Source organism: Komagataeibacter xylinus, from assembly GCF_004302915.1.
Classification (GTDB): Bacteria; Pseudomonadota; Alphaproteobacteria; order Acetobacterales; family Acetobacteraceae; genus Komagataeibacter; species Komagataeibacter xylinus_C.
The window spans coordinates 55703-113019 of the sequence record NZ_QQBI01000001.1 but is presented as its reverse complement, the minus strand read 5'-3'; the positions used below and the strand labels follow the sequence as shown (position 1 = coordinate 113019).

Genomic DNA, 57317 nt, shown 5'->3' with positions numbered 1-57317 from the left:
GGGCACCACGCTCGTCGCCGCCGTGCGCGAAGGGGGGCAGGGCATCGGAATTGATCTGGATACCATCTATGTCAATGTGGCCCGGCAGCGCGTGCGGCAGGCTATGGCGGCGGCTGAGGCTGGCACGGGCGGGATGGACGATCGAAATTCTTGATCGTTTTCATTAAAATGATTGTTTTGACAAATAATCCTCCGATCGACCAGAACATCCGCAGGCCAAGCGAAAGGGTTTTGCATGTCGATAAGGAAGATGGTTGCGGCGGCAGTGGTGGCAGGTGGCGTGGTATATGGCGGTACGGTCGCCTATCTCACCCATTTTGACCATACAACCGCGCCCGCCCCTGCGGGCGCGGGGGTGGATGCGGTGTCACGCGCTGCACTGGATGTAGTGCGCGAGGCGCGGTGCGATTACTGCCACGCGGCCAAGGTCGAGCTGCCGTTCTACTTCCACCTTCCCGTGGCGCAGCCGCTCATGAGCCGCGACCGTGCCGAGGGGCTGCGCCACTTCCGCGTGGAGCCGGTGATCGACGCGCTGCAAAATGGCAGCGTGCCCGATGAGGAAAAGCTGGCCCGCATTGAGGAAGTCATCAACCAGAACCGCATGCCCCCCACGCTGTACCTGCTCATGCACTGGCATGCCCATCTTTCTGCCAGCCAGCGCGAGAGCATGCTGAACTGGATCGCGCAGGTGCGCCGCCAGCATTACGCCACCGCCGGTGTGGCCGAGCGCTTTGCCGCCGAACCCGTGCAGCCCATTCCCGAATCTGTCACGGTGGATGCCAACAAGGTGGCGCTGGGCCAGCGCCTGTTCTTTGACCGCAACCTGTCAGGTGATGAAAAGTCGAACTGTGCCTCCTGCCATAGCCTGCAGCATGGCGGCGTGGACGGGCTGGTCACGGCCACCGGCATTGGCGGCCAGAAGGGGCCGATCAATGTGCCGACGGTGTTCGATGCGGGCTTCAGCAAATGGCAGTTCTGGAACGCGCGCGCCGATACGCTGGCGCAGCAGGCGGCGGGCCCGGTCATGAACCCGGTCGAGATGGGGTCACATGACTGGAGCGCCGTGGCAGACCGCCTGCGCGCCGACCCGACCTACGCGCCTGCGTTCGCGGCCGCCTTTGGCAGCGATACGATTGACGAGACCACCATCACCAACGCCATTGCCGAATATGAAAAGACCCTGATCACCCCCGACAGCCGCTTTGACCAGTATCTGAAAGGCGATGACGCGGCGCTGAACACGCAGGAAAAACATGGTTACGCGCTGTTCAAGCAGGTGGGCTGTTCTGGTTGCCATACCGGCCCGTCCATGGGTGGGCAGGCGCTTGAGCCGATGGGGCTGGAAGGCGATTATTTCGCGGCCCGTGGCGGCAAACTGACCGATGCCGACAGGGGGCGCTTTGAAGTCACCCACGACCCGGCCGACATGGAGCGCTTCAAGGTGCCCAACCTGCGCAACATCGCGCTGACCGCGCCCTACTTCCATGATGGCAGCGTCAAGACGCTGGATGACGCCGTGCGCAAGATGGCGCGTTACCAGACGCCGGATCATGACATGTCCGAGCAGGATGTGGCGGATATCGTGTCCTTCCTCAACACGCTGACCGGGCGCTACCAAGGCGAGACGCTGCGCAACACCACGCCCTGAGTTGCCTGATAAAAAACGACTGATGTTTACGGGTGCCGCCTTTTTTCAAAAAAGGCGGCATTCTTTTTGCGCGGGCGCCATGCCTGAAAACATGGACCTTGCGGGCGCGGTATGATTCTATGCGCGCAGGCCACCGGCCCGCAGAAAGGAATCATACCGTGAGGCAGCGCAGACTGAACGAGGAGGAACAGGCCCTGTGGGCGGCCTTCGCGCAGGGTATCGCGCCGCTACGGACCGCACCACGCCACACGGGCCAGACCCCACCTGCAGCTCCGCCGCCCTCCGTGCCGCCCGAGGCCGACCGGCCGGGCATGAGCCGCGCGGCCATCATGCAACGCCTTGCGCAAGGCGGCGTGCATGCGGTGCACCAGACCGCCAGCCACAGCCTGACGGTGCAGAAGGGAAAGGGCGGCGCATTCGAGATCGGTGTGCGCAGGCCGGGGCTGGATGATACGAGCTGGCGCGGGCTGGTGAGCGGCAAGCTGCGCCCCGAGCGCCGACTGGACCTGCACGGGCAGGTGGCACAGACGGCGTTCCACCGCCTGCACGGCTTTCTCATTCAGGCGCATGCCGACAACGTGCGCTGTGTCGAGATCATTACCGGGCTGGGCAGCGGCCATCATGGCGGCATCCTACGGCGCGAACTACCGTTCTGGCTGGGGCGCGGCGATCTGGGTCGCCTGATCCTGGCCGTGGTGCACCCGCATGCGGCCAATCAGGGTGCCGTGCGCGTGCTGCTGCGCAGGCCGGGCCGCGGCGTGTACCGCTAGAGCCGCCGCCGCTGCCCCGCCGTCGCGCCGCTCAGCCCAGCCGCCAGCTGGGCAGGTTGGCAGCCAGCCAGCGGCGCAGGGTCATGATGCTTGAAGTATCGCCCGAGATCTGCCGCAGCGCCTCGGTTGCGTCCGTGCCGGTGAGCAGCGTGCGGCCCGCATCATGCATCGTGGCCTGCAGAGTGCCATCATGCAGCGCCTGCGTGGTGGCCGCCCGCCACCGCGCCAGCGTGGCCGATGAGGTCAGCATGGGCAGCACCAGCGCCAGGTCCACGCCCGCGGCCCCCGCCAGCGGCCTGAGTGCTGCATGCAGCAGGCTGTTCAGCGCCGAGCGCGCATCCTGGCGCAGCCGGTCTTCCATGTTCATGATTGTCTGGCCGGGCAGGCTGACGGTGCCGGGCCGGTCGGTCAGGGCAAACAGGGCGGGGCAGCCCGCCTGCGCCAGCGTGCTGGTCAGGGCCGCCGTCTCGGGCGTGCCCAGCGGGTCGGTAATCTGGATGACATCGACCTGGTTGTCGCGCAGGGCGGCGGCGGCGGCCTGCGGCGTGGCCAGGCCCGTAACCGGTATGGGCCGCAGCCCGAACAGCGTCATGGCCAGCACGGTGGGCAGTTCGATTCCGGTCAGGGTCGAGACGGCAATGCGCACGGGCCGGTCGCGCATGAAGCTGCCAAGGCTGCGGTGCAGCTGCGTGCGCCCGATCACGATGGGCACCGTCAGGCTGAGCAGCAGCGGCAGCCAGCGACTATAGTCGAAATGGATGCGCGGATCGCCGCACAGCGAGGAGACGAGCGCCGAGCCGGGAGCCGCCAGCGCCATCATGCCATCGGATGCGAACTGGGAATCGAACAGGTTGGCTCCCGTCACTCCGTCCTGCCCCACCGTGTCGCGCACGCCAAGCGGGGTGGGCAGGCCAAACCCCTGGCCAAGGGCCGTGGGCAGGATGGGACTCCACCGTTCCGCCATGGCGCTGTGGCTGCCCGCCATGAGCAGCCCCGGCGTGCCGGTGGGAAGCTGGGGCAGGCGCTCGCGCGGGAGCTCCGAGGCCCATGCCCCCCATGGCAGGGCGGACCCTGCGGCCACAAGGGCTATGAAAGCCCGGCGGTTGATCATAGCTGGCGCCGCCGGTGGGGCCAATGCCCTGGCCGCCCGCTATCGGCCCATGCCGCAGGGGGGCGGGTGGGCTGGTCAGGGCGGGGCAGGGGGCGTGGAACGGGCATGGCGGCTATTCTTATGGCCAGTGGACCTCCGGGGGAAGACTCATGAGGATGGCTTCGGTGTTTCCGCCGGTCTTGAGGCCAAAAATCGTGCCACGGTCATGCAGCAGGTTGAACTCGACATACCGCCCGCGCCGGACAAGCTGCGCCTTGCGCTGCTCGGGCGTCCACGGCTCCATCATGCGGCTGCGCACGATGTCGGGATAGGTTTCCAGGAAGCCGAGCCCCACATCGCGGGTGAACGCGAAATCGGCATCGAGGTTGCCGGTATTGAGCCGGTCATAGAAAATGCCGCCCAGGCCCCGCGCTTCATCGCGGTGGGGCAGGTAGAAGTACCTGTCGCACCATTCCTTGAAGCGGGGGTAATATTCGGGGTCATGCTTCTCGCATGCCTTGCGGAACCCGTCATGAAAGCGCGCGCCATCGCTGATGGCCTCGGCACTTTCGGGGAACATGGGGGTAATGTCGCCGCCGCCGCCAAACCAGCCCTGCGTGGTGATGATCATGCGGGTGTTGAAATGGGCCGCGGGCACCAGCGGGCTGCACATATGGGCGACGAGGCTGATGCCGGTGGCGAAGAAGCGCGGGTCTTCCGACGCGCCGGGAATCGAGTCGCGGAAGCCGGGGCTGAACACCCCGCTCACGGTGGAGACATTGACCCCCACCTTTTCAAACACGCGCCCGCGCATGAGGCTGATCACGCCGCCGCCGCCGGGCGTGCCATCCTCATTGGTGCGCGACCACGGCTTGCGCTCGAAGCGGCCCGCTTTTTCCTTGCCGGGCAGGGTGGGCGTGCCGGCGGCCACGGCCTCATCCTCGATCTGTTCAAAGGCGGTGCAGATCCGGTCGCGCAGGGTTTCAAACCAGGTCCGGGCGGTGTCCTTCAGTGCGTCGTGGGCGACGGGGGTGCGGGAAATTGTCATGCTCGTCTCATTTAGCCCGTTCTGGTCGTTCGCGATGGATATTACGGGTGCCCGTTTGTTCCACTTATTGCAAGACGGGTGATTGCAAGACTGGTCGCGCTGCCGCTAGGAAGGAGGCCAGCCCCGGCAGGAATGCGGGGGGATACGGAAATTATGGCGGGAACTTAGCTGACATGCATGAACCGGGTCATCGGCAGGGCGGGGCGCATCCCCGGCGCATCATGTTACGCCGTGGCCTGCTGTTTGGCGGGTTGCTGGCGGTCATGCCCATGGGCAACGGGGCCAGGGCGCAGCCGCATGACTACCGCGAGCCGCCCCGCCAGCACTGGAGCTTTCAGGGGCCGCTGGGGCATTTCGACATGGCGGCCGTGCAGCGTGGCTATACGGTGTATGCCCAGGTCTGTTCCGCCTGCCACGGCATGCAGGCCGTGACCTATGGCGACCTGGCCGGGCTGGGGCTGAAGGAGGCCGATGTCAATGCGCTGGCCGCCAGCCACCATATTCCGGCGGGGGTGGATGCAGGCGGCCACCCGGTCACCCGGCCTGCCAACATGGATGACCACCTGCTCTCCCCCTATCCCGATGCGCATGTGGCGGCGGCCGCCAACCATGGCGTGGTGCCGCCCGACCAGTCGCGCCTTGCCGTGGTGCACCCCGGGGGGGTGGACCGCATCTATGCCTTCCTGACCGGTTACGGCCAGACCCCGCCCGCGGGCACGGTGGTGCCGCCGGGCACGTTCTATAACCCGTACGCCGCCAACGGGCAGATCGCCATGCCGCCGCCCTTGTATGAAGGCGGCATTACCTACCCCGATGGCACGCCCGCCACGGTCGAGCAGCAGGCGCGGGATGTCACGACCTACCTGGCCTGGGTGGCCAGCCCGCATCTGACGGCGCGCCACCGCGCGGGCGTGGGGGTGATCGTGTTCCTGCTGATCCTGCTAGTATTTTCCATCTGTCTGAAACGGAGAACGTGGTCCAATGTCCACTAACGCTGCCACCGGCGAGCAGATCGAGCCGGTTATCGGCCTGATCGGCGGGTCCGGCCTGTATGATATCGAAGGCCTTGAGGACAAGGAATGGCGCACGGTCGAGACCCCGTGGGGCAAGCCATCCGACCAGCTCCTGTTCGGCCGGCTTGATGGCGTGCGCTGCGTGTTCCTGCCGCGCCATGGCCGGGGCCACCCGCTGCCGCCCTCGCGCCTGAACTACCGCGCCAATATCGATGCGCTCAAGCGCTCGGGCGTGACCGATATCGTCTCGCTCTCGGCGGTCGGCTCGCTGAAGGAAGAACTGCCACCGGGCCACTTCGTGGTGATCGACCAGTTCATCGACCGCTCGTTCGCGCGCGAGAAGAGTTTTTTCGATACCGGCTGCGTGGCCCATGTCGGCATGGCCGACCCGCTCTGCCCGCGCATTGGCGACGTGCTTGAGGGCCAGTGCCGTGAGCTCGGGCTGGACGTGACCCGTGGCGGCACCTACCTGGTCATGGAAGGCCCGCAGTTCTCCACCCGTGCCGAGAGCAATCTCTACCGCTCATGGGGCTGCTCGGTGGTGGGCATGACCAACATGCCCGAGGCCAAGCTCGCCCGTGAGGCCGAGATCTGCTACGCCACCGTCGCCATGGTCACCGATTATGACTGCTGGCACGACGACCATGACAGCGTCACGGTCGATGCGGTGGTCAAGGTGATGCAGCAGAATGCCAGCCGCGCGCGTGCGCTCGTGCGTTCGGTCATCCCCAAGCTGGGTGCGAAGCGTGGTCCCTGTTATGCAGGCTGCGATCGCGCGCTCGAGCACGCCATCATCACAGCCCCCGAAAAGCGTGATCCGGCGCTGCTCAAAAAGCTGGAAGCCGTTGCAGGCCGCGTGCTCAACCGCGGTTAAAAACAGCCTTGAAAAAACAGAAGTTTTTGGGTGCCGCCTTTTTTTTAAAAGGCGGCATTCTTTTTGGCTGTTACAGCCAGTGCTCGAAAAAGCTCAGCGTGCGCTGCATGGCCAGGGTGGCGGCGGCCTCGTTGTAGGACGGGCGATCCGTGCAGCCAAAGCCGTGATCGGCCCCCTCATAGGTAAAGATCTCGATCTCTTCATGCGCAGCGCGGATGGCGTCCACGTCATCTGCCGGGATATGGGGGTCTTCCGCGCCAAAATGCAGTTGCACGGGGCAATTGGGCACCTGGCTGCGGGTCTCGGCAATGCCGCCGCCATACCATGCCACGGCCGCGGCGAACGCCTTGGTGTGGCAGGCCGCTTCCCACGCCAGCTTGCCACCCCAGCAGAACCCCACGATGCCCTTCTTCTCGGTTGTCAGCACGTCAGCCGCGGCCACGAGGTCGCGCAGCGCGTTCTCCTGCCCCACCTCGGCGCGCAGCTTCAGCCCTTCGTGCATGCCCGTGCTGTCATAAGGCAGGATGGCATCGCGCCGCGCGCGGTCGAACAGGGCAGGGGCAATGGCCTGATAGCCCTGGGCGGCAAAGGCGTCGCACACCGCGCGGATATAGGGGGTGACACCAAATATTTCCTGCACCACCACCACGGCGCGCGCCGCATCGGGCCGACCGGCCCGATAGGCGGAAAATTCATGCCCGTCCGCTGCTGTAACGGTTATGACTGCGCCCATGGTTTTCACTCCATTCTTTCCTTCATTGCGTGGCAAAGAATGATGCGGCCTGCCCTGACGTCAATATGAAACCCGCGTGAGGGACGACTTTATGAGAATTCCTTCCCATGAAGCCCCGCGCTGGCGGGCTGCACGATGGAATCGGCACGGCAGGGTGTCATGCATTGTGGGGAGGGCTGTTGCGCCGCTTTTGATGGGGGGCGAAGCACTCCATTAATCAATTGATATTCAATCATAAAATAAGGATTTTTGCCCGGAGTGCCTTTTGCGCGCGAATTCTGCGCCGTCTCGCTGTGCGCCATTCTTGACACCTGTGGGGGGGCTACCTATCTGGTGTTTAGCACTCTCACGAGGGGAGTGCTAACGCGATGCGGCCTGGCGCGCGCGCCAACCGGTGGCGTTGCTTGATTCAAGGGCGTTACCTTTAGAAGATTTGGAGCGATCCATGACGAAATTTCGTCCCCTGCATGACCGAGTGGTCGTCCGTCGCCTTAAGAGCGAGGAAAAGACAGCAGGTGGTATCATCATCCCTGAGACCGCCAAGGAAAAGCCGATGGAAGGCGAGGTGATCTCGGTGGGCGCAGGTGCCCGTAACGAGCAGGGCCAGATCGTGGCTCTCGACGTGAAGGCGGGCGACCGCGTCCTGTTCGGCAAGTGGTCGGGCACGGAAGTGACGATCAACGGTGAAGAACTGCTGATCATGAAGGAAAGCGACATCATGGGCGTGGTCGCCTGACCCACCCGCGCTTTCCGCACCGGGTAACCTTTTAAAAAACCTTTCCATACGGAGAAGAGAACAATGGCAGCCAAGGACGTAAAGTTCGGCGGTGAAGCCCGCCAGCGCATGCTGCGTGGCGTGGACATTCTGGCCGATGCAGTAAAAGTGACGCTCGGCCCCAAGGGTCGTAACGTCGTGCTCGACAAGAGCTTCGGCGCACCGCGCATCACGAAGGACGGTGTCTCCGTCGCCAAGGAAATCGAACTGGCCGACAAGTTCGAGAACATGGGCGCGCAGATGGTCCGTGAGGTCGCCTCCAAGACCAACGACATCGCAGGCGACGGCACCACCACGGCAACCGTGCTGGCACAGGCCATCGTGCGCGAAGGTGCCAAGGCTGTTGCCGCTGGCATGAACCCGATGGACCTCAAGCGCGGCATCGACAAGGCGGTTGGCGTTGTCGTTGAAGAGCTGAAGAAGAACGCCAAGAAGATCACCACGCCTGCCGAGACCGCACAGGTCGGCACGATTTCCGCCAATGGCGAGCATGAAATCGGCGAGATGATCTCCAAGGCGATGCAGAAGGTCGGCTCCGAGGGCGTGATCACGGTGGAAGAGGCCAAGGGCCTGCACACCGAGCTCGACGTGGTCGAGGGCATGCAGTTCGACCGTGGCTACATCTCCCCGTATTTCGTGACGAATGCGGAGAAGATGACCGTCGATCTGGACAGCCCCTACATCCTGATCCACGAAAAGAAGCTCTCCTCGCTCCAGCCCATCCTGCCGCTGCTTGAGGCCGTTGTGCAGTCCGGCCGCCCGCTGCTGATCATTGCCGAAGACGTCGATGGCGAAGCGCTGGCGACCCTGGTGGTCAACAAGCTGCGTGGTGGCCTGAAGATCGCCGCCGTCAAGGCGCCGGGCTTTGGTGACCGCCGCAAGGCGATGCTGGAAGACATCGCGATCCTGACCGGTGGCCAGGTCATCAGCGAAGACCTCGGCATCAAGCTCGAGAGCGTTACGCTCGACATGCTGGGCACCGCCAAGAAGGTGCACATCGACAAGGAAAACACCACCATTGTCGAGGGTGCGGGCGCAGGCGAGGCCATCAAGGGCCGTTGCAGCCAGATCCGCGCGCAGATCGAGGAAACCACCTCCGACTACGACCGCGAGAAGCTGCAGGAACGTCTGGCCAAGCTGGCAGGCGGCGTTGCCGTGATCCGCGTGGGTGGTTCCACCGAGATCGAGGTGAAGGAGCGCAAGGACCGCGTGGACGACGCCCTGCACGCAACCCGTGCGGCTGTTGAAGAAGGCATCGTTCCCGGTGGTGGCACGGCCCTGGCCCGCGCATCGACCAAGCTCGGTGGCCTGCACTTCCATAACGACGACCAGCGCGTCGGTGCGGACATCATCCGCAAGGCCCTGCAGGCACCGCTGCGCCAGATCGCCCACAACGCGGGCGAAGACGGTGCGGTCATTGCTGGCAAGGTGCTGGAAAACGACACCTACACCTTCGGTTTCGATGCCCAGATCGGCGACTACAAGGATCTGGTGGAAGCCGGCATCATCGACCCGATGAAGGTCGTGCGCACGGCGCTGCAGGATGCGGCATCGGTCGCGGGCCTGCTGATCACCACCGAGGCGATGGTTGCCGAGCGCCCCGAGAAGAAGCCCGCGGCACCGGAAGGTGGCATGGGCGGCATGGGTGGTATGGGCGGCATGGATTTCTGATCCAGGCACCTGCGCACCCCGGCCCCAAGCTGCAGCACGGGGCCGGATGCCAGAATAAAAAAAGGGGGAAGGGCCATTGGCCTTTCCCCCTTTTTTCATGGCCAGTGCGTGCCATCATGTCGGGATCATTTGACATGGGTGCCCATTTCATGCTGCCCCTATGGGTGCACGAACGGCGTGGAAGTGGCAGGGTGTTTTCCGGATGCCCCGTTTTTTCATGGCGGTAAAGGCACACGCGCCCGGATTGCCGGTATTAGGACCGGCAAGGATGGCGCTGGAGAAGAGACTGGCTATGGCTACCGGAAAAGTAAAATGGTTCAACGCAACCAAGGGTTTTGGCTTCATCATGCCTGATGATGGCGGCAAGGACGTGTTTGTGCACATCACGGCGGTGCAGGCTGCTGGCCTGCGTGGCCTGAACGAGGACCAGGCGGTCAGCTACGACATCGCCATGGAGCGTGGCAAGGCTGCCGCGACCAACCTCAAGGCGCTTTAAGGCGTCTGCCCCGCCCCGCGCGGGGAAGGGCAGGGAGACACGATCAGGAAAGCTGGTCCGCGGATATATCCTGCGCCTGCAGGAAGGCCGTGATCTCCCGCGCCGCCGCACTCAGCCCGAGGCGGCGTACCGCCACCCCTTCGGGGAAGGCGGAAAGCAGGCGTGAAGGGGTGCGCCGGTCCAGCAGGACGAACACCCCCCTGTCCTGCCTGCTGCGGATCAGGCGGCCAAAGGCCTGGCGCAGGCGCAGGCGGGCAATCCTGTCATCAAAGCGCCCCGGCGCGCCGCCAGACAGGTGAATGCGCCGCTCACGGTGCAGGATATCGGGTCGCGGCCACGGCACGCGCTCGAAGGCGACAAGACGCAGGGCCTCGCCCGGCACATCCACCCCATCGCGCATCGCATCCGTGCCCAGCAGGCAGGCATTGCGCTCGCTGCGCATGATATCGACCAGCGTTGCGTTATCCATCGGGTCCACATGCTGGGCAAAGAGCGGCAGGCCCGCTTCCTCCAGCGGGGTCACGATGCGGCGGTACACCTCGCGCAGGCGCGAGATGGCGGTAAACAGCCCCAACGCTCCCCCACCTGATGCCATGAACAGCGTGCGGTAGGCCCCGGCAAGGGCTGCCGGATCATCATGCGCCACGTCGGTAATGATGAAGGCGCGGCTCTGGCGCGCGTAATCAAACGGGCTGGGGAAGGAGGCGCGTATGGCGGGCGAGGGCAGGTGGATTGCGCCTGACCTTGCCTCGGCCGCATCCCATGCGCGCTCGGCGTTGTCATTGGTGTTGTCCTCGCCGCTTTCGTCGCGCAGCGTGGCGGATGTGACCAGCACGCCATGCGCGGGGGCTGCCAGCACGCTGGCGAACGGAATGGTGGGGTCCAGCCAGTGGCGGTACAGCCCCACGTCGCGCTCGCCGGGGTTCTGGCCCTCACGCCGGTCCATGCGGATGTAATCGATATATTGCGGCGTTTCGCCCCCCGTGGGCGGCTCGTTTGCCTGCATGCTGCCCAGCATGGCGCACCAGCCATCCACCCGTGAGAGCGCGCGGCGGCGGATGGAGCGGATGGCGGCGGCAATGCGCTCGCGCATGGGGGTGTCGAGCCAGTCGGCCTCGGTTTCCAGCGCCTCGTCAAGGCGGGCGACCAGCGTGCGCAGGGGCTCGGCCAGCCGCCTTAACGCCCGTTCCAGCGCCTGTGCTGCCTCATGCAGCGATTCGGGCATGGGGTACAGGTCGCATTCGCTGTCGCTGCGGCGCGCGCCACCCTCGGGGCTGCCCTGCGTGCGGGCGAGCACCTGCTGGCGCAGTTCATGCAGCAGCGCCTCGGAGGGGTTGGACAGCACCGGCTCCTCCCCCTCCATGGGCACGCGGGCTGCCCGGTGCACCGGGTCAAGGGCCGCGAGGCGCGCCGACCAGCCTGGTGCGGGCAGGGCGCGGGCGGCCATCAGCGCGGTATCAAGCGGGGTTTCGATGCGGGGGATGTTGGCCAGCAGGTCTTCAAGCCGGCGCCGCAGGCCGCGCGCGCGTGAGCGGGCCCCTTCGGCGCCGAGCAGCCAGCGCCGCAGTTCGGCCGCCTCCAGCCCTGAAAGCTCAAGGGCGAAGGCGCTGTCCGCCGCATCGGCAATATGGTGGCCCTCATCCATGATGTAGCGGGTGGGGGTGTTGTCCTCGTTGCTGGCCCCGGTGCCATCAAGCGCATGCCATGCTGCCTGCGACATGACGAGTGCATGGTTGGCAATCACGAGGTCTGCCGTGCGGGCGCGGCGGATGGAGTGCTCCACCATGCATTGCTGGTAATGCGGGCAGGCCCCGTGGATGCATTCTCCTCGCCGGTCGGCAATGCCGGTCAGCAGCCCGCGCCCGAACAGGTCGGCAAACCAGCCGGGCAGGTCGCCGCCAAACAGGTCGCCATCGAGCGTATGCGCCGCCCACAGGGCTACCAGCGCCAGCCCGATGAGGGTGCCATCGCCCGCCTGCCCGCGTGAGAGCGCGATGTTCACGCTCTCCTCCATGTTGAGCAGGCACAGGTAGTTCTCGCGCCCCTTGCGCACCACCACATGGCTGCGGCGCACGGCGGGGTCGGGGTAGAGCCGGGCCAGTTCGGCTTCGATCTGGCGTTGCAGGTGGCGGGTATAGGTACTGATCCAGACAGCGCCGCCGTTGCGGCGTGCCCAGATATTGGCGGGCGCTACGTAGCCCAGCGTCTTGCCGGTGCCGGTGCCGGCCTCGGCCAGCACCATGTGTGGGTCGCCCTGTGTGGCGCGTGGCGTGAAGGCGCGGGCGGCGATGTGGCTGAACGCCTCCTGCGCCGGGCGGTGCTCGGCTCCCTCGCCAATAATCTCGCGCAGATGCGCCTGTGCTTCCTCCCCGCTTACCGGGTGGGCGGCGGGTGCGGGGCGTGGGGCGGTTTCCTCCCATTTGGGCAGGCGGGTCCAGACCTTGAGCGCCTCGTTGGGCTGGATCATGCCTGCGGGCAGCTTCCCGTCATCCTTCAGGCCGAGTGCCGCACAGACCGATGGCCCCCACGCCCACCCCGCCTTGCGCATGCGCCACGCAAGGGCTGCGCGGATGCCGCCCTCGGGCGTGTTGCGCAGCCGGGCGATGCGGCCGAGCATCTCGAACGCAAGGTCGGGCAGCAGGTCGGCCTCGGGGGTTTCGAGCCTGTCCGCCCCGAGCCCCAGCGCCATGCCCAGCCCGCGTGCGGTCGGCGGCGCTGTATGGGCAGGCAGGGTGAAGGCGAACAGTTCGAGCAGGTCCAGCCACGGGCAGGGCCGTGGCGGGGGCGGCAGGTCGAGCCTGCGCGCGATGGCGGGCGCGTGGATGACCATGGGCACGGGCCACTGCGGCAGTTCACGGCGGATGTCGGGGGCCTGCAAGGACAGGATTTCCCCATCCGGCGTGAGCACCGACCAGGCGCCGTGCCGGGGAAGGATCGCCGGGGCGCTGTCCGGCAGGGGCGGGGTGTCTGGCATGGTCGTCAATGATATAGGGTACAAGCGGGCAGATGTCGCCCGCCGTGTGTCATGCCATTCTTATTGCTGTACCCCGGGGTGTGGAATAGGATGGATTGACCCGTGCCCTTCCTGTCCATAGCTTGCCGGTCCATGTCAGAACAGCATCCTGCCCTTATCTCGCCCCTTCCCAAGTCCTGGCCGTTCGAGGAGGCCGCCAAACTGTCCGCGCATGTTGGCGCGCGCGCGGTTACGGCCGATAAACCCGTGCTGCTGGAAACCGGCTATGGCCCGTCCGGCCTGCCGCATATCGGCACGTTTGGCGAGGTGGCGCGCACGTCATGGGTCAGGCAGGCGTTTACGAAGCTGACCGGCCTGCCCACGCGGCTGCTGGCCTTCTCCGATGATATGGACGCCCTGCGCAAGGTGCCCGAGAACGTGCCCAATCAGGAAATGCTGCGCCAGTATATCGGCAAGCCGCTCTCGCGCGTGCCCGATCCGTTCGGCACGCATGAATCCTTTGCCGCCCACAACAATGCCCGTCTGCGCTCCTTCCTTGATGGCTTTGGGTTCGATTACGAATTCGCGTCTTCCACGCAGTATTATGAAGGCGGGCGTTTTGATGCCGCCCTGAAGCGCGTGCTTGAGGTGCATGACCAGATCGTGGCCGTGATCGCCCCGACGCTGGGCGAGGAACGCCGCGCCACCTATTCCCCCGTGCTGCCCATCCACCCGCGCACCGGCCAGGTGATGCAGGTGAAGATGGACGCCATCGACCCCATTGCTGGCACCGTGCGCTGGACCGATGAGGAGGGCAAGACCTTCGAGACGCCGGTCACCGGCGGCCACGCCAAGATGCAGTGGAAGGCCGACTGGGCCATGCGCTGGTATGCGCTGGGCGTTGACTACGAAATGTCGGGCAAGGACCTGATCGACAGCGTGCGCCTTTCTGGCAGGATCTGCCGCATCCTTGGCGGCCAGCCGCCCGCGGGCCTGACCTACGAGCTGTTCCTGGACCAGAACGGACAGAAGATTTCAAAGTCCAAGGGCAATGGCATCTCGGTCGAGGAATGGCTGCGCTATGCCCCGCCTGAAAGCCTGGGCCAGTATATGTTCAACGCGCCGCAGCGCGCCAAGCGGCTGTTCTTTGATGTCATCCCCAAGGCGACGGATGAATACCTGGCCCATGTCGGCAAGGCCCGCGCCATGGAGCCTGCCGACCCGGCACTGCTGACCAACCCGGCATGGTTCATCCACAAGGGCGCGATCCCGGCCGATGCGGGCAGTCCGGTCACGTTCGGCATGCTGCTCAACCTCGCCTCGGTCGCCAATGCCGAGACGCCGGATGTGCTGTGGAAGTTCATCCAGCGCTACGACGCCGGTGCCACGCCCGAAAGCTGCCCCATGCTGGCGCGGCTGGTGGAATACGCCATCGTCTACTACGCCGATTTCGTGCGCCCCACCAAGCAGTACCGCGCGCCGGATGCGCATGAGCGCAAGGCGCTGTCTGATCTCGCCCAGGCCCTGCGCGGCATGGAAGGCGGCGATGTCAGCCCCGATGCCTGCCAGAACCTCGTGTTCGAGATTGGCAAGACCCATGGCTTCGAGCCGCTGCGCGCGTGGTTTGGCTGTCTGTATGAAGTGCTGCTGGGCCAGAAGGAAGGTCCGCGTTTTGGCATCTTTGTCGCCCTCTATGGCGTGGCGGAAACCGTGGCCCTGATCGAGGCCGCCCTGACCCGCGCCGAAGGAACGGCGGCCTAAGGGCCTGCCCATGGCTGAACGTCCGGGCCAAGACGCAATGCCTGCCCAGCCTGAAGGTGATGGGCCCACCGGGGCGGGCCTGACTCCCGCGCGCCGGCGCAACGCGCTGCTGCGCCACCTGCCGCATGTGCTGGGGCTGTTTTTGCTGGTGGGCGCCGTGATCGTGGTGCAGCGCGAGGTACGCACCCTGCACTGGCAGGACATCAGCCATGCGCTGCTCACCATTCCCGCCACCACGTTGTGGGCGGGGGCAGGGTTTACGCTGCTGTCCTATCTGGTGCTGTCCTTTTATGACTGGCTTGCCGTGCGGCAGGTGGGCTGCCAGCTTGCCTTCCGGCGCACGGCGTTTGCGGCGTTCTGCTCGTATGTGCTGTCGCATAACCTGGGGTTTTCCGCCATTTCGGGTGCTGCGGTACGCTTCAGGCTGTATGGCAACTGGGGGCTTAAGCCCTTTGAGGTCGCCCAGATCATCGCGTTCTGTTCGGCCACCTACCTGCTGGGGGCGGCGGTGCTGATCGGCAGCGTGCTGGTGCTGGAGCCGGGCACGGTGCCCTTTATCGGCCATGCGCTGCCTTCGCCCGTGATGCGGCTGATAGGCTGTGTCTTGTGGGCGGGGGTGATCGGCTATGTCATTGCCGGGCGCTACGTGAACGAGATCAGGGTCTGGCGCTGGCAGGTCACCTTTCCATCGGCCGGCATGGCGGTGATGCAGACCCTTGTCGCAGCGCTCGAGGTCGCGGCCACGGCGGCCATTGCCTACACGTTCCTGCCCGTGGCGCCGGGGCTGGATTACGGCACGTTCCTGGCCATCTACATCGCCTCCTACACCGCAGGGCTGGTGGCCAGCGTGCCGGGTGGCCTGGGCGTATTTGACGGCACGATGATGCTGGCGCTGGGCGCCTACGTGCCCGCAACCCGCGTTGTGACCGCCATCCTGATCTTCCGCCTGTTCTACTACATCGTGCCGCTATTCGTGGCGGGCCTCATGTTCGCGGCGCATGAGCTGTTCCTGCGCGGTGATGCCGCCCTTGCGCGCAAGACGAGCGCGGGCAGCCCCCTGCGTGGGCCGCGCCCCGGCAGGCCGAGCCAGGTGATCCGTGAAAGCGAGGCCGATTTTTCGGTGGCGGTGGCGACTGGTGCTGTCTCGCTGTGTGGCGGGCTGCTGCTGGCGCTGACCCTGCTCGACCCCGAAAACTGGCTGAACGCAGGCCGCCTACAACCCCTCTTCGCCATGGTGGGGGATTATCTGCTCTCGCTGATTGGCGTGGCGCTGATCGGGCTGGGCATCGGGCTTTCGCAGCGCGTGACGCTAGCGTGGAAGGCCACGATCGGGCTGCTGTCGGTGGCCTGCGCTCTGACGCTGCTGCGCGACTCGCCCATGGCGGTGCCGGGCCTGCTCATGCTGGTGTGCCTGCTGATTGCCCCTTTCCGGGGCTCCTATTACCGCCATGCGCGGATCATGAGCGAGCCGCTGTCCTCGCAGACCATCCTCTCCCTTGTGCTGCTGATCACCTCGGTGGTGGTGCTGGTGCTGGCGGGGCCGCATGATTCGGCAGGGGGAAGCTGGTGGGAGATCATGCTGTTCGCCACCCGGCCGGGCATTGCGCAATGGACGCTGGGGCTTGCTGTCATGCTGGGGCTGGTCATGATCGTGCGGCTGGTGCGGCCGGGGCGCATTCATGTGTTGCCGTGGAACAAGCAGGGCCAGGCCCGTTACCGCGCGCTTGACCATGCGCTTGACGGGGTGGGCCAGGTCACCCCCGCGCCTTCGGGGCTGATACCGGGGGCGCGGCGGCAGGCGCTGCTGCCCTTCGTGCGGCTGGGGCCGTATCTGGTCGGGCTGGGTGACCCGGCGGGCCATGCGGATGACTGCACATCGGCCATATGGTGGCTGCGCGATCTTGCAGTGCAGGAAGGCTGCCAGCCTGCCTTCTGGCATGTCGGCACGAGCCTGCTTGCAGTCTATAACGAACTGGGCCTCACGCCCTGGCCCCTGACGGAGGAAGGCGCGCCGCTGCATCCGTGTTTCCTGTGCGCGGGGGCGGACGACCTGAACACCATCCGCGCGCTGATGGACAAGGCCTTCGCGCCGCTGGGGCAGGCCGGATGCTGAAGGCGCGTGCCGCATGGCGTAAAGGAATCCGCTCATGACCGCTCATGCCGGACTGCTTACGCATTTTTCCACCGTGGTGGGCCTGCCCAGCCTGTCGGGTGCATTCCTCATGGCGTTTCCGGCGCTGTTCTCCATTGTCAATCCACTCGGGGCGGCGCTGATCTTTGCACAGGTTACGGCAGGGCATGACCGGCGCACCTGCGTGGCGCTTGCCGGGCAGGTGGCGTTCTATTCCGCCATGCTGATGCTGGCCTCGATCTGGATCGGCGGGCTGGTGCTGTCGTTCTTTGGCATCACCATTGATGCCCTGCGCATTGCGGGCGGCCTGGTGGTGGCCGTGCGGGCATGGTCGCTGCTCCAGGCCCCCGAAACGGAGGAAGCCCGCAAGCAGGCCCAGGCCAGCGGCAGCACCCAGGCGGCCAACCTGATGGGGCAGGCGTTTTTTCCACTGACCATGCCCTTTACCGTTGGCCCCGGCACGATTGCGGTGGCCATTGCGCTCGGCTCGGAAGGGCCGCCTGCCGGCACCCACATCGTCTTTTACGGCGTGCTGTCAATTGCTGCGGTGCTGGTGGCGGGGATTGTGTGGGCGGCCTATGCCTATGCCGAGCAGCTACTGTACCTGCTGGGCAAGACCGGCACGCGCATCGTCTCGCGGCTCGCAGCACTGATCCTGCTCTCGATTGGCGTGCAGATCCTGATTACGGGCGTGCAGGGGGTGGTGCTGTCCACAGCGCATGCCGTCATCACGATGGCGGGTTAAGAGCGTCGCAGCGGCGCAATTTCAGGTACGGGCCGCCCGTCAAGCACGGCCCGCACGCAGGCGCGTAAGGCAGGCAGCACATCCGTGCCGAATTGCGGCGTCCGCCGCTCCCATGCCCCCGTGCGCCATGAAGGATGGGGCAGGGGAAAGTAGCGCGGCAGGTAGTGGCGGAAGTCGAGGCAGCGCTCGCTGACCTTTCCCTTGCCCAGAATATGGAGTTGGGCGTAGCTGCCCACCACCAGCGTCAGTTCAAGGTCGGGCATCTGCGCCATGATACGCGCGCGCCACTGCGGCGCGCATTCCGGGCGGGGCGGGCAGTCGCCACCTTTGGGCAGGCGGCCGGGATAGCACAGGCCCATGGGCACCAGCGCAATGCGGCTGGAATCATAGAACGTGGCGCGATCGACCCCCATCCAGCCCCGCAGCCGGTCGCCCGAGGCATCATTGAAGGACTGCCCGGTTTCATGCACGCGTGTGCCCGGCGCCTGGCTGGCAATGAGCAGCCGCGCCGTGCGCGAGACATGCAGCACCGGGCGGGGGCCAAGCGGCAGGTGCGCCGCACAGGTCTGGCAGGCGCGGATGGCGTGCAACAGGTCTTCAAGGGTTTCGGCCATGGGGCTGCCTTTACGCTTTCAGCAGGTCGCGTGTCCATGCGGGAACCGTGCGGGTGGCAGGCCCGAGAATGGTCTGGTCAAAGGCGCTGCGGCCCGGTGGGGCCTCAAGGTTGAACAGCATCGTATCGGCATGATCCGTCACGCTGTCCACAAATCCTGCTGCCGGATAGACCACGCCGGAGGTGCCTATGGCCACGAACAGGTCGCAGGCTTCAAGCTGCCGGGCTATGGCCTCCATATGGTAGGGCATTTCCCCAAACCACACGATATCGGGCCGCAGCGCAGCCGTGCCGCAGGCTGGGCAGGGCGTATCGGGGGTGCAGTCGGTGTGCCATGCCGGGGTGGCGTGGCAGTGGGTGCAGCGCAGGCGCAGCAGTTCGCCATGCATGTGAATGACGTTCCGGCTCCCTGCGCGTTCATGCAGGTCGTCGATATTCTGCGTGATGATGGTGAGGTGTCCCGGCCACTGGCCGTCACGTCCGGCCTGTTCGAGTGCGGCAAGCGCCCGGTGCGCGGCATTGGGGTGCACGGTGGGGAGCTGGGCACGCAGGTTGTTATAGAACCGGTCCACCCGCAGCGGATCACGCGCAAAGCCCTGCGGCGTGCAGATATCCTCGATCCGTTCATGGTTCCATAACCCATCTGGCCCGCGAAAGGTCTGCAGGCCCGATTCCTGGCTGATGCCCGCCCCGGTCAGGACAACGATGCGCGGCATGTGCATTCTCCCTCAAGGTGAAAGGTCAGTTTGCGGCATTGCCGTACATAAGAAAACCGCCATGGACATAAGCCCATGGCGGTTTTCCGTAATGCGTATCAGGGTAAGGGCGGCCCGGGAGAAAAGGCCACCCCTGCCGCGTATTACTGCGCGGCGTCCTGACCGGTGTGCGTCTGCGGTGCAAACGTCCAGCCCGAGCCGTAAGGCTGCGGCAGGAACACCGACCAGCCACTGCTCATGCTGTTCCAGCCGGAGCTGGAAACCGGAGCCCCGGTGTCACGCAGCTTGGTCACGTCGGCAGCCGTAACGGTGCCCGGCGCCTTGTTGCCCCAGCTGGTGCGGATGAAGTTGACCACATCGGCGATCTGCTGGGCGGACAGCGAGTTGCTGTAACCCGGCATGGCCACCGCGGAAGGTGCCCAGTTGCTCGGCGGCAGCACGCCACCATGAGCGATCACGTTCACCAGCGAGGTCGGGTTCTCGGTCACGACAACCGGGTTGCCAGCCAGCGGCGGGAACATGCGGGCCACGCCACCACCGTCATTACGGTGACAGATGGCGCATTCCTTCACATACGTGTCAGCACCCGGCATGCTGGCGGTGTTGCCAGAGTTCAGGGCCGTCGCGGTGGACGGATCGTATGTGTAGTTGCCCTGTGAGGGGGGCACCGGCGGCAGGCTCTTCAGATACTTCGCGATGGCGTGCAGGTCGTCATCGGTGAAGTACTGGGTGCTCCATGCCACCACGTCGCCCATGCCACCGAACACGGCGGAGTGGTCGATACGGCCGGACTTGAGGAAGGTGTAGATGTCATCTTCCGACCAGCGGCCCAGACCCACGACCGGGTCGTTGCGCAGGCTGGGGGCCACCCAGTTGTCGATCGGCGCGCCACCGGACAGGAAGTCAGGCCCACCCGAAGCATCGAGCGCCTTTTCCTGCATGGCAAAGCCGCGCGGCGTATGGCATGCGCCGCAATGGCCCGGACCCGTCACCAGGTAGTCACCACGGGCCACATCGGCATCGGTGCCGGGAGCGGGGGTGAATTCCTTGGGCGAGGGCGAGAACATCATGCGCCAGATGCCCAGCGGCCAGCGCATTGACATTGGCCAGGAAATGTCCGGCTGCTTGTCAGGCTGTGCGACCGGCTTCACCCCATGCATGAAGTATGCATACAGCGCCTGCATGTCTTCCTTCGTCATGCGCGAGAAGGAAGGATACGGCATGGCCGGATACAGCGTGGAACCATCCTTGCGGATACCGTGGCGCACCGCTTCGTCGAATTCGGCGAAGGTGTAGCGGCCGATACCGTAGGTCGGGTCCGGTGTAATGTTTGTGGAATAGATCGTGCCGATCGGGCTCTTGATTTCAAGCCCGCCTGCATACGACTGCCCATGGAGGGCGGTGTGACATGCTACGCAGTCACCCAGTCGTGCGACATACGCCCCTTTCTGGACCAGCGCGGGGTCGGCATCTGGCGTCTGTGCCAATGCCGTCCCTGCCAGCAGACTAAACGCTGCCGCGCTGAATGTCACCTTAAGCCTGTTGATCATTATGTTCACCATCATGCGTCGCGTTGATGCGAAAAATTGTCAAAACCGGGAGATTATGGCTGCTGCTCGGGGATACCGTCAGCATTCTTCCGGGCATCAACTTCCCTCTGATAGGTCTCGTTCGCACGCTTGATCAGGAACTGGCGGATATCCTCGATCTCGGTGGGGTTCATGCTGCTGTCGAAGCGATCCATACCGTAGGCGGTAAGGGCGCCGCGGCCGACAACATTGTAGAACGCATCCTCGTGGCGGATGGACCCGGACCAGCGCAGGTCAGGCAGCACACCAGCACCTTCGGCATTGTCGCCATGGCAGGCGGCGCAATAGGTCTGGAACTGGAAGTAGCCGTTATCGGTGCGCTTGCTGTCGAACTGTGCCGGCGGCTTGACGGGCAGGAAGCCCTGGTCATTCTGCTTGGGCAGCGGGCCCGACTTGCCATCGAGCGAGAAGGCAATGATGCGCGAGTGGTTGACGGTCCAGCCGCTGGTGCGGGCAAGGCCACCGAGGAAGAACGGATAGATGCCGCCCCAGCCCACTTCAACCGCGACATACTGCTTCTTGTCGCTGCCAAGGTAGGACACGGGGGGAGCGATGATGCCGCTATCCGCCGCGAAGTGGAACAGGTCGGAACCGTTCGTCGCGTCATAGGCGTGGAATTCGCCGTTTGCCAGGCCCTGGAAGAGCAGGTCGCCGCCCGTTGCCAGGATGCCGCCATTCCACGGACCCTTGTGGTCCACGCGCCAGGCTTCAGCCTGCGTCTTCGGATCCCAGGCCACGATCCAGCCCTTCAGGTCCTTGACAAAGGCCTGCTTGGCTTCGGGGGAGTCGGGGATGCCGACCTTGTTCATGTCCAGGCCAAGGTTCCAGCTATCGGGATGCGGCGTGAAGCCACCGATCTGGTTGGTGTACAGGAACGGAACCTGCTGCGCGGGAATGTAGACCAGCCCGGTCTTGGGGCTGTACGCCATGGCTGCGAAGTTATGGCCGCCAAGGTCACCCGGAATGCCGTACCAGTCCTTGCCCGTAAGCGTGTAGAGCGCATCGGGGTTGTAGATCGGGCGGCCGGTCTTGGGGTCAAGCCCGCTGGCCCAGTTCACATAGACATAGTTCTTGCCCGAGATGAACTCGCCGGTCTTCGCATCGATGATGTAGAAGAAGCCGTTCTTCGGCGCATGCACGATGACGTGGCGGGTCTCACCGTTGATCGGCAGGTCAACTGTCATGATCTGCTGGACCGAGGTGAAGTCCCACTGGTCCATCGGCGTTTCCTGGAAATGCCAGACGTATTCGCCGGTTTCCGGCTTCAGCGCCACGATGCTGCCCAGGAACAGGTTGTCGCCCTTGCCTTCCGAACGGTACTTGTAGTTCCACGGCGAACCGTTGCCCACGCCAAGGTAGACCAGGTCGGACACGGGGTCATACACGATGGAATCCCACACCGTGCCGCCGCCACCCTGGCGGGTCCAGGCGCCGGTCGGGCTCCAGGTCTGGTAGGCCTTGTTCATCAGCACGCTGTCGGAGGCAGCATGGTCCGGCTCGTTCTTGGGGTTCGGAACCGTGAAGAAGCGCCAGTCCAGCTTGCCGGTCTCGGCATCGAACGCGGAGACGAAGCCACGCGCGCCGAACTCGGAGCCACCGTTACCGATGATCACGCGGCCCTTGGCGATGCGCGGCGCGCCATCAACCGTGTAGGAACGCTGCTTGCCCAGCTCCGCCTCGGGCGGGATGGTGTTCACGCTCCAGACCAGCTTGCCGGTCTTGGCGTCAAGCGCGATCAGGCGGCCATCGAACGTACCGAAATAGACCTTGCCATTCCAGTAGGCGGCGCCACGGTTGACCGTGTCGCAGCAGCCCTTGTCGGCGATGTTGCCGGGCACGCGCGGGTCATACGACCACAGCAGCTTGCCGGTGGCGCCATCAACGGCCTTCATCATGCTCCAGTTGGTCGTGGCATACATGATGCCATTGACAACCAGCGGCGTGCCTTCCTGGCCACGGTTGGTATCAAGGTCGAGATACCAGGCCAGCTTCAGGTTACCAACATTGGAACGGTTGATCTGGTCCAGCGGGCTGTAGCGCTGTTCAGAATAGGTGCGGCCATAGGTCATCCAGTCGCCGGGATGGTCATCCGCATGGATGATCGCTTCCCCCGTGGCGCCCTGCCCGTCATCTGCGGATGCCATGGTGGCATAGCCCGAGATGAGAGCCGCACATATCGTTCCGGCTGTAAGCGTTCTGCTCAGAGAACGTCTTTTTCCGAAAACGGCAGAAATCATATGTGATGTCCTCAGAAAACTAACGGTTTCGAATTCAGGACGCCGCCGCTGCAACTTTCCGTCCGGGCAGGCTTTCTGAATGTAACCGGCAAAAAGCGCGGGCGGCGCTCATTTTCCGACCAGACAGGAAACCGGCTTCGGGCAGGGAGATAAAGCAGGTAGTCCGTTTCATCCGAACATACCGAGGCTAGCACGCCCGTCTCCTGACATTTTAGTGTTCACGCTCACTAAAACGTGAATATGTTGTCTGATAAGCAATGAAACGGATAGCTGGCGCCGCCGGAGGTTTTTTTAAAATATGTTGATATTGCAGCAAGAATGAGAAGGGTCCCCTAAGGGCATGCGTCAGGTGCTTCACAATAAATGATGAGAAATATATTTTTATTATTCATGAATGGCATAAATTCTTGGTGAAATGACCATCTGCCCTACGCCGTACGCGTAACGGATCAGGACAGAGAATCAGCCCTGTAACGGATAATGTTCCAGCGCGTCATAAACCGGCCCGTCCGCATGGCGCAGGGACTGGAAAAGCGTGAAGTGACCCACCGGCTCGCCATCAGGCATGGGCGGCATGGCGGCCAGCCAGGCCTGCCGGCGGAGCGGATCGGGGTGCAGCAGACGGCCCATCGTCACATGGGGCACGAAGCGGCGCGCGGACCGCGCGGCGCCGGGCAGGAGCCGGTTCATGGTGGCGCGGACTCGCTGCTGCAGGTGCGTCAGGGCGGCATCGGGCGCGCAGCCGATCCACAGCGTATCCGGTCCGTGGCGGGCTTCGGCTTCAAACAGGCCCGGCGCGGTCAGGCTGAGCGTAGGGGGTGCTGCTGTTATGGCGCTCAGGGCGTGGTGGATGTCTTCAAGCAGATGGCCGTGCGTTACCGCGCCCAGATAATGCAGCGTGAGGTGATAGGACTCCGGTGGGGACCACGTCACGTCCGGCAGGTTGCCCCGCAGGCCAGCGAGGGCGCGCGTGAGCGGAAGGGGAAGTTCAAGGCCAATGAACAGACGCATCCGGCAACCTTTTTAACGGAAAGGAAAAACGGCACATGCCGCATGTCTTGTACAGTATATATAGCGTTGTGAAATGCGGAGCGTGTTGCCGCATTGTAATGTGTTCGTCACGCTGATGTTCTTGAACCGCGTCTAGCATGAGCCCACATGCAGGCAGACGCACGTCAGTCACGGACGTGGAGGAAGGAAACAACAAATGGCTTTTGGCCCTGATTCGCGGAGTTTCATCCGCCCCACCGCTGAGAGTGCCATGGGCTCCGTCGATATGGGCCTGCGCGCCTATATGCTGCGAGTCTATAACTGGATGGCATCCGGGCTGGTCCTGACCGGACTGGTTGCCTACCTGATCGCCAACACCCAACTGCAGACGCTGTTCTTCCAGTACGTGCCTGCCCTGGGCACGATCAAGCCGACCGGACTTGGCATGCTGGCCATGATCGCGCCGCTCGGTTTCGTCCTGGTCATGTCGTTCGGGGTCAATCGGCTCTCCACCCAGGCGGTGCAGACCCTGTTCTGGCTGTTCTGCGGGGTGATGGGGGCGAGCCTGTCCAACATCTTCATGGTGTTCACGGGGGTTTCGGTTACGCGCGTCTTCTTCATCACCGCCGCAACCTTCTGCACCATGTCCATCTGGGGCTATACGACTCGTACCGACCTCAGCCGCTTTGGCTCGTTTTTCATGATGGGGCTGTTCGGCCTGATCATCGCGGGCGTGGTGAACATGTTCCTGCACAGCCCCGCCCTGTATTTCGTCTACAGCGCCGCAGGCGTGCTGCTGTTCGTGGGGCTGACCATGTTCGATACCCAGAACATCAAGGCCACCTACCAGCAGGTTGCAGCCTATGAAGGGCCGGACATGGCCGCGAAGCGGTCGGTCTATGATGCGCTGAACCTTTATCTGAACTTCATCAACCTGTTCCAGTTCCTGCTGCAGTTCATGGGCGTGCGCAACAGCAGCAACGACTGATCGACAGGACGCCTACTTTCGAGGACTGTTCTGGTCCTGTTTGACTGCATGAGAAGGGCTGCCACAACCGTGGCGGCCCTTTTTGCGTGAATGGGGAGCCGGAATGGTCTTTCTGTCAAAAAAGATAAGACTTATTCATATATGGAAATTATCTGATGACGAGAGTGTGAGGTTAATGACACCCGACTAAACCTTTGTAAAACAACGATTTTGTAAGATAAATTTTAAGCAATGAAATCTATTGAAATATTATGTGAAGGCTTGCCTATGAGGCCGTTCAGGTCGGATAACCCTTGAATAGAAAAACTATATGAAAGGGTATGCGGCACAGGACATGCGCTTCAGCACACAGGACGGCATCGCGATTCATGGTCCGATCTGCCCTGAGAGTAATATTTACGTAAGGTCTGGCAGGTCGTATTGATCAAGGTCATGGCCAGCCGGCCGGCAACTAACTCATGACGGATGCAAACCGAAAGAGGCGATTGTCATTTTCGGAAGTCGACTCAGGCGCGATGTCGCTGGATGCCGGGAAGGCAGAATGCTTTTTCCCGCCATGCGTATAACGTGGCCGCTGTTGTCTAAGCCCGTGGATGAAGCGAGGATGTGAGCAAAACAGGGTGATGTCGAAACCAACGAGGCGTGAGATGAAGAAAAAAATCTTGCCGAGATTAACAAAGCTGATGAGCCTATCTTCAGCAGCGCTGTTAGCAGGCTGTACCTGGGATACACTTGATCCCAAGGGCGTTGTCGGTGCTCAGGAAAAAAGCCTGATCCTGACCTCGACCTACGCGATGCTGCTGGTTGTCATACCGGTATGTATCCTGACGCTGCTGTTCGCATGGCAGTACCGTCAGTCCAACACTTCGGCAGAATACCTGCCGAAATGGTCGCACTCCAACAAGATCGAAGTGATTATCTGGGCGATTCCCAGCCTGATCATTCTGTTCCTGGCAGTGCTGACCTATCAGACATGTCATTCGCTTGACCCGTACAAGCCGCTTGAGGCTGAAGCCAACGTCAAGCCAATTCATGTCGATGTTGTGGCACTGGACTGGAAGTGGCTCTTTATCTATCCGGATGAAGGGATCGCAACCGTCAACCAGATGGCCATGCCGGTGAATACGCCGGTCGATTTCCGGATCACCTCTGACTCCGTGATGAACTCGTTCTTCATCCCGCAGCTCGGCACGATGATCTATGCAATGGCTGGCATGCAGACCCAGCTGCACCTGATCGCCAACGAAGCGGGTGACTTCCAGGGTGAGTCCTCCAACTTCAGCGGCAAGGGCTTCTCCGACATGCGCTTCCGTGCGCTGGCAATGCCGGCGGACCAGTACAGCGCGTGGGTCGAGAAGGTGAAGGCTTCTTCCGAGCAGCTGGACAGCGCAAGCTATCCGAAGCTGGCCGCGCCGAGCGAGGCCAACCCGGTTGAGTACTTCTCGCATGTCGATGCGGGTCTCTTCGATGCCATTGTTGCCAAGTACAATGACGGCATGGTCATGGACAAGAGCACCGGCAAGATGCTGCACGTGCAGCAGTCCGCGATGTCCGACATGAACATGAAGGAATAGGACAGATGTTTGGCAAATTAACTTTGTCGGCCATCCCTTATGATGTGCCGATCCTTGTTGGGACGTTCATCGGTGCCGCTATCGCGGGTCTCGCCGTTGTCGGTCTCATCACCTATTACGGTAAATGGGGCTACCTTTGGCGTGAATGGCTGACCTCGGTCGACCACAAGCGCATTGGTGTCATGTATATCGTTGTGGCCCTCGTGGCGCTGTTCCGTGGTTTTGCGGACGCGATCATGATGCGCTCCCAGCTCGCGCTGGCCTATGCCGGCAACCCCGGCTACCTGCCGCCGCACCACTATGACCAGATCTTCTCCGCTCACGGCACGATCATGATCTTCTTCATGGCCATGGCGTTCATGCAGGGTCTGATGAACATCGTGGTGCCGCTGCAGATCGGTGCGCGTGACGTGGCCTTCCCGTTCGTGAACACGCTGAGCTTCTGGATGACGACCATCAGCTTCCTGCTGGTCAACGTCTCGCTGTTCATCGGTGAGTTCTCGCAGTGCGGCTGGCTGGCTTACCCGCCCCTGTCCGAGCAGCAGTTCAGCCCCGGCGTCGGTGTTGACTACTATATCTGGGCGGTTCAGCTGTCCGGTGTGGGCACGCTGCTGACGGGTGTGAACTTCTTCGCGACCATCGTGAAGATGCGTGCGCCGGGCATGACCTACATGCGTATGCCGGTGTTCACCTGGACCATCTTCTGCACCACCGTGCTGATCATGGTTGCCTTCCCGATCCTGACCGTGGCCATGGGCCTGCTGGGTCTGGACCGTTACCTGGGCATGCACTTCTTCACCAACGACGGCGGCGGCAACCAGATGCTCTATCTGAGCGTGATCTGGGGCTGGGGCCATCCGGAAGTGTACATCCTGGTCCTGCCTGCCTTCGGTGCCTTCTCCGAAATCACGCAGACCTTCTCCCGCAAGCCGCTGTTCGGCTACAAGACCATGGTCTACGCGACCGCCTCCATCATGGTCCTGTCGCTGGTGGTTTGGGTTCACCACTTCTTCACCATGGGTGCTGGCCCGAACGTGAACGCGTTCTTCGGCATCATGACGATGATCATCGCCGTTCCGACTGGCGTGAAAATCTTCAACTGGCTGTTCACCATGTATAAGGGCCGCATCGAGTTCCATGCGACCATGTACTGGGTGATCGGCTTCATGATCACCTTCTCCATCGGTGGCATGACCGGCGTGATGCTCGCCATCCCGGCTTCCGACTTCGTGCTGCATAACTCGCTGTTCGTTATCGCCCACTTCCATAACGTGATTATCGGTGGTGTGTATTTCGGCTACGTGGCGGCCATGAACTTCTGGTTCCCCAAGTCCTTCGGCTTCAAGCTGAACGAAGCATGGGGCAAGCGGGCGTTCTGGTGCTGGTTCATTGGCTTCTATGTGGCGTTCATGCCGCTGTATGTCGTTGGTTTCGAGGGCATGACCCGTCGTATGAACCACTACGACAACCCGGAATGGCACCCCTGGCTGCTGATTGCTGAAGCCGGTGCCGTGCTGATCGCATGCGGTATCGTGTGCCAGCTGACCCAGCTCTATGTCTCGATCCGCGACCGTAACCTGGCCGAGAACCGTGACCTGACGGGCGATCCGTGGAACGCTCGTACGCTGGAATGGTCCACCTCTTCGCCGCCGCCGTTCTATAACTTCGCCATCCTGCCGGAAGTGCACGAGCTCGACGCTTTTGCCCACGACAAGGAAGCGGGTATCGACACGCGTCGCGCGGGTGGTGACTATCAGCCCATCCACATGCCCAAGAACACGGCATGCGGTTTCCTTATCGGTGCCTTCAGCTTCGTGCTTGGCTTCGGTGCTATCTGGTACATCTGGTGGCTGGCGGCTGTTGGTCTGATCGGTGTCATCGCTACGGTGATCGCACGTTCGGCTGACAATGACGTCGATTACTATGTGCCGGTGTCCGAGGTGGCTCGTATCGAGCAGGAGCACACCCATAACCTTATGGCAGCACAGGCAGCGGAATAATGGCGCAAAACATGACTGCTGATGCAGCCCATGCCCATGATGAACACCACGAATCTCCCGTGGTGTTCGGGTTCTGGCTGTATCTGATGACGGACTGCATCATCTTCGGTACGCTGTTCGCAGTGTTCGCGGTGTTGCGTGACCAGTTTGCCGGCGGTCCGACCGGCCACGAAGTGTTCGAACTTTCGGGTGTTGGCATTGAAACGGCTATCCTGCTGTTCAGCTCCATCACCTACGGTTTTGGCATGATCGCCGCCCACGAGAACAAGGTCAGCACCATGCGGACCTGGCTCGGGGTGACCTTCCTGCTGGGGCTGGGCTTCCTGTTCATGGAAATCCGCGAGTTCTCGCACATGATTGCCGAAGGCAACGGCCCGGATCGCAGCGCGTTCCTGTCCGCCTTCTTCACGCTGGTTGGCACGCATGGTCTGCATGTCACCTGCGGCCTGCTGTGGATGGCGGTCCTGCTGTTCCAGACGGCTGGCAAGACTGAGCTGAACGAGCGCATGATCGGCAAGCTGACCTGCCTCAGCCTGTTCTGGCACTTCCTGGACATTGTCTGGATCTGTGTCTTCACCTTTGTCTATCTGATGGGTGTGCTCTGATGGCTGATCATATTTCATCCTCGGGAGAGGGCCATGGTAGCGTAGGATCTTACCTTACCGGGTTCGTACTTGCCGTTATCCTGACGGTAGCAGCCTTCGGTCTGGTGATGTCGCATGCGATGTCACCGTCCGCTACCGGCGGGGCGATTGCCCTGCTGGCGGTGGTCCAGATCGTGGTTCACCTGATCTACTTCCTGCACATGAACGGTTCGTCCGAGCAGCGCTGGAACGTCATGGCGTTTACATTCACGGTGCTGTCGGTTCTGGTCCTTGTGGCCGGCACGATGTTCATCATGCATGACACGGCCATCAACATGATGTCGCGCTGATACGCGGCTTCATGCTGGGCTTTGGGGGTGGGCAACCACCCCCGGGCCAGACGGCATAAAAAAAGACCGGCACGGGAAACCGTGCCGGTCTTTTTTATTGGGCCCTGTCGGGAAAGGCGGGGTCAGCCCTTCTGCGGCTCGGGGGAAAGCATGTCCTTCTTGCCCGGCTTGTCTTTCCATTCCTCGGCATCGGCCGGGGCGTCGATCTTGCGGGTGATGTTGGGCCAGATGGCGGCGTATTTCGCGTTAAGCTCGGCCCAGGGGGTGGCGCGGTCGTCGCTATCGGGGAAGATGGCCTCAGCCGGGCATTCCGGTTCGCATACGCCGCAGTCGATGCACTCATCCGGATTGATTACGAGAAAGTTCTCACCCGCGTAGAAGCAGTCAACCGGACAGACTTCGACACAATCTGTGAATTTGCAGCGAATGCAGTTTTCGGTGACCACATAGGTCATCGCCTATCTCCGATCGTTATTTGTGTGGCCTGTGGCAGTAGGCCCAGCCATGAAAAGGGACGAGGCGCCACAGGGGGCATGACCTCATCGGGAATGGCGGAAGATATGAGAGTGTTTTCCGGTCGTGGCAAGCCCAAGACGGCGGCTAATGCATAATCGGTGCCTGTATTGTCCCGCTCGCCACAATATTCAGGCAGTTTCTGGAACAATTTCATACAGAAGTTGTGCAAGTGGCGCCGCCTGGCGCCGTTCGGCCTGCCCTGTCACGCGAATGACGATCACGGCCCTGCGATCGGGGGCGGGCAGGGTCAGCACGTCGCCCGTGCGCACGAGCGCATGCGCCTTGGTCACGCGCTGGCGGTTGATGCGCACATGCCCGCTGGTGGCGATCTGGGCACAGGCGCTGCGGCTGCGCCCGAAGCGGGCGTGGAACAGCCACACATCCACGCGCTGGGCCTGGGGCTGGGGGGTGGGTGCCTGTTTCATGCGTTCAGGGCCGGTCCAGAAGGGTTGCAAGGGCGGCGAAGGGGCTGTCCGGGCGCATGGGGCGCCGGGAGGCAGCGCGCCTGCTGGCCTGGCGGTTCTGTGCCGGGCGGGGTTTTTCGTGCCGGGCATTTTCGCCCTCCGCATGGAAGCGGATCATGATCGGGGCCGGTGGCCCGTAGCGGTCGGCGGGCATGGGGCGGGGGTGGTACACGCGCATGTTCAGCCCCTTCAGCACGGCGGGCAGCATTTCATGGCGCACGCCCAGCCGTGAGGCCAGTTGCGGTGGCAGCGGCACGGGCGCGCGACGGGTCAGGCGGGCGAGTTCGCGAATGAATTTTTCCGCAATATCGAGCCGCAGGCGCACAGGCCCCGCGGCGAGCCAGCCCATGCAGTCCATGAAGGCCGGGGGCAGGGCATCGGGCGGCAGGGTGATGCGGCTCATGGCGGGCAGGGTGGGGCAGGGCATGTTCAGGCTGATGGCTACAAGCCAGCCGCGCAACTGCAGCGCGCGCTCCTTCAGGATTGCGGGCATGAACAGGGTATAATGGCCCACGCGCACCCCCAGCCTGCGCAGGCGGCCCAGCATCTCGGGGGGCAGGCGCTCGCCCTTGTGCAGCGGGGCGATGCCTGCGCCTTCCAGCAGGCGGTGAACGATGCCGCGCAGTTCCGGCGTGGTGGCAACGGCGGCCTGCACGGCAAAGAGCGGGGCAAGGTGTTCGCGCACGACCTGCCCGAGCCAGGTCTGGAGCCGGTTGCGGATTCGCTCGCGCTGGGCGTTGTCGAGCAGCGGATTGTCGAGCACCAGCGGGCGGGGGGAGAGCACATCGGCACCTGGCAGCAGGCGGGCGAGGTTCATGCCCTGCCACATGATATGCGTGCCATCGGCCGAGAAGGTGAACTGCTGGTCGTCATCCTGCACCAGCAGCGCCACGCGGCGGGGAATCTCGCTGCGCACGGCGCGGCGGGCGGCGCGCATGAGCAGGCGGCCATCCTCGGCATCGGTATGCTCGCCCGCAATCAGGTCAAGCCCCGCAATCCGGCCAACCTCATGGCCCTCCACCACCACATTGCCCTGCGCGGTCACGGCGGAGAGCAGGTTGTCATGCCCGCCTTCATCAAGCCGACGGATCAGCGTGGTGGCGCGGCGGTCGACGAAGCGGGCAGTCAACTGCTCGTGCAGCACGTCGGATAGCCGGTCCTCCGCCTCACGCGTGCGGGCCTGCCAGTGTTCGGCATTGGCGATCCAGCCGGGGCGGGCGGCAATGTAGCTGCACACGCGAATCCCCGCCAGGCGCTGCATCAGCGTGTCGATGGTGCCATCGGTCTGGAAGAAATGGGTGATCTGGTTTTCCATCCATGTGGCGGGGATGCGGCCATCGCTGATCAGGTGGGTGAAGATGCGCCCGCACAGGCGGATGTGGCTGTCATCGCCCAGCTTGCGGAAATCGGGGATCTGGCAGCTTTCCCACAACAGCCGGGTTGCGGCACGGGAATGCACCAGCGGGCGGATGTCGGGGCTGGCCGAGAGTGCTGAAAGGGCCAGCACGTCGCTCGCTTCATGCCCCGCAATCAGTTCAGGCCGGGGCGAGGCCTGGTTGAGGCTGCCAAGCAGGCTGGCGGGCGATGAGAAATCAAGCGCGCTGTTGCGCCATGACAGGCGGGTGAGCGGGTCGAAACGGTGCTGCTCCACGGCCTCGGCCAGTTCCTCATGCAGGGGCGGGCAGGTGCCGGTGGTGCCGAACGTGCCATCGCGCAGGCCGCGTCCGGCGCGCCCGGCCACCTGCGCGATCTCGCCTGCCGTGAGCGGGCGGATGCGCGAGCCGTCGAATTTCGACAGGCTGGCAAAGGCCACATGGTTCACATCCATGTTCAGCCCCATGCCGATGGCGTCGGTCGCGACGAGGTAATCGACTTCCTTTTCCTGGTACAGCGCCACCTGCGCATTGCGCGTGCGCGGCGAGAGCTGGCCCATCACGATGGCGCAGCCGCCGCGCCGGCGGCGCAGCAGTTCGGCAATGGCGTAAACCTCGCCCGCCGAGAACGCGACGATGGCCGAGCGTGGCGGCAGGCGCGTCAGCTTGCACGCGCCCGCATGGGTCAGTTGCGAAAGGCGGGGCCGGTGCTCGATCTCGATGCCCGGCACAAGGCGGCGGATCAGGTTGCGGATGGTGTCGGCGCCGAGGAACATCGTCTCCGCCGTGCCGCGCGCATGCAGCAGCCGATCGGTAAAGATGTGGCCCCGGTCCGGGTCGGCGCAGAGCTGGATTTCATCCACCGCCACGAATTCCACCCGCCGGTCGAGTGGCATGGCCTCCACCGTGCATGAAAACCAGCGTGCCTTCGGGGGGATGATCTTTTCCTCCCCCGTTATCAGCGCCACGGCCTGCGCGCCCTTGCGGGCGACCATGCGGTCGTAGTTCTCACGAGCCAGCAGGCGAAGTGGGAAACCGATCACCCCGCTGGAATGCGAGAGCAGCCGCTCGATGGCGAGATGCGTCTTTCCGGTATTGGTCGGGCCGAGCACAGCCCGGACCACCTGGTCGGAATGGGGGCCGGAGCGATGCCCGGCCGCTGCGCGATGGGGGCCACGAAGCCCCGAGGGTACACCCGTCATGGCGGTATGCTCCGGCCAAGTGGACGGAAATGCAAGCAAAACCACATGCGTGTGCCCAGGACCGCGCCACAGGGTGTTGCGTTGGCGCGATGGCGGACGCACCCTTGCGGGCAACAGAAGATGACACAGCCGAGGAATGCCATGAACATGCCGCAACAACCCGACTGCCTGGTCGCCCGGAACGACGTGGGCCATGAACCCGTAGGCGTGGTGCACGCCATCCGCCCCTCGGGCCTGGGGGGGCTTGAGGCGCTGGTGGGCGAGAAGGCGGCGCGTTTTGCGCTCCAGGCCGGTTTTGTGGCCCGTTACGGGCAGGTGCAGGGCCTGCCCGATGCGGATGGCAACATCGCCACCGCCGTGCTGGGCGTGCCGGAGGCGGCGGATGGGGCCGACCCGTTCGTGTTCGGCGTGCTGCCCGACTCGCTGCCAAGCGGCCTGTGGCGCATCAGCGCGCCGCAGGATATTGCTGCAGCCGACATGGCCCTTGGCTTCTGCCTTGGTGCCTATCGCATGCCCGCCTTCGGGCGCGACAGCGGCCCCAAGCCACCACGGGCACGGCTGGTGGTTGATGCGGCAGGGCTGGCGGCAGGGCCGGTGGCGCAGTGCATCAACCTGGCGCGCTCGCTCATCAACACGCCCCCCAACCTGATGGGCCCCGATGATTTGGCGCGCGCGGCACAGGTGGCGCTCGAGCCGCTTGGCGCGGAGGTGTCGGTCATTCGCGGCGCGCGGCTGGAGCAGGATTTCCCCACCGTGTTCCACGTGGGCATGGGCTCGGAGCGCGCGCCCTGCGTGGTGGTGGCGCGCTGGAGCGGCAGCACCGCGCCCGAGGATGCGCCGCTTGTATCGCTGGTGGGCAAGGGTGTGTGTTTTGATACCGGCGGCTACGACCTCAAGCCGCCCTCATCCATGCTGCGGATGAAAAAGGACATGGGGGGCGCTGCCATCATGCTGGCGCTGGCGCGGCTGGTGGTGCTGCGCGACCTGCCGGTGCGGCTGGAACTGCGGCTGGGCTGTGTGGAGAACAGCGTGTCAGGCCGCGCCATGCGCCCATCCGACGTGGTGCGCACGCGCGCGGGGCTGACGGTGGAGATTGGCAATACCGATGCCGAGGGCAGGCTGGTGCTGTGCGACCTGCTGCATGCCGCGTGCGAGCACGATCCCGCCCTGCTGGTCGATGCCGCAACCCTGACCGGGGCCGCCCGCGTGGCACTTGGCCCCGACATGCCCGCGCTGTTCAGCAACAGCGATGAGGCCGCCCTTGCGCTGGAGGGGGCGGGGTGGGCCTGCGGCGACCCGCTGTGGCGCCTGCCGCTATGGCCGGGCTACCGCAAATGGCTGCGCAGTCCGGTGGCAGACCTGAACAATATTTCATCCAAACCGATGGCAGGGGCGATTACGGCGGCGCTTTTCTTAGAGAATTTTGTCAAAACTGATGTGCGCTGGGTTCATATCGATACCTATGGATGGAACGATTCCGACCGCCCCGGCCGCCCGGAAGGCGGAGAAAGTCTTGGTTTAAGAGCAGCTTACGCAGGGATATTAAAAATATTTAATCTTGACGAAACGAACGCGACATTAAAGAAACAATTATGAAATCGAACTAATTTGCCAGGTGCGACTTATATATGCCGTAAATGCCAATTATATAGGCACCACCAAAAGAGACCATCTCGTGCCGGTCCGATTCCACGGCGTACAGGCCCGTTGGCCGGCACGGCATCATGACAGAGGATTTTAACCGATGGCCAAGTCATCACAGCCCAATCAGGCTCATGCGGACCGGATGACGCACTCCCTGCGCGATACCGTTGTTGCAATGGTTCGCCGCGACGGGCCTGACCTTTCAGCGCGCCAGCTGGCCGTGTTCCTGACCTGCTACCTCAGCGACAGCGCCCATACCGTGCGTGGCCTCGCCGCCGAGCTGAACGTGTCCAAGCCCGCGATCACCCGCGCGCTCGACCGGCTCGAGGACCTGCGCCTCGCCCGCCGCACGGCCGACCCGATGGACCGCCGCTCGGTGCTGATCACGCACACCCCGCAGGGCAACGGCTTCCTGCGCGACCTGCGCACAATCGTGAACGAAACATCCGCCGCAGCCCAAGAAAAGGTTGCCGCCCCCGTGCGCAAGGCGCCCCGTGCGCGCCGCACCGAGGAACTTCGCCGCGCGAGCTGAGTTAGCAGCAGGTTCTCTTCGTGCGTTCCGGGACGGAAGGTTTCCACTCCATGCATATCTCTCGACGTCTGCTTGCCCTCGCCATCGCCGTGGCGCCCCTTGCCAGCCTGCCATGCGCGGCCATGGCCGAGGAATCCTCGCTCGGCACGCCCTCGGGCACCGTCACCATGAAGTTCAAGTCGCTCGATATCGGCGTGGGGCATACATGGGGCACGGGCAAGCTGGTGTATGGGCACCATACCTACCGCTTCAAGATCGAGGGCGGGTCGCTCGCGGCCGTGGGCTATGCCAACATCAAGGGCAGCGGCACGGTCTATAACCTGCATTCGGTCAAGGATTTCGAGGGCAGTTACGCCGCCGTCAACGGTGATGTGACAGCAGGCACCGGCATTGGCGCGGTCCTGCTCAACAACCCCGCAGGCGTGCGCATCCGGCTCGATACCTCCAGTTCCGGCGGTCGCCTTGCCGCAGCCGCCCAGGGCATGAAGATTACCTTTACCCACAAGTAAGGTCCGTTATCTGTCACGATCGGCAGGGGGGATGGTCGCAGGGCCATTCCCCCTGTTTCGTTTCTACCACCGCACGCCCGGCGCGTGGCGTACGCGCCCGATCACCGCCACGCCCCATGCCAGTTGCAGCGCCAGCAGCCCGCCCGCCGCGGCTGGCAGGCCGATCAGGCCGCCTGCCAGCGCGCATGCCGCCCCCGCGCCGCATAGCGTGGCCCCCCAGGCCAGCAGCGTAACCGCGAGGGGCGTCATGCCGCCGCGATGCGCCATCTGGTAGAAATGCTCCCGGTGCGCCTGCAGCAGCGGGCGGCGCAGCACGGCGCGGCGCAGGAGCGTTACCCCCACATCGGCCAGCAGGCCCGACAGCATGAGCGGCATGAGCGCCCAGCCATGCGCCAGCGGCGGCAGGTCGGCCATGTGCAGCCCCAGCGCGCCCAGCACCAGCCCGCAGCACTGACTGCCCACATCGCCCATGAACAGCCGCGCCCGGGGAAAATTGAAGGGCAGGAAACCGGCAATGCCAACAGCCATGACCAGCGCCGTGCCCCATGTCTCCACCCCTGCATGAACATGCAGGCACAGCAGGGCGGTGGCCATGCAGGCCAGCAGGGTGCAGCCCGCGGCCAGCCCGTCCAGCCCGTCCATGAAGTTGATGGCGTTGCACAGCACGACCAGCCACAGCCCGCGCGCCAGCAACGCGCCCCATGTCGCACCATCATGCGGCAGCACGCCCAGGCTGCCCCAGGCCACCAGCAGGGCCGCCAGCACCTGCGCGCCCAGCTTCCACAGCGCGGGCATGGGGTGCATGTCATCGCGCCATGAAAACAGGCCCAGCCAGGCGGTGGCGGCCAGCAGGGTCTTGTCGGCAAGGGTGGGGGCATGGTGCCAGAGCATCTGCGCCAGCGGCACGCCGGTCACGAACACGGCCAGAATGGCAAGCCCGCCGCCCTTGGGCACGGGCCGGGCGTGGGCGCTGCGCCCGGTGGGGTAGTCCAGTATGCGCAGCCCGATGACCCGGCGCGACAGGAGGGCGGCCATGACCGCGCCTGCGCCAAGTAGCAGCACGAAAAGCAGGCCCGCGCCATGATCGGCATGCACGAAGGTCATGAAAGCGGGGTCCGGGGCATGATCTCTCCTTCCTGCTCCCCCGCTGGCTCGGCTATAGGGAGGGGTAATGGCAACGCTATCCTCCAGCGCTCACTCCCTGGCCGAGTGCCTGCGCATGACACGGACCATCGCGCTGAACTGCATGCTTGATACGGTCCTGGGGGGGCTGGCGGCAAGCCTCGCGGGCTGGGCGTGCGGTTATCCGGCCCCAATGTCTGGCGGCGCGTGGCCCGGGGGCGTGCAGGTGCTGGGCATGGCGGGGCTTGGCGTGGCGGGGTGGCCGTTCCGCATCTTCCAGCAGCACTGGCGCTTTGCCGGGCGGTCCGATTTCTGGCGGCTGGGCGGGGCCTGCGCGCTGGCGGGCGGGCTGGTGCTGGGGGCTGTGGCCCTGCTGGGGGCACCCGCCCCGGCATTTGGCATGGTTTACGCCATGGCGGCATTCGTGCTGCTGGCGGGCGTGCGGGGCGCATACCAGTACTGGCGGCAGGGCCTGCGCGGGCCTGGCGGCCAGCAGCGCGTGATCGTGCTGGGCGATGGGGAAGATGCCAGCCGCTTCCTGGCGCTGGTGCCGCATATGGGCCGCCGGGTTGCGGGGCTGGTGCTTGAAGGCCGCCAGCGCCGCCCCGGGCGCAGGCCGGGCGGCCTGCCGGTGCTGGGGCAGGTGGGCGACCTGCGGGCCATTCTGTCGGCATTGGGGGCGGATGAGGACTGGATGGTGGTGGTGGCCGACCCGCACTGCCGTGGCAGGCGGCTTGCCACCGTTCTGCGCATGGCGCATGAAAGCGGCACCCCGGTGCGCTGCATGCCCGACCTGTCCGCCCTGACAGGCACCGCGCGCGCGCCACTGCACCCCGTCAGGCTGGCTGACCTGCTGCCCCGCCAGCCCGTGGCGCCTGATGAACAGGGGCTGGCGAGCATGCTACGCGGGCGGCGGGTGCTGGTAACGGGGGCAGGGGGCTCGATCGGGGCGGAACTGGTGCGCCAGATCGCCCGCCATGGCCCCGCGGAACTGATCCTGCTCGATATGGGCGAGTTCCCGCTATGGCAGGTGGATATCGACCTTGAAGCGACGGCGCCCGCGCTCAGGCGCCACCTGGTGCTGGCCGACATACGCGATTCCGCGCGCATCGAGCGCGTCTTTGCCCGCTATCGCCCCGAGCTGGTGTTTCACGCAGCCGCGCTCAAGCAGGTGCCCATGGTGGAGGCCAACCCGTGCGAGGGACTGCTGACCAACGTGACCGGCACCCGCATCGTAGCCGATGCGGCCAGCCGCCACGGGGTGAGGGCCATGGTGCTCATCTCGACCGACAAGGCGGTCAATCCCGCCAGTGTCATGGGTGTTTCAAAGCGCATTGCGGAGATGTACTGCCAGGCCCTTGATGCCCGCGCCCGGCGCGTGGGCGGGCCTGATGCCATGCGCTGCGTGACCGTGCGCTTTGGCAATGTGATGGGTTCGACCGGCTCGGTCATTCCGCTGTTCCAGCACCAGCTTGAGCGCGGTGGCCCGCTTACGGTGACCGACCCGCGCATGCGGCGCTATTTCATGACCGTGTCGGAGGCCGTGGGGCTGGTGCTGCAGGCCAGCGCCTGCGGCACCGGCGCGCAGGAAGATGAACTTGCCGCCGCCCTGCTGCGCCGGGGCGGGGTGTTCGTGCTCGACATGGGCACGCCGGTGCGCATCATGGAACTGGCGCGGCAGATGATCGTGCTGGCGGGGCTGCGGCCGGGGCATGACGTGCAGATCCGCTTTACCGGGCTGCGACCGGGCGAAAAGCTGGCCGAGGACCTGTTTCACAGCCAGGAAATCCTGCAACCCACCGGCTGTCCCGGTTTGCGGATGGCAACGCCGCGTACGGTGGACCTTGCGCAGGTCGTCAATATCATGGATGCACTGACAGTGGCATGTCGTCAGGGTGACAGCGCGCGGGCGCTGGAACTGGCAGGCCAGCTCGTACCCGAATTTGTCCATAACCCGCACGGCATGGTTACACAGGTTCCGGCGGGGCAGGCCGATGTGGAAAGGAATGCATCATGAACGCTCCGGCGCAGGCGCCCATAGGTTTTCTTGACCTGCCCAGACAGCAGGCCGCCATTGCCGATGCACTGCGCGAGCGTGTCGATGCGGTGATGCGGCACTGCCGCTTCGTCATGGGCCCCGAAGTGGCCGAGCTTGAATCCCGGCTGGCCAGCTATGTGGGGGCAGGGGAATGCGTGGGCGTATCATCGGGCACGGACGCCATCCAGGTGGTGCTGATGGCCGAAGGAATCGGTGAAGGCGATGCCGTGTTCCTGCCCGCCTTCACCTACACCGCCACGGCGGAGGTGCCGCTGGTGCTTGGCGCCACCCCGGTCTTTGTGGATGTGGACCCCCATACTTTCCAGATCGACCCTGAAAACCTGCGCCAGCGCATTGCCGACGTGCGCAGGGCCGGTCGCCTGCGCCCGCGCGCGCTGATCGGGGTGGACCTGTTTGGCCAGCCCGCGCCGTGGCCCGAACTGCGCGCCATCGCGGCGGCGGAGGACCTGTTCCTCATGGCGGACTGCGCGCAGGCCTATGGCGCGAGCCTGTCGGGCCGCAGGCTGGGACGCGAGGGGGTGGCGACCACGCTGTCCTTCTTCCCCTCCAAGCCGCTGGGCGCGTATGGCGATGCGGGTGCGATCCTGACCGATGACCCCGAACGCGCCGAGCTCTACCGCTCGCTGCGCACCCATGGCGAGGGCAAGACCCGCTACGAGGTGCTGCGCACGGGCATGAATGCGCGGCTGGACACGCTGCAGGCCGCCATCATCCTGGCCAAGATGGACCGTTTCGATGCCGAGCTTGCCCGCAGGCGCGCCATTGCCAGCGCGTATGACAAGGGCATTGCGGGCCATCTGGTGCCGCCCGCCCGCGTGGCAGATGGTGAGTCCTCCTGGGCGATCTATTCCGTGCTGACCACAGGCGAGGCCGATCGCGCCGCCATGCAGGAGAAGCTCAAGGCCCGTGGCGTGGCCTCGGCCATCTATTACCCCCGGCCGCTGCACCGCCAGCCGGCCTATGAGGCCTGCCATGATGGCGCATCGCTGCCGGTGGCCGAAGATCTTTCGCGCCGGATCATGGCGCTTCCGCTACATCCGGAACTGTCGGACAATGACGTGGCCCGGGTTATCGCGGCTGTGTGTGCATAAGGAGACCATACGCCAATGAGACGCGAAACCGCCCTGCTGATCGGGTTCCTGTTCATCACCATCGGCACGGCAGCAGGGTTGTGGTACATGGCCATGCCCAATTTCCGGCCGCTGAGCTTCCCCACCATGCAGTCGGGCACCATTGCGGTCGGCCCGATGCGGCGCGAGCGCACGCTCACGGCGGCACAGGTCAAGACGCTCAATGACTGGCTGCAGTCGCACACCAAGGGCTGGGGGCCGCTGGGCCAGACCCCGCCTTCAAGCGGTGATGCGGTGATGGAAATGCAGGTGGCGCCCGATGGCAAGCAGCCCAGCGGCCCCGCCGTGCCCTACCGCATCACGCTGTGGACCGGCATCAGCGCCGCTGACTGGAACAACACCGTGTTCGTGGAGGAACGCCCCGGCGCCGTGATCCGCTTCCATCACTACAAGGACAAGGATTTCGACGCGCTGCGCGATCTGGTCAACCAGTATGACTATGCCCGGTCGGCTTTCCCATGAGCCTTGTCCGCGCGGGCACGCAGGGCCTGATCTTTGATTGCGACGGCACGCTGGTCGACAGCCTGCCGCTGTACCGTGAAGGCTGGCTTGCGGCCCTTGAGGATGCGATCGGCCAGGGCGTGCCGCCGGAGTGGTTTCATGGCCATGGCGGCATGTCCGAGCATATGGTGCTCGATATTGTCGAGCAGCGCCTTGGCCGGGTGGTGAACCGCGAGGATATCATCTCGAACGCACGCGCCAGCATGCTCCGCAAGCTGCATGTGCTGCGCGAGATCACGGTCGTGACCGATATCGCCCGCGCCTATCATGGCCGCCTGCCCATGGCGGTGGCCTCGAACGGATCGCGGCAGGTTGTCTCGGCCTGCCTGAGCCATCTCGGGCTTGAGAAGCTGTTCGATGTCATCATCACCGTTGATGACGTAAACCACCCCAAGCCCGCGCCGGATATGTTCCTGCTTGCGGCGCGGCACCTCACGGTGGAGCCTGCCACCTGCCTCGTGTTCGAGGACAGTCGCGAGGGCATGCAGGCCGCCACCCGCGCGGGCATGGCGCATGTGGACGTGAATACCCTGCAGGCCTGATGGCCGCAGGGCGATAATACCTCGCTGATAAAGACAAAAGTTCATGGGTGCCGCCTTTTTTCAAAAAGGCGGCGTTCTTTGAAGCTTTTTCAAAAGCTTCATCAGGAACTTCTGGCCTGTAGGTGGCTATACCCGCTCGTCGTCATCCAGTTTTGGCGTGGCCTTGTCCATGGTGGCGAGCAGGGCGGCGGTGAGGGGGGATGCCAGGATCAGCCCCGGAATGCCGAGGATGGTGCCAAAGATCGTCTGTGACAGGATGGTCAGCCCCGGTGGCATCTTGACCGCGTGGCGCTGGATGAGCGGCGCCATAACATTGCCTTCAAAGAACTGGATGGCGGCGTAAAGTCCCAGCACCATCACCCCCTCGCGCGTGCCCTGCGACAGCCCGATGAGGACCGCGGGTATGGCACCCACGAAGGCCCCAATATAGGGAATGAAATTGGCCATGCCCGCCACCACGCCCAAGGCCAGGGCCAGCGGCACGCCAATGCACCACAGCCCGATGAAGGACAGCAGCCCAACCACGGTCATGTCCAGCGCCTGCCCTGCAGTCCACGCCCACAGCGTGCGGCCCGCGGTCAGCAGCAGCTTGCGCGATGTCTTGCGGTAGGGGTGGGGGATCAGCCGCAGCATGCCGTTGACATAGATTTCGGGCGAGATGGCGAAATACAGCCCCGCGATCAGGATCACGGCCAGCGTGCCCGCCGCGCCAAAGGCCGAGGAGACAAAGCCCGTCATCGACCCCGCGATGGAGCCGAACCCGGCATTGCCTGAAGTCTGTTCATTGCCGCCAAGGGTGGTGGGCAGGTTATCAAGGATCATCCGCCCGGTGGAGGAATGGCCCATGCTGTCACGCAGGTTGTGGGCCTGCTCGCTCAGGGCGGTGCGCAGCTTGACCGCCTGCTCCGATATTTCGGGGCCGCTGCTCCAGATCAGGCCGGTCAGGGCCCCGATCAGCACCACCACCACGGTGGAGAGCGCCAGCCAGTAAGGCATGCGCGTGCGCCGTTCAACAAGCGCGGCAAGGTTATGCAGGATCACGGCCACCAGGGTCGCGGCAAAGATGACCATCAGCACATCGCCCACGACCCAGATCAGCATGACCACGATGGTCACGATCAGCGTCAGCCGCAGCAGGGCATAGATGCGTGCGAGCTGGATGGCGCGGGGATCGGTTATGTCATCCTTGTGATGGGCAGGCCTGGAATCGGGTTCGTTGGAAGAGGGAGCCGTGGGGGGGGAGGCTGTCATCTATGGGTCCGTATGCTGGGCATGGAATGTGTGAAAACGGGAATGGCGTGCCCGTGGCGTGAACCCGGATAACGCAGGGTGGGGCGGCCGGATTGCCGGAGGGTGAAATTAGGCCACGGATGGTCTGGTAAAGTGATATGGCCCTGATGGGTTAATGCTGCATTGATGTGCAAGCGGTAAGCCAATCTTCGCCATCGGGAAAGGGCGGATATGTGAGTGAAGCAGACATGGCCCCCTTTCCGGCGGGTCGGGTATGGGCGGCCTGGGGCGCGCTGGCGGTCGCCACCTTTGCCATCGGCACGGGTGAGTTCGCGCTCATGGCGTTGCTGCCGGGCGTGGCGCGCTCGCTTGGCGTGGGCGTGCCGGTAGCGGGGCATGTCATCAGCGCCTATGCGCTGGGCGTGGTGGTGGGCGCGCCGCTTGTAACCCTGTTGGCCGCCCGCATGCCCCGGCGCAGGCTGCTGCTGGTGTTGCAGGCGGTGTTCGTGGCGGGCAATGCCGGGTGCGCCCTGGCCCCCGGTTACGGCACGCTGGTTACCTTGCGTTTTCTGACCGGGGTGCCGCATGGCGCCTTTTACGCCGTGGCGGCGCTGGTGGCGGCGGCCATGGTGCCACCCGCACGCCGGGGGCGGGCCGTGGCGGGCGTGTTTTCGGGCCTTACCATCGCGCATGTGGTGGGCGTGCCGCTGGTAACGTGGGTGGGTGAAGCACTGGGCTGGCGCGCGGTTTACGGGCTGGTCACGCTCATGGGCCTCATCGCCTTCGGGCTGATGGCGCGCAGCTTGCCGCAGGTGCCGGTTGACCCCGCCCATGCGCCTTCCGTGCGGCGCGAGCTTGGCGCGCTCGGGAGCCCGCAGGTCTGGCTGACGCTGGCTACGGGCGCGGTCGGGTTTGGGGGCATGTTCTGTGTCGGCACCTATCTTTCCACCGTGCTGCTGGGGGTTACCGGGGTATCCGCCGATGTGCTGCCGGTAGCCCAGATGCTGTGGGGGCTGGGCATGGTGGCGGGCAACATGGCGGGCGCGCGGCTGGTTGATGTGAGCCCGGTGCTGGCCATCATCGTAACCCTGGTGGCGAGCACGCTCATGTCATGCCTGTTTGCGCTGTGCGCGGGGAATGTCTGGCTGATCCTGCCGGTCATTGGCCTGACCGGCTGCATCATCGCCCTGCTGCCCGCACTCCAGACCCGGCTGATGGACGTGGCAGCCGAGGCGCAGGGTCTGGCGGCAACCCTCAACCACTGCGCCGTCAACATCGCCAACGCCTTCGGGGCATGGCTGGGTGGGGCGGTGATTGCGGCGGGTTATGGCGCGCAGTCCGTGGGGTGGGCCGGGGCCTGCCTCTCGGCGGCGGGGCTGGGGATCTTCCTGATCGGGCTGGCCGGTTCCGGGAAAGCTGGCGGCAAATGATAAAAGTTTCTGGTGAAGCTTTTTTCAAAAAGCTTCGTTTAACGCCCCCTTTTTGAAAAAAAGAGGATACCCAAAAACTTTTATTACTTCAGTCGTTTCTAGAGCAATTCCACTGAACTCTGGCTCAGTGGAATTGCTCTAACTCATTGTTTATCGAGCATCTCCAGCAGTTCGAATGTGTCCATTCAAACTGGATCTGCTCTAGTCCGCATTCGCGGCTTCAAGCTCGGTTTCGGCTTCCAGCCAGTCTTCCTCCGCCCGGTCATGTTCGCGTGCAATGGCGGCAAGGCGGGTGTTGAGTGCCGTGACTTCCTCGGGCTTGCCGGTTTCATACAGTTTCGGGTCGGCCAGGCGGGCTTCGAGCTTTGCGCGTTCGGCCACCAGTTTCGCCATAAGCTGCTCGGCATCGCGGATGCGCTTGCGCAGGGGGGCTGTGGCCTTGCGGGCCTCGGCGCGTTCGCGGCGGTCATCGCGCTTGGGGGCGGCGGCGGGGCGGTCGGGGTTGCTGGCGGCTACCGCGCGGGCGCGTTCGGTCAGCCACACGCGGTATTCCGCCATGTCGCCCTCAAACGGGCGCACCGTGCCATCGCCCACCAGCCACAGTCGGTCGGCCACGAGTTCAACCAGATGCGGGTCATGGCTGATCAGCAGTACCGCGCCCTCGAATTCCGCTAGCGCCCGGATCAGCGCATCGCGGGCATCAAGGTCAAGGTGGTTGGTCGGTTCATCCAGAATCAGCAGGTGCGGGGCATCGCGCGTGGCCAGGGCCAGCAGCAGGCGGGCCTTCTCGCCGCCTGACAGGTCGCGCGTGGGTGTCTCGGCCCGCTCCGCATCCAGCCCGAAGCGGGCAAGCTGCGCGCGCACGGCAGGTGGCGTGGCCTCGGGCAGGGCACGGGCCATGTGCTCGACCGGCGTTTCATCGGGCCGCAGTTCCTCGGCCTGATGCTGGGCAAAATAGCCCACCTTGAGTTTGGGGCTGTGCTGGATCGTGCCCGACTGGGGCGCCAGCCTGCCCGCCACTAGCTTGGCGAAGGTGGATTTGCCGTTGCCGTTCGCGCCAAGCAGGGCGATGCGGTCCTCCATGTCGATGCGCAGCGACAGGTTGGACAGGATGGTGTGATCGCCATACCCCGCACTTACGCGCTCCATGGTCAGCATGGGCGGGGGCAGGGGGGATGGCTCGGGGAAGGAGAAGTGGCTGGGCGTATCCTCTACCACGCTATCGATCTGGGGCAGTTTTTCCAGCGCCTTGATGCGGGCCTGCGCCTGCTTGGCCTTGGTTGCCTTGGCGCGGAAACGGTCAACAAAGGACTGCATGTGCGCGCGCTTGGCGTTGATGCGCTCGGCCATGCGGGCCTGTTGCAGCGCCTGCTCTGTGCGGATGCGCACGAACTCCTCATACCCGCCGGGCGTGAGCGTGAGCTTGCCGCGATCAAGATGGGCGATGGCATCCACCGCGCGGTCAAGCAGGCCCCGGTCGTGGCTGACAATCAGCGCAGCGCCGCCAAAGCGGGCCAGCCAGTTCTCGAGCCAGATCGTGGCCTCGAGGTCGAGGTGGTTGGTCGGCTCATCGAGCAGAAGCAGGTCGGGGTTGAGGAACAGCGCCGTGGCGAGTGCCACGCGCATGCGCCACCCGCCCGAAAAGTCGGATACCGGGCGCGCCTGGGCGCTGGCGTCAAAGCCGAGGCCGGACAGGATGGCGGCGGCGCGGGCGGGCGCGCTGTGGGCATCGATGGCCAGCAGGCGCTCGTGGATATCGGCAATGCGGGCGGGGTCGGTGCAGGTTTCGGATTCGGCCAGCAGGCCCGTGCGCTCGGTATCGCCCGCCAGCACGGTATCGAGCAGGGAGCCATAGCCGGTGGGGGCTTCCTGCTTGATGCGGGCCATGCGCGCGCGGGCGGAAAGGTTGATGGTGCCGCCATCGGGCGCGATATCGCCTGCAATGGCAGCAAGCAGCGTGGACTTGCCCGCCCCGTTGCGGCCCACGAGGCCGATCTTGCGGCCGGGGTCGATGCTCAGGCTCGCGCCATCGAGCAGGGTGCGCCCTGCAATGCGCAGGGTCAGGTCAGATATGACGAGTAGGCTCACGGGCGGAAAACTCCGGCAATAAAGGGGGCATGGCTGGTTTCGTGCGGGTTTGTACCTACCAGTCTGCGGCGATATGCTCTAGATGGCGGTTGTAAGGTGATGTCGGCTTATGTCCAATGCCGCCTCGTATATTTTGCAACCTGTTGAAAGGAGCTGTCCCATGGCAGTCGAACGTACCCTCTCCATCATCAAGCCCGATGCGACCCGCCGTAACCTGACCGGCAAGATCAACGCCGTGTTCGAAGGCAATGGCCTGCGCATCGTTGCCCAGAAGCGCATCCAGCTGACCAAGGCGACCGCTGGCGCGTTCTATGAAGTGCACAAGGAGCGCCCGTTCTACAACGACCTCGTGTCCTTCATGATCTCCGGCCCGGTCGTGGTGCAGGTGCTTGAAGGCGAGAACGCCGTGCTGAAGAACCGCGAAGTGATGGGTGCGACCGACCCCAAGAAGGCCGAAGCCCACACCATCCGCGCCCAGTTTGCCGAGAGCATCGAAGCCAACTCCGTGCACGGCTCGGACAGCCTCGAGAACGCGAAGAACGAGATCTCCTTCTTCTTCGCCGGCACCGAGATCCTGCCCTGATCCTTCCGGATCAGACAGGGCCGGGGTGTGATGCCCCGGTTGCGGAAAAGCCGACCTTCGGGTCGGCTTTTTTTATGCCTGCGGGCTGACGGGTGCCTGAATATTTTATCGCACCTAATAGTATTGAAAAGCGGAAAGCGCAGCGCAGGCCGCGCAGATGCCCGACCCTGATAAAGGCAGAAGAGAAGAAGTTTTTGGTGAAGCTTTTTTCAAAAAGCTTCGACAGGGCGCTGCCTTGATGAAAAAGGCAGCGCCCGGAAGCCTGTTTAAACTGCCAGCAGGCTGTCAGCCGCGTCAGGCACGGGTGTCGTGGCCGGGGCCAGCACGCGGCGCAGGGCGGCGGGGTAGAGCCTGTGTTCCTGCACCAGCACGCGGGCGGCCAGTGTGTCCGGCGTGTCGCCATCCAGCACGGGTATGGCGGCCTGGCCGATCACCGGGCCTTCATCCATGCCCTCGGTCACCCAGTGCACGGTGCAGCCATGGATGCGGGTGCCGTTTTCGAGCGCGCGCTCATGCGTGTGCAGGCCGGGAAAGGCAGGTAGCAGGCTGGGGTGGATGTTGAGCATCCGCCCCTTCCATGCCGTAGTCAGGAAGGGCGTGAGCAGGCGCATATAGCCCGCAAGGCAGATATATTGCACGCCCGCCGCGCGCAGCGTGGCATCGAGTGCCCTCTCATGGCCTTCGCGGTCGCGGGGGTAGGCGCGGTGATCGATGGCCTGCGCTGCAAGTCCTGCGGAACGCGCCACGTCCAGCCCCGGCGCGTCGGGGTTGTTGCTCAGCACCAGGGCAATGCGGGCGGGGTAGTCAGGCCGTGCGCAGGCTTCGATCAGCGCGCGCATGTTGCTGCCACGCCCGCTGATGAGGATGGCGATGGGAGTCTTTTGCATCGGGGCCGGGTCAGTCACGCAGTTCGGGCAGTTCATCAAAGGTCAGCGTGGCGGGGCTGTCCGGGCTTTCGCCCTGGGTTATGGTGCCGATGATGAAGGCCTGCTGCCCGCGCCCGGCCAGCTTCGCCATGGCGGCATCGGCATCGCGCACCACCAGCACCATGCCCACGCCGCAGTTGAACACGCGCAGCATTTCCTCGGTGGTGACATTGCCAATGCTGGCCAGCCACGGGAAGACCGGCGGCACCGGCCACGACGTGCCATCCAGCACGGCGCGCACGCCCTTGGGCAGCACGCGCGGCAGGTTGCCCGGCAGGCCGCCGCCGGTAATGTGGGCAGCGCCCACAAGCAGGCCCGCGTGGTGCAGGTCGAGCACGGGGCGCACGTACAGCGTGGTGGGCGTCATCAGCGCCTCGCCCAGTGTCTGGCCATCGGCAAACGGGCAGGGGGCATCCCAGCCCAGCCCGCTGCGTTTGACGATGTTGCGTACCAGCGAGAACCCGTTGGAATGCACGCCCGCCGAAGGCAGGGCGATCAGCGTGTCACCGGGGCGGATATCGCCGGGCAGCAGCGCCGTGCGCTCGGCTGCACCGACCGAAAAACCGGCCAGGTCGTAATGGCCGGGGCCGTACATGCCCGGCATCTCGGCGGTTTCGCCGCCCACCAGCGCGCAGCCCGATTCGGCGCAGCCTTTGGCTATGCCGCGCACCACCTTGGCGGCATCCTCCACCGCAAGCTTGCCGGTGGCGAAGTAGTCGAGGAAGAACAGCGGCGTTGCGCCCTGCACCACAAGGTCGTTCACGCACATGGCCACGAGGTCGATACCCACGGTTTCATGCAGCCCGCTCTCGATGGCGATCATGAGCTTGGTGCCCACGCCATCGGTGCATGAAACGAGAATGGGATCGGAAAAACCGGCGGCTTTCAGGTCAAACAGCGCGCCGAATCCGCCAAGCCCGCCCATGGTGCCGGGGCGGTCCGTGGCCTTGGCCGCAGGCTTGATGACCTCGACAAGGGCGTCGCCCGCCGCGATATCCACCCCGGCATCGCGGTAGGTGGCGCTTGGCGCGTTGTCGGGGGCAGGTGTGGTCGGGCGGGGGGCGGACGTCATGCAGCAGGCCTTTTTCACAAGCAAACTATCACTTTCCCGGACTCCCTCGCGCAGGCTATGAAAACCGCCCTTGGAGCCGGGTTCAAACGGACTTCCGGCTTTCTTTACGTCATGGTGGGGCTGCGCACAAAGCGGTGGTTGAGCATACGAAGCTGAAAACGGATGAAAACACGCCTGCCGGGGTGATCGGCCAGATGGTGTTGCCGTTTGCCCACACGCCGCGTTTCCGTGCTGCCGATTTCGTTTTTGCCGCCTCCAACGCCGCGGCCCGTAGCTGGCTTCTCGGCCCCACGCCATGGCCCGAGCGCAGGCTGGCGCTGTGGGGGGCGGCAGGCACCGGCAAGACCCACCTGCTTGAAATCTGGGCGCACCGCCATGGCGCGCGGCTGCTGCATGGGGCCAGCCTGTCGCACGCGCATGTGGCGGCCCTGTTCCCGGCCTGTGGCACGCGGGTGCCGCTCATGGCCATTGCGCTCGACAGCGCCGATGAATGCGCCGATGAGCGCGCGCTTTTGCACCTGATCAATGCCGCGCGCGAGCATGGCATGGTGCTGCTGCTTGGCGCGCGCACGCCGCCCGCGCGCTGGGCGGTGGCCCTGCCGGACCTGGCCAGCAGGCTGCGCGCGACCATGGCGGTGGCCATCGGCCAGCCGGGCGACGGGCTGTTGCGCGTGCTTTTGCTGCGCCTGCTGGCCGAGCGCCAGATCGTGGTGGCGCAGCCGGTGGTGGAGTGGCTGCTGCGCCGCCTGCCCCGCACGGCGCTGGCCGTGCAGGAGGCCGCGAACCGGCTGGACCATGCAGCCCTTGCCTCGGGCCGCCCGGTCACCCGCGCCCTGGCCGCACGCGCTCTGGCCGACCTGTTGCCAGCCGAGCCGCCGCTGGTGCCTTCGGACCAGAAAAACGGCGGTTTGCACGTGTCATAAAAAATTCATGGGCTTTACAGCCTGAAGCATGTTGGCAGGCATCCCTTTCAGAATAAAAGTTTTTGGGCGCCGCCTGTTTTAAAAAAGGCGGCGTTTTAGCGAAGCGTTTTGAAAACAGCGCCATCCCGTACTTCAGGATGCTGGCTCTGAAGGCTGCGGGGGACACGCAGGGGCTTGGCGCTGGCCAAGAGGGCGCTCTGTCGTCTAGAATCACTTGCAACAAGCAATGCCACCGCCGAACGGGAGCGCGAATCCATTGGCCAGAACGCCACGCAAGCCTGCCACGGGCGCAAAACCGGCGCCCCGCGCGCGCAGCCGCGCCACTACCGCCAGGGCGGCAGGGCGGCAGGTTGCCCTGCGCGAGGCGCCTGAAACCCTGATCGACGCCACATCACCCGCACGCTTCATCAACCGTGAACTATCCTGGCTCGACTTCAACCAGCGCGTGGTCGATGAGGCCGACAACCCCCGCAACCCGCTGCTCGAGCGCGTGCGCTTCCTGTCGATCAGCGCCTCCAACCTTGATGAATTCTATTCCGTGCGCGTGGCGGGGCTTGTGGGACAGGTGCGCGAGGGGCTGGTCAAGACCTCGCCCGACGGGCTGACACCCCAGCAGCAGCTTTCCGCCGTGCGCGAGCGCACGGGGCGGCTGTTGCAGGAGCAGCAGCGCATCTGGCGCGACCTGCAGCGCGAGCTCGAGGGCGCTGGCGTGGTGGTGTGCGATGAGGTCTCCTTCACCGCGGAGGAGCAGGAGTGGCTGGATAGCTGCTTCATGGAGCGCGTCTTCCCCGTGCTCACGCCGCTGGCCATCGACCCCGCCCATCCGCTGCCCTTCATCCCGAACATGGGCATAGCCCAGGCGCTGCGGCTGATGAACGCCGAGACCGGGCAGTTCGTGATGGAGGCGCTGATCCTGCTGCCCGCGCGCATCGAGCGTTTCATCCGCCTGCCGGCCGCCCTTTCGCCGCCCGGCGTCACGCGCTTCATCCTGCTTGAGCGCCTGATCGTGATGTGCATCGACCGCCTGTTCCCTGGCCTCGTGGCGGGCGACTGGGGCGTGATGCGCGTGGTGCGCGACACGGATGTGGAGTTCGAGGACGAGGCGGAGGATCTCGTCCGCTCCTATGAGAGCGCGCTCAAGCGCCGCAGGCGTGGCGTGGTGATTCACCTCGATATCGAATCGCGCATGCCCGAGGACCTGGCCCGCTCCATGGCCGACGGCCTGGCCCCCCCGCCGGATGAAGTGTTCGTGCAGTCCGGGCTGATCGGGGTGGTGGACCTCAAGCAGCTGATCGTCGATGACCGGCCCGACCTTTTGTTCCCGCCCTATACGCCGCGCTTCCCCGAGCGGATCGTCGATTGCGGGGGCGACTGCTTCGCCGCCATCCGTGCGCGCGACATGATCGTGCATCACCCGTTTGAAAGTTTTGACGTGGTGGTGCAGTTCCTGCGGCAGGCAGCGCTCGACCCCGCCGTGGTGGCGATCAAGCAGACGCTGTACCGCACATCGCGCGACAGCCCGATCGTGAAGGCACTGATCGAGGCGGCGGAAGCGGGCAAGGCGGTCACCGCCATGGTGGAACTGCGCGCCCGCTTTGACGAGGAGGCGAACATCCGCCTCGCCCGCGCGCTCGAGGCGGCTGGCGTGCAGGTGGTCTTTGGCTTCTCCGACCTCAAGACCCACGCCAAGCTCAGCCTCGTGGTGCGGCGCGAGGGCAATGGCCTGCGCTCGTATGCGCATTTTGGCACGGGCAACTACCACCCCATTACGGCGCGGATCTATACCGACCTGTCGTTCTTTACGTGCAACCCCGAGCTTGCGCGTGATTCGGCGCGGCTGTTCAACTACATGACCGGCTACGCCATGCCTGCCAAGATGGAGGCGATCGCGTTCTCGCCCGTGACCATCCGCAGCACGCTTGAAGAGCTGATTGCAGGCGAGATCGCGCATGTGCAGGCCGGCAGGCCGGGGCAGATCTGGCTCAAGATGAACTCGCTGGTCGATCCCGACCTGATCGACCGGCTGTATGCCGCGTCCTGCGCGGGGGTGCGCATCGTGGCCGTGGTGCGCGGCATCTGCTGCCTGCGCCCCAGTGTTCCCGGCCTTTCGGAGAACATCAAGGTCAAGTCCATCGTGGGGCGCTTCCTTGAGCACGCGCGCATCTATGCGTTTGGAGACGGGCACCGCCTGCCGTCAAAGCAGGCGAAGCTGTATATCTCCTCGGCGGACTGGATGCAGCGCAACATGGACTGGCGGGTGGAAAGCATGGTGCCGATGCTTGACCCGCAGATTCATGCCCGCGTGCTTGACCAGATCATGATGATCGATCTCAAAGACAACCTGCAGTCGTGGATTCTACAGCGTAACGGGGTCTGGCGGCGGCTGGAGCCGGGGCGCAGGCCCTTTTCATCGCATGAGTATTTCATGGAGCATCCGGGCTATCCGGTGCGTGGCGCGCCAGAAGCCCCGATCCGGGTCAGCGCATCGCAGCCGTGGCATGCGGAACAGATTATTGAGGACTGAGGATTACGGCATGGGCAGGCTCAAGGCAGGACGCGCTGGCAGCATATGGGGCGCGATGTGACGGGGGCTGGCGGGTTTCGCCGTTCGGCGGTCATTGATCTGGGTTCGAATTCCGTGCGCCTTGTGGTGTTTGACGGCATTTCGCGCAATCCCGCGCCCATTTTCAACGAGAAGGTGGTGCTCAGGCTGGGCCGGGGGCTCAACGCCACGGGCCGGCTGAACGAGGAGGCTGTGCCGCTGGCCATGGAGGTCATGGCCCGCTTCAACGCCATTGCGCGCGGCATGGAGGCAAGCCCCTTCGAGGTTCTGGCCACGGCGGCGGTGCGCGATGCCACCAACGGGCCGGAATTCGTGGCGGGGCTGAAATCGCGCCTGCCCGGCGTGCCGATCCGCATACTGAGCGGGGAGGAGGAGGCCGATTATTCCGCCACCGGCGTGCTGTGCGGCATCCCCGATGCCAACGGGCTGGTGGCTGATATTGGCGGTGGCTCGCTTGAACTGATCCGCATCGAGAACGGGCGCAAGCGCGATGCCTGCACCCTGCCGCTGGGCGTGATCCGGCTCAATGACCGCGCCGGTGGCGACCTGGCCCGCGCACGCGCGCTGGTGGATGAGGACCTGGCCCGCGTGGACTGGCTGGAGGGTGTGCGCGGGCAGGACCTGTACCTGGTGGGTGGCGCCTTTCGCGCACTTGCCCGCCTGCAGATCGCGCGCACGGCCTATCCGCTCAATATCGTGCACCTGTACCAGCTTGCGCCCGATACCGCGCGCGAGATGACGGACTGGATCCTGGGCGCCAGCAAACGCTCGATCGAGCGCCTGCCCGGCGTGCCGCGCAAGCGGCTTGATGATGCGCCCTTTGCCGCCACCGTGCTGCGCAGGCTCATGCGGCATGCGCAGCCCAACGGGCTGGTCTTCTGTGTCGATGGCCTGCGCGAGGGGTGGTACATGCGCAATGTGGCCGCAAGTGTTGCCGATAACGACCCGCAGGATGCCGTGGCCCGCGAAATGTGCTGCATGCTTGGCCGCAGCATGCAGCTGCCCGAGCGCCTGGCGGACTGGACGGCGCCGCTCTTCCCCGATGAAGACCCCGTGGCAGGCCGCCTGCGCGCGGTGGCGTGCTGGCTGTCGGATGTGGGCGCGCATGACCACCCCGAATACCGGGCCGAGCAGACCTATCTGCGCATCCTGCGCCTGCAGGGGGTGGGCTTTACGCATCAGGCGCGGGCTTTCCTGTCGCTTACGCTGGCGGTGCGCTACGGGGCCGACCTGTCGGTGGCGTATCTGCAACCCTCGCGCCAGTTGCTTGACCCCGCGCAGTTTGCCCATGCCGTGGTGCTGGGGCAGGCATTGCGGCTGGCCTATACGGTGAGTGGCGGCACGGAGGCCCTGCTCGATGGCACGCGGCTGGAAATGGCGGGTGGCACGCTGTCGCTGCATTTCGCGCCGGGGCGCGATGTGGTGCAGGGCGAGAGCGTGCGCCGCAGGCTCGAGCGCCTGGGCAGTGCCATGAACATGCCGGTGCGCATCCGCGACCATTAAGTGAAAAATTGAATCAGAATAAAAGTTTTTGGGTGCCGCCTTTTTTCAAAAAGGCGGCGTTTCCCCAATAACGCTCAGATATGTCTGTAACGGGGGCGAGCATGAAGCACGGCACGCAGCGCGACCTGCTGCTGATCCGCGGCGGCACGGTGGTCACGGGGCAGGCCAGCCTGCGGGTGGACGTGCTGTGCGGTGGCGTGGGGGAAATTCTGGCCGTGGGGCCGGCGCTTGAAGCGCCCACCGGCTGCACGACCATCGACGCCGGTGGCCTGCTGGTGCTGCCCGGCGGCGTTGACCCCCATACCGGCATTGGCGCGGATGAAGCCGGTTTTGCCGCAACGGCTGCGGCCCTGGCAGGCGGTACCACCACCGTGATCGATGTGATGCGGCCGCACGGGCAGGCCATGGCGCAGGCATGGCGCGACTGGCGGCAGGCTGCGGCCCGCGCGCCGGTTGATGTCGGGCTGCGCATGGGGCTGCCGGATGCCGGGGGCGCTGTCATGGGCGGCATGGACATGCTGGTGGGTCATGGGGTCAACAGCTTTCACCTGTCCATGGCAGGGGGCATGGCGGATCGTGCCATCCTTGACCTGGCGGCCCATGCGGCAGGGCTTGGCGCATTATGCGTGATCGAGGCGCAGAACGCGCAGGCCATGGCTTACCTGCACGCGGCCCTTGACCATGCGGGTGTGAGCGGGGCCGAGGCCTGCCCGCTGGCCTGCCCGCCCGCCATCGAGGGTGAGGCCGTGGGCCGGGCCCTCATGCTGGCGGGGCTGGTGGGCGCGCCGGTGCATGTAGGGCCTGTCTCGACCGCAGGCGCGTGTGCCGCCATTATCGCCGCCCGCGCGCAGGCCCGGCGCGTGCAGGCGCATGTGCTGGCCCCGCATCTCGTGCTTGACGAGGCGGTGTATGACGCCGGTGACCCCGCCCCTTACCTGATACGTCCCCCTTTTCGGGATTTGACGCACCGGCGGGCGCTATGGGGGGCGCTGGCCTGTGGCGCGGTGGGCATGGTGGCCAGCGGCTTCAGCCCGGCAGGGCAGGCGGGCCATGGCGTGGCAGGTGGCCTGGCCGAGCGGATGCGTGTTGTGTGGCGGCACGGCGTGCAGGCGGGGGTGATGGAGGCGGAGGAATTCGTCCGCGCCACGTCGGAGGCAGCAGCCAGGGCGTTCAACATCTACCCCCGCAAGGGCGCCATCATGCCGGGCGCGGATGCCGACCTCGTGCTGTGGAACCCCGATGCGCAGGAGATGCGCCCCGCCAGCGCGGGCGGCCTGTATGGCGGCATTGCGCTGGGGGGGCAGCCAGAATGCGTGATCCGCGGCGGGGTGGTGGCGTTCCGTGATGGTGCGCCGCATGAGGGGGCAGGCAGCGGTGCCTACGTGCCATGCCCGGCATTCCGGCCCGGCCTGTCGGTGCGCATGCGGCAGGCGGCGCGCTTATCCGTTTGAAAATGATGCAGGAATGAACATTTTTGCCGCCGCCCCTATTTTCAAGAAGGTGGCGTCTGGGTTGCACCCGGCAAAACGCATCATGGCATTGCCCCTTTGCTTTCAGGCAGGGTGACAGGGTAGGATCACTTTCCCATATAATGGGATCAGAAGACATCAATGGCTGTTCCGGCTGTCTGCCTTGAGGGGGGTGAGGCAGTCCGTGGCCACAGGACAAGGGAACAGGTTTGACGGGGATCAGACACGATATCCGTTTCTATGTCGGAAACGAATATCATGCGTTGGCCAACATCGCGCCAACACGCACGCTGCTGGACTGGCTGCGCGAGGAACGGGGCCTGACCGGCACCAAGGAAGGCTGTAACGAAGGCGATTGCGGGGCCTGCACGGTGCTCGTGGTCAGGCTGGAGGGCGAGCGGCTGGTGTGGCGCGCGGTCAATGCGTGCATCCAGTTCGTATGCATGCTCGATGGCGCGCAGGTGCTCACCATCGAGGACATGCGCGCGCCCGATGGCAGCCTGCACCCGGTGCAGCAGGCCATGGTGGAGCATCACGGTTCGCAATGCGGGTTCTGCACGCCGGGCTTTGTCATGTCCATGGTGGCGGGCCGCAAGGCAGCCGGGCTTGCACAGGATGAACGCGGCATTGACGACATGCTGGCAGGCAATCTGTGCCGCTGCACCGGCTATGCGCCTATCGTGCGCGCCATGCGCCACGCCATGCAGGCGGGACCTGACCATTTCGATGCAATGGCCGATGACATGGCCGGGCGCCTGCGCGCCCTGCGCGACGGGGCCACGGTTGACATGACCGGACCCACGGGCCGCCTGACCATTCCCGCAACGGTGGATGCGCTGGCCCACACGCTGCTCGAAAACCCCGATTCCCGCATCGTAGCGGGGGCGACCGATGTGGGGCTGTGGGTGACCAAGGGCCTGCGCGACCTGCCGCATGTGGTCCCGATTGGCCAGATCGCCGACCTGCGGCGTATCGGGATGACAGGGCAGGGGCTGTATGTCGGCGCTGCCGTTACATGGCAGGAAGCCCGCGCAGCCCTGGCGGAAATCCTGCCCCAGCCCGATGAGGAAGTGTTCCGCCGCATCGGCTCGGTGCAGGTGCGCAATGCAGGTACGGTATGCGGCAACATCGCCAACGGCTCACCCATTGGCGATGGCCCGCCGGTGCTGATCGCGGCCGGGGCCATGTTGCACCTGCGCCGCGGGGATGTGCGCCGCACCATCGCGCTGGAAGAGTTCTTCATCGATTACGGCAAACAGGACCGCGCGCCGGGCGAGTTCGTGGAAGGGATCACCATTCCTGTTCCCGCACCCGATACGGTCATCCGCGCATGGAAAGTGTCCAAGCGCTTCGATCAGGATATCTCGGCCATTCTGGCTGCGTTTTCGCTCACGCTTGCGCCTGATGGCACCATCAGCAATCCGCGCATCGCCTTTGGCGGCATGGCGGCCACCCCGCGCCGCGCCGCCCGCACGGAAGAGGCCCTTGCGGGCCGCAAGTGGAATGAAGCCACGCTGGAAGCCGCGCGTGAGGCGATCATGGCCGATTTCACCCCATTGACCGACATGCGGGCAAGCGCATGGTACCGCAGCACCGTGGCGGCCAACCTGCTCACCCGGCTTTATGCCGATTGCGGGCCGCAGGCCGCCCGCGTGCCCACCAGCGTGCATGCCGCCTGCACCGCCACGGGAGACCACGCTCATGGCTGATGCAAACATCGCGGCCACCGCCGCTCCCGTGCCCGGCGGCGCGTCGGAAAGCCTGCGGCACGAAAGTGCTGCCATGCACGTGCAGGGCACGGCCAGCTACATTGACGACCTGCCCGAACCCCGTGGCACGCTGCACCTTGTGCCGGGGCTGAGCATGCGCGCCCATGCCCGCATCGTGTCCATGAACCTTGACGCCGTGCGGCAGGCCGAGGGCGTGGTGGCGGTCTATACGGCCACCGACATACCGGGCGAGAACCAGATCAGCCCGGTGGGCAAGGGCGATGAGCCGCTGCTGGCCAGGGATATCGTCTCGTTTTACGGCCAGCCCCTGTTCGTGGTCGCCGCCACCACGCGCGGTGCCGCCCGCCGCGCGGCGCGGCTGGCGGTTGTGGAATACGAGGACCTGCCCGCCATCCTCAACATCGCGCAGGCCCGTGAGAATGGCAGCCCCATGGTCTGGCGACAGATGGAAATGAAGCGCGGCGACGTTCTGGCCGGGCTGGAACACGCGCCCCGCAGGCTCTCGGGCCGCATTACGGTGGGCGGGCAGGAGCATTTCTACCTTGAAGGGCAGGTGGCCCTTGCCCGCCCGGGTGAAGAGGGGGAGATGCATGTCACCTCATCCACCCAGCACCCGACCGAGACGCAGCATATGGTCGCCCATGTGCTCGACCGCCCCGCCAGCCTCATCACCGTCGAGGTGCGGCGCATGGGCGGCGGCTTTGGCGGCAAGGAAACGCAGGCCAATGCCTGTGCCTGCCTCGCCGCCCTCGTGGCCGACAGGACGGGCCGTGCGGCCAAGATGCGCCTCGACCGCGATGACGACATGACCATGACCGGCAAGCGCCATGACTTCGTGATCGATTACGATGCAGGCT

The 57317-nt window shown here is 64.8% G+C and carries 49 protein-coding genes (2 of these 49 running past the window's edge); 31 read left to right on the top strand and 18 right to left on the bottom strand.

What is annotated here, in order from left to right; genetic code table 11:
• The 3 genes from DV027_RS00530 to DV027_RS00520 form a co-directional block, all read left to right on the top strand.
• Nucleotides 1–154, top strand: partial view of a DNA-methyltransferase gene (locus DV027_RS00530; RefSeq protein ID WP_130730040.1) — the 3' portion only. It extends 737 nt beyond the left edge of the window; 154 of the gene's 891 nt are visible here — the last part of the coding sequence; its start codon lies off the left edge, out of view; the stop codon is at nt 152–154.
• A gap of 81 nt (nt 155–235) precedes the next feature.
• Complete coding sequence (locus DV027_RS00525) at nt 236–1648, top strand: cytochrome-c peroxidase (RefSeq protein ID WP_207303384.1); 1413 nt, start codon at nt 236–238, stop codon at nt 1646–1648.
• A gap of 158 nt (nt 1649–1806) precedes the next feature.
• Nucleotides 1807–2418: a Smr/MutS family protein gene (locus DV027_RS00520; protein ID WP_130730039.1), complete on the top strand. Its 612-nt coding sequence runs from the start codon at nt 1807–1809 to the stop codon at nt 2416–2418.
• A gap of 31 nt (nt 2419–2449) precedes the next feature.
• Here DV027_RS00520 and DV027_RS00515 read toward each other — a convergent pair whose 3' ends face one another.
• Nucleotides 2450–3529, bottom strand: a complete 1080-nt coding sequence (locus DV027_RS00515; protein WP_130730038.1) for a hypothetical protein — start codon at nt 3527–3529, stop codon at nt 2450–2452.
• A gap of 118 nt (nt 3530–3647) precedes the next feature.
• Nucleotides 3648–4556: an oxygen-dependent coproporphyrinogen oxidase gene (hemF, locus tag DV027_RS00510; protein WP_130730037.1), complete on the bottom strand. Its 909-nt coding sequence runs from the start codon at nt 4554–4556 to the stop codon at nt 3648–3650.
• Between the two features lie 173 nt (nt 4557–4729).
• Here hemF and DV027_RS00505 point away from each other — a divergent pair, with 173 nt between their 5' ends.
• Both DV027_RS00505 and DV027_RS00500 read left to right on the top strand, forming a co-directional pair.
• Nucleotides 4730–5548, top strand: a complete 819-nt coding sequence (locus tag DV027_RS00505; RefSeq protein WP_130730036.1) for a cytochrome c1 — start codon at nt 4730–4732, stop codon at nt 5546–5548.
• Nucleotides 5538–6443, top strand: a complete 906-nt coding sequence (locus DV027_RS00500) for an S-methyl-5'-thioadenosine phosphorylase (protein ID WP_130730035.1) — start codon at nt 5538–5540, stop codon at nt 6441–6443. Before DV027_RS00505 ends, DV027_RS00500 begins: the two co-directional genes overlap by 11 nt.
• A 70-nt stretch (nt 6444–6513) precedes the next feature.
• On the opposite strand, the gene DV027_RS00495 is transcribed toward DV027_RS00500, so the two are convergent.
• Together DV027_RS00495 and DV027_RS00490 are read right to left on the bottom strand one after the other, a co-directional pair.
• Nucleotides 6514–7176 carry a dienelactone hydrolase family protein gene (locus DV027_RS00495; RefSeq protein WP_130730034.1) on the bottom strand — a complete coding sequence of 221 codons (663 nt, stop codon included), beginning with the start codon at nt 7174–7176 and terminating at the stop codon, nt 6514–6516.
• Nucleotides 7177–7265: 89 nt separating this feature from the next.
• Nucleotides 7266–7478 (bottom strand): hypothetical protein, encoded by a 213-nt coding sequence (locus DV027_RS00490; protein WP_130730033.1) that lies wholly within the window; start codon nt 7476–7478, stop codon nt 7266–7268.
• A gap of 143 nt (nt 7479–7621) precedes the next feature.
• On the opposite strand from DV027_RS00490, the gene DV027_RS00485 reads away from it, so the two are divergent.
• From DV027_RS00485 to DV027_RS00475, 3 genes are all read left to right on the top strand, one after another.
• Nucleotides 7622–7912 carry a co-chaperone GroES gene (locus tag DV027_RS00485; RefSeq protein ID WP_078526736.1) on the top strand — a complete coding sequence of 97 codons (291 nt, stop codon included), beginning with the start codon at nt 7622–7624 and terminating at the stop codon, nt 7910–7912.
• Between the two features lie 63 nt (nt 7913–7975).
• Entirely contained in the window at nt 7976–9622 is a 1647-nt protein-coding gene (gene groL / locus DV027_RS00480) for a chaperonin GroEL (RefSeq protein WP_078526738.1), read from the top strand.
• A 292-nt stretch (nt 9623–9914) separates the two neighbouring features.
• Nucleotides 9915–10118 carry a cold-shock protein gene (locus tag DV027_RS00475; RefSeq protein WP_010507660.1) on the top strand — a complete coding sequence of 68 codons (204 nt, stop codon included), beginning with the start codon at nt 9915–9917 and terminating at the stop codon, nt 10116–10118.
• Nucleotides 10119–10161: 43 nt separating this feature from the next.
• Here the strand turns inward: DV027_RS00475 and DV027_RS00470 are convergent, their stop codons facing one another.
• A complete protein-coding gene (locus DV027_RS00470; protein WP_130730032.1) occupies nt 10162–13092 on the bottom strand; it encodes an ATP-dependent DNA helicase in 2931 nt (976 codons plus the stop codon).
• Between the two features lie 132 nt (nt 13093–13224).
• Here DV027_RS00470 and DV027_RS00465 point away from each other — a divergent pair, with 132 nt between their 5' ends.
• Genes DV027_RS00465 through DV027_RS00455 form a run of 3 tightly spaced genes read left to right on the top strand, consistent with a single transcriptional unit; the run spans nt 13225 to nt 17708 of the window.
• Complete coding sequence (locus DV027_RS00465; RefSeq protein WP_130730031.1) at nt 13225–14832, top strand: lysine--tRNA ligase; 1608 nt, start codon at nt 13225–13227, stop codon at nt 14830–14832.
• A 10-nt stretch (nt 14833–14842) separates the two neighbouring features.
• Nucleotides 14843–16945 (top strand): lysylphosphatidylglycerol synthase domain-containing protein, encoded by a 2103-nt coding sequence (locus tag DV027_RS00460; protein WP_207303383.1) that lies wholly within the window; start codon nt 14843–14845, stop codon nt 16943–16945.
• A 34-nt stretch (nt 16946–16979) separates the two neighbouring features.
• Nucleotides 16980–17708 carry a MarC family protein gene (locus tag DV027_RS00455; RefSeq protein ID WP_130730030.1) on the top strand — a complete coding sequence of 243 codons (729 nt, stop codon included), beginning with the start codon at nt 16980–16982 and terminating at the stop codon, nt 17706–17708.
• On the opposite strand, the gene DV027_RS00450 is transcribed toward DV027_RS00455, so the two are convergent.
• The 5 genes from DV027_RS00450 to thpR form a co-directional block, all read right to left on the bottom strand.
• On the bottom strand, nt 17705–18322 hold the full coding sequence (locus DV027_RS00450) for a uracil-DNA glycosylase family protein (protein WP_130730029.1): 618 nt from the start codon (nt 18320–18322) through the stop codon (nt 17705–17707). The genes DV027_RS00455 and DV027_RS00450 overlap by 4 nt on opposite strands.
• Before the next feature lie 10 nt (nt 18323–18332).
• A complete protein-coding gene (locus DV027_RS00445) occupies nt 18333–19037 on the bottom strand; it encodes an NAD-dependent deacylase (protein ID WP_130730028.1) in 705 nt (234 codons plus the stop codon).
• A 143-nt stretch (nt 19038–19180) separates the two neighbouring features.
• Nucleotides 19181–20587, bottom strand: coding sequence for a c-type cytochrome (locus DV027_RS00440; protein WP_408884436.1), 1407 nt, complete (start codon nt 20585–20587; stop codon nt 19181–19183).
• A gap of 53 nt (nt 20588–20640) precedes the next feature.
• Nucleotides 20641–22863: a PQQ-dependent dehydrogenase, methanol/ethanol family gene (locus DV027_RS00435; RefSeq protein WP_130730026.1), complete on the bottom strand. Its 2223-nt coding sequence runs from the start codon at nt 22861–22863 to the stop codon at nt 20641–20643.
• Between the two features lie 462 nt (nt 22864–23325).
• Nucleotides 23326–23874 (bottom strand): RNA 2',3'-cyclic phosphodiesterase, encoded by a 549-nt coding sequence (thpR, locus tag DV027_RS00430; protein ID WP_130730025.1) that lies wholly within the window; start codon nt 23872–23874, stop codon nt 23326–23328.
• Between the two features lie 196 nt (nt 23875–24070).
• Here thpR and DV027_RS00425 point away from each other — a divergent pair, with 196 nt between their 5' ends.
• The 5 genes from DV027_RS00425 (at nt 24071) to cyoD (ending at nt 29349) form a co-directional block, all read left to right on the top strand.
• A complete protein-coding gene (locus tag DV027_RS00425) occupies nt 24071–24841 on the top strand; it encodes a Bax inhibitor-1/YccA family protein (protein ID WP_165399082.1) in 771 nt (256 codons plus the stop codon).
• Between the two features lie 647 nt (nt 24842–25488).
• Complete coding sequence (gene cyoA / locus DV027_RS00420; RefSeq protein ID WP_165165683.1) at nt 25489–26415, top strand: ubiquinol oxidase subunit II; 927 nt, start codon at nt 25489–25491, stop codon at nt 26413–26415.
• A gap of 5 nt (nt 26416–26420) precedes the next feature.
• Nucleotides 26421–28415, top strand: a complete 1995-nt coding sequence (gene cyoB / locus DV027_RS00415) for a cytochrome o ubiquinol oxidase subunit I (protein WP_110566544.1) — start codon at nt 26421–26423, stop codon at nt 28413–28415.
• A complete protein-coding gene (gene cyoC / locus DV027_RS00410) occupies nt 28415–29020 on the top strand; it encodes a cytochrome o ubiquinol oxidase subunit III (protein ID WP_061272539.1) in 606 nt (201 codons plus the stop codon). Before cyoB ends, cyoC begins: the two co-directional genes overlap by 1 nt.
• On the top strand, nt 29020–29349 hold the full coding sequence (cyoD, locus tag DV027_RS00405) for a cytochrome o ubiquinol oxidase subunit IV (protein WP_130730024.1): 330 nt from the start codon (nt 29020–29022) through the stop codon (nt 29347–29349). The genes cyoC and cyoD overlap by 1 nt, the downstream gene beginning before the upstream one ends.
• Before the next feature lie 122 nt (nt 29350–29471).
• Here the strand turns inward: cyoD and fdxA are convergent, their stop codons facing one another.
• The 3 genes from fdxA to DV027_RS00390 form a co-directional block, all read right to left on the bottom strand.
• On the bottom strand, nt 29472–29804 hold the full coding sequence (fdxA, locus tag DV027_RS00400; protein ID WP_078526760.1) for a ferredoxin FdxA: 333 nt from the start codon (nt 29802–29804) through the stop codon (nt 29472–29474).
• A gap of 189 nt (nt 29805–29993) precedes the next feature.
• Nucleotides 29994–30290: an RNA-binding S4 domain-containing protein gene (locus DV027_RS00395; protein ID WP_130730023.1), complete on the bottom strand. Its 297-nt coding sequence runs from the start codon at nt 30288–30290 to the stop codon at nt 29994–29996.
• Between the two features lie 4 nt (nt 30291–30294).
• Nucleotides 30295–32904, bottom strand: coding sequence for a helicase-related protein (locus DV027_RS00390; RefSeq protein ID WP_130730022.1), 2610 nt, complete (start codon nt 32902–32904; stop codon nt 30295–30297).
• 147 nt (nt 32905–33051) lie between these two features.
• Between DV027_RS00390 and DV027_RS00385 the strand changes: the two genes are divergently transcribed.
• The 3 genes from DV027_RS00385 to DV027_RS00375 all read left to right on the top strand — a co-directional run bounded on the left by DV027_RS00385 (nt 33052) and on the right by DV027_RS00375 (nt 35589).
• Nucleotides 33052–34500: a leucyl aminopeptidase family protein gene (locus DV027_RS00385; protein WP_408884435.1), complete on the top strand. Its 1449-nt coding sequence runs from the start codon at nt 33052–33054 to the stop codon at nt 34498–34500.
• A gap of 148 nt (nt 34501–34648) precedes the next feature.
• On the top strand, nt 34649–35080 hold the full coding sequence (locus DV027_RS00380; protein WP_130730021.1) for a MarR family transcriptional regulator: 432 nt from the start codon (nt 34649–34651) through the stop codon (nt 35078–35080).
• Nucleotides 35081–35130: 50 nt separating this feature from the next.
• Nucleotides 35131–35589 carry a hypothetical protein gene (locus tag DV027_RS00375; protein WP_207303382.1) on the top strand — a complete coding sequence of 153 codons (459 nt, stop codon included), beginning with the start codon at nt 35131–35133 and terminating at the stop codon, nt 35587–35589.
• A gap of 63 nt (nt 35590–35652) precedes the next feature.
• Here DV027_RS00375 and DV027_RS00370 read toward each other — a convergent pair whose 3' ends face one another.
• On the bottom strand, nt 35653–36693 hold the full coding sequence (locus tag DV027_RS00370; RefSeq protein ID WP_130730019.1) for a glycosyltransferase family 4 protein: 1041 nt from the start codon (nt 36691–36693) through the stop codon (nt 35653–35655).
• A 67-nt stretch (nt 36694–36760) separates the two neighbouring features.
• Between DV027_RS00370 and DV027_RS00365 the strand changes: the two genes are divergently transcribed.
• The 4 genes from DV027_RS00365 to DV027_RS00350 are packed head-to-tail and all read left to right on the top strand — an operon-like array spanning nt 36761 to nt 40943.
• Nucleotides 36761–38728 (top strand): polysaccharide biosynthesis protein, encoded by a 1968-nt coding sequence (locus DV027_RS00365; RefSeq protein ID WP_207303381.1) that lies wholly within the window; start codon nt 36761–36763, stop codon nt 38726–38728.
• Nucleotides 38725–39861 (top strand): DegT/DnrJ/EryC1/StrS family aminotransferase, encoded by a 1137-nt coding sequence (locus tag DV027_RS00360; protein WP_130730018.1) that lies wholly within the window; start codon nt 38725–38727, stop codon nt 39859–39861. The genes DV027_RS00365 and DV027_RS00360 overlap by 4 nt, the downstream gene beginning before the upstream one ends.
• 15 nt (nt 39862–39876) lie before the next feature.
• Nucleotides 39877–40362: a hypothetical protein gene (locus DV027_RS00355; RefSeq protein ID WP_130730017.1), complete on the top strand. Its 486-nt coding sequence runs from the start codon at nt 39877–39879 to the stop codon at nt 40360–40362.
• Nucleotides 40359–40943: an HAD family hydrolase gene (locus tag DV027_RS00350; RefSeq protein ID WP_130730016.1), complete on the top strand. Its 585-nt coding sequence runs from the start codon at nt 40359–40361 to the stop codon at nt 40941–40943. Before DV027_RS00355 ends, DV027_RS00350 begins: the two co-directional genes overlap by 4 nt.
• A gap of 126 nt (nt 40944–41069) precedes the next feature.
• Here the strand turns inward: DV027_RS00350 and DV027_RS00345 are convergent, their stop codons facing one another.
• Entirely contained in the window at nt 41070–42194 is a 1125-nt protein-coding gene (locus DV027_RS00345) for an AI-2E family transporter (protein WP_130730015.1), read from the bottom strand.
• 212 nt (nt 42195–42406) lie between these two features.
• Here DV027_RS00345 and DV027_RS00340 point away from each other — a divergent pair, with 212 nt between their 5' ends.
• On the top strand, nt 42407–43603 hold the full coding sequence (locus DV027_RS00340; protein ID WP_242621669.1) for an MFS transporter: 1197 nt from the start codon (nt 42407–42409) through the stop codon (nt 43601–43603).
• A 201-nt stretch (nt 43604–43804) separates the two neighbouring features.
• Here DV027_RS00340 and DV027_RS00335 read toward each other — a convergent pair whose 3' ends face one another.
• Entirely contained in the window at nt 43805–45691 is a 1887-nt protein-coding gene (locus tag DV027_RS00335; protein ID WP_130730014.1) for an ABC-F family ATP-binding cassette domain-containing protein, read from the bottom strand.
• Between the two features lie 160 nt (nt 45692–45851).
• Here DV027_RS00335 and ndk point away from each other — a divergent pair, with 160 nt between their 5' ends.
• Complete coding sequence (ndk, locus tag DV027_RS00330) at nt 45852–46274, top strand: nucleoside-diphosphate kinase (RefSeq protein WP_010514331.1); 423 nt, start codon at nt 45852–45854, stop codon at nt 46272–46274.
• 266 nt (nt 46275–46540) lie between these two features.
• On the opposite strand, the gene purN is transcribed toward ndk, so the two are convergent.
• Both purN and purM read right to left on the bottom strand, forming a co-directional pair.
• Nucleotides 46541–47161, bottom strand: coding sequence for a phosphoribosylglycinamide formyltransferase (gene purN / locus DV027_RS00325; RefSeq protein WP_130730013.1), 621 nt, complete (start codon nt 47159–47161; stop codon nt 46541–46543).
• A gap of 10 nt (nt 47162–47171) precedes the next feature.
• Nucleotides 47172–48272 (bottom strand): phosphoribosylformylglycinamidine cyclo-ligase, encoded by a 1101-nt coding sequence (gene purM / locus DV027_RS00320; protein ID WP_130730012.1) that lies wholly within the window; start codon nt 48270–48272, stop codon nt 47172–47174.
• Nucleotides 48273–48406: 134 nt separating this feature from the next.
• Between purM and DV027_RS00315 the strand changes: the two genes are divergently transcribed.
• The 6 genes from DV027_RS00315 to xdhB all read left to right on the top strand — a co-directional run.
• The gene (locus tag DV027_RS00315; protein ID WP_130730011.1) at nt 48407–49195 is read left to right on the top strand and encodes a P-loop NTPase family protein; all 789 of its coding nucleotides are present in this window, start codon (nt 48407–48409) and stop codon (nt 49193–49195) included.
• Between the two features lie 226 nt (nt 49196–49421).
• Nucleotides 49422–51719 carry an RNA degradosome polyphosphate kinase gene (locus DV027_RS00310; protein WP_130730010.1) on the top strand — a complete coding sequence of 766 codons (2298 nt, stop codon included), beginning with the start codon at nt 49422–49424 and terminating at the stop codon, nt 51717–51719.
• Nucleotides 51720–51764: 45 nt separating this feature from the next.
• Nucleotides 51765–53261, top strand: a complete 1497-nt coding sequence (locus DV027_RS00305; protein WP_130730009.1) for a Ppx/GppA family phosphatase — start codon at nt 51765–51767, stop codon at nt 53259–53261.
• Nucleotides 53262–53362: 101 nt separating this feature from the next.
• Nucleotides 53363–54712 (top strand): amidohydrolase family protein, encoded by a 1350-nt coding sequence (locus DV027_RS00300; RefSeq protein WP_130730008.1) that lies wholly within the window; start codon nt 53363–53365, stop codon nt 54710–54712.
• Nucleotides 54713–54948: 236 nt separating this feature from the next.
• Nucleotides 54949–56439 (top strand): xanthine dehydrogenase small subunit, encoded by a 1491-nt coding sequence (gene xdhA / locus DV027_RS00295; protein ID WP_165399087.1) that lies wholly within the window; start codon nt 54949–54951, stop codon nt 56437–56439.
• Nucleotides 56432–57317, top strand: partial view of a xanthine dehydrogenase molybdopterin binding subunit gene (xdhB, locus tag DV027_RS00290; RefSeq protein WP_130730006.1) — the 5' end (the start) only. The gene runs 1463 nt beyond the window's last position; the window shows 886 of its 2349 coding nt (coding positions 1–886); its start codon is at nt 56432–56434; its stop codon lies beyond the right edge, outside the window. The genes xdhA and xdhB overlap by 8 nt, the downstream gene beginning before the upstream one ends.

What these genes read in the sequence shown, in the direction of transcription:
- DV027_RS00310 (WP_130730010.1), top strand. Translation starts at nt 49,422, where the DNA reads ATGCCACCGCCGAACGGGAGCGCGAATCCATTGGCCAGAACGCCACGC.
- DV027_RS00475 (WP_010507660.1), top strand. Translation starts at nt 9,915, where the DNA reads ATGGCTACCGGAAAAGTAAAATGGTTCAACGCAACCAAGGGTTTTGGC.
- DV027_RS00300 (WP_130730008.1), top strand. Translation starts at nt 53,363, where the DNA reads ATGAAGCACGGCACGCAGCGCGACCTGCTGCTGATCCGCGGCGGCACG.
- DV027_RS00355 (WP_130730017.1), top strand. Translation starts at nt 39,877, where the DNA reads ATGAGACGCGAAACCGCCCTGCTGATCGGGTTCCTGTTCATCACCATC.
- DV027_RS00395 (WP_130730023.1), bottom strand. Translation starts at nt 30,290, where the DNA reads ATGAAACAGGCACCCACCCCCCAGCCCCAGGCCCAGCGCGTGGATGTG.
- DV027_RS00485 (WP_078526736.1), top strand. Translation starts at nt 7,622, where the DNA reads ATGACGAAATTTCGTCCCCTGCATGACCGAGTGGTCGTCCGTCGCCTT.
- DV027_RS00360 (WP_130730018.1), top strand. Translation starts at nt 38,725, where the DNA reads ATGAACGCTCCGGCGCAGGCGCCCATAGGTTTTCTTGACCTGCCCAGA.
- DV027_RS00450 (WP_130730029.1), bottom strand. Translation starts at nt 18,322, where the DNA reads ATGGCCGAAACCCTTGAAGACCTGTTGCACGCCATCCGCGCCTGCCAG.
- DV027_RS00455 (WP_130730030.1), top strand. Translation starts at nt 16,980, where the DNA reads ATGACCGCTCATGCCGGACTGCTTACGCATTTTTCCACCGTGGTGGGC.
- DV027_RS00465 (WP_130730031.1), top strand. Translation starts at nt 13,225, where the DNA reads ATGTCAGAACAGCATCCTGCCCTTATCTCGCCCCTTCCCAAGTCCTGG.
- DV027_RS00525 (WP_207303384.1), top strand. Translation starts at nt 236, where the DNA reads ATGTCGATAAGGAAGATGGTTGCGGCGGCAGTGGTGGCAGGTGGCGTG.
- cyoC (WP_061272539.1), top strand. Translation starts at nt 28,415, where the DNA reads ATGGCGCAAAACATGACTGCTGATGCAGCCCATGCCCATGATGAACAC.
- DV027_RS00370 (WP_130730019.1), bottom strand. Translation starts at nt 36,693, where the DNA reads ATGACCTTCGTGCATGCCGATCATGGCGCGGGCCTGCTTTTCGTGCTG.
- DV027_RS00435 (WP_130730026.1), bottom strand. Translation starts at nt 22,863, where the DNA reads ATGATTTCTGCCGTTTTCGGAAAAAGACGTTCTCTGAGCAGAACGCTT.
- DV027_RS00385 (WP_408884435.1), top strand. Translation starts at nt 33,052, where the DNA reads ATGCCGCAACAACCCGACTGCCTGGTCGCCCGGAACGACGTGGGCCAT.
- ndk (WP_010514331.1), top strand. Translation starts at nt 45,852, where the DNA reads ATGGCAGTCGAACGTACCCTCTCCATCATCAAGCCCGATGCGACCCGC.
- DV027_RS00505 (WP_130730036.1), top strand. Translation starts at nt 4,730, where the DNA reads ATGCATGAACCGGGTCATCGGCAGGGCGGGGCGCATCCCCGGCGCATC.
- DV027_RS00390 (WP_130730022.1), bottom strand. Translation starts at nt 32,904, where the DNA reads ATGACGGGTGTACCCTCGGGGCTTCGTGGCCCCCATCGCGCAGCGGCC.
- thpR (WP_130730025.1), bottom strand. Translation starts at nt 23,874, where the DNA reads ATGCGTCTGTTCATTGGCCTTGAACTTCCCCTTCCGCTCACGCGCGCC.
- DV027_RS00305 (WP_130730009.1), top strand. Translation starts at nt 51,765, where the DNA reads ATGGGGCGCGATGTGACGGGGGCTGGCGGGTTTCGCCGTTCGGCGGTC.
- hemF (WP_130730037.1), bottom strand. Translation starts at nt 4,556, where the DNA reads ATGACAATTTCCCGCACCCCCGTCGCCCACGACGCACTGAAGGACACC.
- cyoA (WP_165165683.1), top strand. Translation starts at nt 25,489, where the DNA reads ATGAAGAAAAAAATCTTGCCGAGATTAACAAAGCTGATGAGCCTATCT.
- DV027_RS00490 (WP_130730033.1), bottom strand. Translation starts at nt 7,478, where the DNA reads ATGGCGCACAGCGAGACGGCGCAGAATTCGCGCGCAAAAGGCACTCCG.
- purN (WP_130730013.1), bottom strand. Translation starts at nt 47,161, where the DNA reads ATGCAAAAGACTCCCATCGCCATCCTCATCAGCGGGCGTGGCAGCAAC.
- DV027_RS00460 (WP_207303383.1), top strand. Translation starts at nt 14,843, where the DNA reads ATGGCTGAACGTCCGGGCCAAGACGCAATGCCTGCCCAGCCTGAAGGT.
- groL (WP_078526738.1), top strand. Translation starts at nt 7,976, where the DNA reads ATGGCAGCCAAGGACGTAAAGTTCGGCGGTGAAGCCCGCCAGCGCATG.
- fdxA (WP_078526760.1), bottom strand. Translation starts at nt 29,804, where the DNA reads ATGACCTATGTGGTCACCGAAAACTGCATTCGCTGCAAATTCACAGAT.
- DV027_RS00380 (WP_130730021.1), top strand. Translation starts at nt 34,649, where the DNA reads ATGGCCAAGTCATCACAGCCCAATCAGGCTCATGCGGACCGGATGACG.
- purM (WP_130730012.1), bottom strand. Translation starts at nt 48,272, where the DNA reads ATGACGTCCGCCCCCCGCCCGACCACACCTGCCCCCGACAACGCGCCA.
- DV027_RS00495 (WP_130730034.1), bottom strand. Translation starts at nt 7,176, where the DNA reads ATGGGCGCAGTCATAACCGTTACAGCAGCGGACGGGCATGAATTTTCC.
- DV027_RS00500 (WP_130730035.1), top strand. Translation starts at nt 5,538, where the DNA reads ATGTCCACTAACGCTGCCACCGGCGAGCAGATCGAGCCGGTTATCGGC.
- DV027_RS00470 (WP_130730032.1), bottom strand. Translation starts at nt 13,092, where the DNA reads ATGCCAGACACCCCGCCCCTGCCGGACAGCGCCCCGGCGATCCTTCCC.
- DV027_RS00350 (WP_130730016.1), top strand. Translation starts at nt 40,359, where the DNA reads ATGAGCCTTGTCCGCGCGGGCACGCAGGGCCTGATCTTTGATTGCGAC.
- DV027_RS00375 (WP_207303382.1), top strand. Translation starts at nt 35,131, where the DNA reads ATGCATATCTCTCGACGTCTGCTTGCCCTCGCCATCGCCGTGGCGCCC.
- DV027_RS00440 (WP_408884436.1), bottom strand. Translation starts at nt 20,587, where the DNA reads ATGATCAACAGGCTTAAGGTGACATTCAGCGCGGCAGCGTTTAGTCTG.
- DV027_RS00365 (WP_207303381.1), top strand. Translation starts at nt 36,761, where the DNA reads ATGGCAACGCTATCCTCCAGCGCTCACTCCCTGGCCGAGTGCCTGCGC.
- DV027_RS00445 (WP_130730028.1), bottom strand. Translation starts at nt 19,037, where the DNA reads ATGCCGCGCATCGTTGTCCTGACCGGGGCGGGCATCAGCCAGGAATCG.
- DV027_RS00515 (WP_130730038.1), bottom strand. Translation starts at nt 3,529, where the DNA reads ATGATCAACCGCCGGGCTTTCATAGCCCTTGTGGCCGCAGGGTCCGCC.
- cyoB (WP_110566544.1), top strand. Translation starts at nt 26,421, where the DNA reads ATGTTTGGCAAATTAACTTTGTCGGCCATCCCTTATGATGTGCCGATC.
- DV027_RS00425 (WP_165399082.1), top strand. Translation starts at nt 24,071, where the DNA reads ATGGCTTTTGGCCCTGATTCGCGGAGTTTCATCCGCCCCACCGCTGAG.
- cyoD (WP_130730024.1), top strand. Translation starts at nt 29,020, where the DNA reads ATGGCTGATCATATTTCATCCTCGGGAGAGGGCCATGGTAGCGTAGGA.
- DV027_RS00345 (WP_130730015.1), bottom strand. Translation starts at nt 42,194, where the DNA reads ATGACAGCCTCCCCCCCCACGGCTCCCTCTTCCAACGAACCCGATTCC.